Origin of the sequence: Klebsiella sp. 141198 (genome assembly GCF_050600785.1) — a bacterium.
Taxonomy (GTDB): domain Bacteria; phylum Pseudomonadota; class Gammaproteobacteria; order Enterobacterales; family Enterobacteriaceae; genus Klebsiella; species Klebsiella aerogenes.
Window position 1 is genome coordinate 229,078 of record NZ_JAQIRM010000004.1, and the last position, 57,671, is coordinate 286,748.

Annotated in this window: 52 protein-coding genes (2 of these 52 only partly in view); 31 read left to right on the top strand and 21 right to left on the bottom strand. The window is 56.7% G+C overall.

From position 1 onward, the window contains the following. A protein-coding gene (locus PGR10_RS14960) for a glutathione S-transferase family protein (RefSeq protein ID WP_308957813.1) crosses the window boundary here: on the top strand, nt 1–311 show its final stretch. It extends 316 nt beyond the left edge of the window; the window shows 311 of its 627 coding nt (coding positions 317–627); the start codon falls outside the window, past its left edge; the stop codon is at nt 309–311. 5 nt (nt 312–316) lie between these two features. Here the strand turns inward: PGR10_RS14960 and PGR10_RS14965 are convergent, their stop codons facing one another. The 3 genes from PGR10_RS14965 to PGR10_RS14975 all read right to left on the bottom strand — a co-directional run bounded on the left by PGR10_RS14965 (nt 317) and on the right by PGR10_RS14975 (nt 2,935). After that, nucleotides 317–1,420, bottom strand: a complete 1,104-nt coding sequence (locus PGR10_RS14965; RefSeq protein WP_113374848.1) for a PQQ-dependent sugar dehydrogenase — start codon at nt 1,418–1,420, stop codon at nt 317–319. A gap of 104 nt (nt 1,421–1,524) precedes the next feature. Further along, nucleotides 1,525–1,908, bottom strand: a complete 384-nt coding sequence (gene bssR, locus PGR10_RS14970; RefSeq protein WP_045364588.1) for a biofilm formation regulator BssR — start codon at nt 1,906–1,908, stop codon at nt 1,525–1,527. 136 nt (nt 1,909–2,044) lie between these two features. Then, nucleotides 2,045–2,935, bottom strand: coding sequence for a Kdo hydroxylase family protein (locus tag PGR10_RS14975; RefSeq protein ID WP_395226517.1), 891 nt, complete (start codon nt 2,933–2,935; stop codon nt 2,045–2,047). A 236-nt stretch (nt 2,936–3,171) separates the two neighbouring features. On the opposite strand from PGR10_RS14975, the gene rimO reads away from it, so the two are divergent. Beyond that, nucleotides 3,172–4,497 carry a 30S ribosomal protein S12 methylthiotransferase RimO gene (gene rimO, locus PGR10_RS14980; protein WP_047049075.1) on the top strand — a complete coding sequence of 442 codons (1,326 nt, stop codon included), beginning with the start codon at nt 3,172–3,174 and terminating at the stop codon, nt 4,495–4,497. A 121-nt stretch (nt 4,498–4,618) separates the two neighbouring features. On the opposite strand, the gene gsiD is transcribed toward rimO, so the two are convergent. The 5 genes from gsiD to iaaA are packed head-to-tail and all read right to left on the bottom strand — an operon-like array spanning nt 4,619 to nt 10,883. Then, nucleotides 4,619–5,530: a glutathione ABC transporter permease GsiD gene (gene gsiD, locus PGR10_RS14985; RefSeq protein ID WP_087860000.1), complete on the bottom strand. Its 912-nt coding sequence runs from the start codon at nt 5,528–5,530 to the stop codon at nt 4,619–4,621. A 1-nt stretch (nt 5,531) separates the two neighbouring features. Continuing rightward, on the bottom strand, nt 5,532–6,452 hold the full coding sequence (gene gsiC, locus PGR10_RS14990; RefSeq protein ID WP_020079290.1) for a glutathione ABC transporter permease GsiC: 921 nt from the start codon (nt 6,450–6,452) through the stop codon (nt 5,532–5,534). A 46-nt stretch (nt 6,453–6,498) separates the two neighbouring features. Beyond that, entirely contained in the window at nt 6,499–8,040 is a 1,542-nt protein-coding gene (gene gsiB, locus PGR10_RS14995; RefSeq protein ID WP_430923711.1) for a glutathione ABC transporter substrate-binding protein GsiB, read from the bottom strand. 33 nt (nt 8,041–8,073) lie between these two features. Further along, nucleotides 8,074–9,927 carry a glutathione ABC transporter ATP-binding protein GsiA gene (gene gsiA / locus PGR10_RS15000; protein WP_213317759.1) on the bottom strand — a complete coding sequence of 618 codons (1,854 nt, stop codon included), beginning with the start codon at nt 9,925–9,927 and terminating at the stop codon, nt 8,074–8,076. A 14-nt stretch (nt 9,928–9,941) separates the two neighbouring features. After that, entirely contained in the window at nt 9,942–10,883 is a 942-nt protein-coding gene (gene iaaA, locus PGR10_RS15005) for a beta-aspartyl-peptidase (RefSeq protein WP_430923712.1), read from the bottom strand. 179 nt (nt 10,884–11,062) lie between these two features. Between iaaA and moeA the strand changes: the two genes are divergently transcribed. The 6 genes from moeA (at nt 11,063) to PGR10_RS15035 (ending at nt 18,936) form a co-directional block, all read left to right on the top strand. After that, nucleotides 11,063–12,298: a molybdopterin molybdotransferase MoeA gene (gene moeA / locus PGR10_RS15010; RefSeq protein WP_213794643.1), complete on the top strand. Its 1,236-nt coding sequence runs from the start codon at nt 11,063–11,065 to the stop codon at nt 12,296–12,298. Then, a complete protein-coding gene (moeB, locus tag PGR10_RS15015) occupies nt 12,298–13,053 on the top strand; it encodes a molybdopterin-synthase adenylyltransferase MoeB (RefSeq protein WP_049032742.1) in 756 nt (251 codons plus the stop codon). The genes moeA and moeB overlap by 1 nt, the downstream gene beginning before the upstream one ends. 155 nt (nt 13,054–13,208) lie before the next feature. Then, nucleotides 13,209–14,108, top strand: coding sequence for a glycyl-radical enzyme activating protein (locus PGR10_RS15020; RefSeq protein WP_430923713.1), 900 nt, complete (start codon nt 13,209–13,211; stop codon nt 14,106–14,108). Between the two features lie 3 nt (nt 14,109–14,111). After that, a complete protein-coding gene (locus PGR10_RS15025) occupies nt 14,112–16,544 on the top strand; it encodes a formate C-acetyltransferase/glycerol dehydratase family glycyl radical enzyme (protein WP_047049089.1) in 2,433 nt (810 codons plus the stop codon). 170 nt (nt 16,545–16,714) lie between these two features. Then, nucleotides 16,715–17,530 carry a Cof-type HAD-IIB family hydrolase gene (locus PGR10_RS15030; protein ID WP_045395017.1) on the top strand — a complete coding sequence of 272 codons (816 nt, stop codon included), beginning with the start codon at nt 16,715–16,717 and terminating at the stop codon, nt 17,528–17,530. 140 nt (nt 17,531–17,670) lie between these two features. Further along, a complete protein-coding gene (locus PGR10_RS15035) occupies nt 17,671–18,936 on the top strand; it encodes a DUF1479 domain-containing protein (RefSeq protein WP_430923714.1) in 1,266 nt (421 codons plus the stop codon). Here the strand turns inward: PGR10_RS15035 and PGR10_RS15040 are convergent. Beyond that, a complete protein-coding gene (locus PGR10_RS15040; protein WP_430923715.1) occupies nt 18,933–20,006 on the bottom strand; it encodes a LacI family DNA-binding transcriptional regulator in 1,074 nt (357 codons plus the stop codon). The two genes, PGR10_RS15035 and PGR10_RS15040, sit on opposite strands and share 4 nt — an antisense overlap. A 296-nt stretch (nt 20,007–20,302) precedes the next feature. Here PGR10_RS15040 and PGR10_RS15045 point away from each other — a divergent pair, with 296 nt between their 5' ends. Together PGR10_RS15045 and PGR10_RS15050 are read left to right on the top strand one after the other, a co-directional pair. Continuing rightward, nucleotides 20,303–21,604, top strand: coding sequence for an MFS transporter (locus PGR10_RS15045; protein ID WP_113374838.1), 1,302 nt, complete (start codon nt 20,303–20,305; stop codon nt 21,602–21,604). A gap of 15 nt (nt 21,605–21,619) precedes the next feature. After that, entirely contained in the window at nt 21,620–23,983 is a 2,364-nt protein-coding gene (locus PGR10_RS15050) for a TIM-barrel domain-containing protein (RefSeq protein WP_430923716.1), read from the top strand. Between the two features lie 133 nt (nt 23,984–24,116). Here the strand turns inward: PGR10_RS15050 and PGR10_RS15055 are convergent, their stop codons facing one another. Continuing rightward, on the bottom strand, nt 24,117–25,709 hold the full coding sequence (locus tag PGR10_RS15055) for an ABC-F family ATPase (RefSeq protein WP_015367567.1): 1,593 nt from the start codon (nt 25,707–25,709) through the stop codon (nt 24,117–24,119). Nucleotides 25,710–25,888: 179 nt separating this feature from the next. On the opposite strand from PGR10_RS15055, the gene PGR10_RS15060 reads away from it, so the two are divergent. Next, nucleotides 25,889–26,671 carry a tyrosine-protein phosphatase gene (locus PGR10_RS15060; RefSeq protein ID WP_047049100.1) on the top strand — a complete coding sequence of 261 codons (783 nt, stop codon included), beginning with the start codon at nt 25,889–25,891 and terminating at the stop codon, nt 26,669–26,671. A gap of 198 nt (nt 26,672–26,869) precedes the next feature. After that, nucleotides 26,870–27,784 carry a L,D-transpeptidase gene (gene ldtB / locus PGR10_RS15065; protein ID WP_015367569.1) on the top strand — a complete coding sequence of 305 codons (915 nt, stop codon included), beginning with the start codon at nt 26,870–26,872 and terminating at the stop codon, nt 27,782–27,784. 91 nt (nt 27,785–27,875) lie between these two features. Here the strand turns inward: ldtB and PGR10_RS15070 are convergent, their stop codons facing one another. From PGR10_RS15070 to mntR, 5 genes are all read right to left on the bottom strand, one after another. Continuing rightward, nucleotides 27,876–28,592, bottom strand: coding sequence for a GntR family transcriptional regulator (locus PGR10_RS15070; protein ID WP_087860015.1), 717 nt, complete (start codon nt 28,590–28,592; stop codon nt 27,876–27,878). A gap of 60 nt (nt 28,593–28,652) precedes the next feature. Further along, nucleotides 28,653–30,029, bottom strand: a complete 1,377-nt coding sequence (locus PGR10_RS15075) for a glycoside hydrolase family 1 protein (RefSeq protein WP_316424449.1) — start codon at nt 30,027–30,029, stop codon at nt 28,653–28,655. 156 nt (nt 30,030–30,185) lie between these two features. Then, complete coding sequence (locus tag PGR10_RS15080) at nt 30,186–31,226, bottom strand: aldo/keto reductase (RefSeq protein WP_113373914.1); 1,041 nt, start codon at nt 31,224–31,226, stop codon at nt 30,186–30,188. 107 nt (nt 31,227–31,333) lie between these two features. Beyond that, nucleotides 31,334–32,446 carry an anion transporter gene (locus tag PGR10_RS15085; RefSeq protein WP_087860018.1) on the bottom strand — a complete coding sequence of 371 codons (1,113 nt, stop codon included), beginning with the start codon at nt 32,444–32,446 and terminating at the stop codon, nt 31,334–31,336. Continuing rightward, nucleotides 32,443–32,910, bottom strand: coding sequence for a manganese-binding transcriptional regulator MntR (mntR, locus tag PGR10_RS15090; RefSeq protein WP_113373913.1), 468 nt, complete (start codon nt 32,908–32,910; stop codon nt 32,443–32,445). The genes PGR10_RS15085 and mntR overlap by 4 nt, the downstream gene beginning before the upstream one ends. A 186-nt stretch (nt 32,911–33,096) precedes the next feature. Between mntR and mntS the strand changes: the two genes are divergently transcribed. Further along, nucleotides 33,097–33,222, top strand: coding sequence for a manganase accumulation protein MntS (gene mntS / locus PGR10_RS15095; protein ID WP_015367575.1), 126 nt, complete (start codon nt 33,097–33,099; stop codon nt 33,220–33,222). A gap of 268 nt (nt 33,223–33,490) precedes the next feature. Beyond that, on the top strand, nt 33,491–35,068 hold the full coding sequence (locus PGR10_RS15100; protein WP_430923717.1) for a phosphoethanolamine transferase: 1,578 nt from the start codon (nt 33,491–33,493) through the stop codon (nt 35,066–35,068). A 67-nt stretch (nt 35,069–35,135) separates the two neighbouring features. On the opposite strand, the gene ompX is transcribed toward PGR10_RS15100, so the two are convergent. After that, entirely contained in the window at nt 35,136–35,651 is a 516-nt protein-coding gene (gene ompX / locus PGR10_RS15105) for an outer membrane protein OmpX (protein WP_015367577.1), read from the bottom strand. Nucleotides 35,652–36,003: 352 nt separating this feature from the next. On the opposite strand from ompX, the gene rhtA reads away from it, so the two are divergent. The 6 genes from rhtA to ybiO all read left to right on the top strand — a co-directional run bounded on the left by rhtA (nt 36,004) and on the right by ybiO (nt 42,572). Next, entirely contained in the window at nt 36,004–36,891 is an 888-nt protein-coding gene (gene rhtA, locus PGR10_RS15110; RefSeq protein ID WP_087860021.1) for a threonine/homoserine exporter RhtA, read from the top strand. 238 nt (nt 36,892–37,129) lie between these two features. After that, nucleotides 37,130–37,633 (top strand): DNA starvation/stationary phase protection protein Dps, encoded by a 504-nt coding sequence (gene dps, locus PGR10_RS15115; protein WP_015367579.1) that lies wholly within the window; start codon nt 37,130–37,132, stop codon nt 37,631–37,633. Nucleotides 37,634–38,011: 378 nt separating this feature from the next. Further along, nucleotides 38,012–38,758: a glutamine ABC transporter substrate-binding protein GlnH gene (gene glnH / locus PGR10_RS15120; protein WP_015367580.1), complete on the top strand. Its 747-nt coding sequence runs from the start codon at nt 38,012–38,014 to the stop codon at nt 38,756–38,758. A gap of 125 nt (nt 38,759–38,883) precedes the next feature. Then, complete coding sequence (glnP, locus tag PGR10_RS15125) at nt 38,884–39,543, top strand: glutamine ABC transporter permease GlnP (protein ID WP_045364618.1); 660 nt, start codon at nt 38,884–38,886, stop codon at nt 39,541–39,543. Continuing rightward, nucleotides 39,540–40,262, top strand: coding sequence for a glutamine ABC transporter ATP-binding protein GlnQ (gene glnQ / locus PGR10_RS15130; RefSeq protein ID WP_015367582.1), 723 nt, complete (start codon nt 39,540–39,542; stop codon nt 40,260–40,262). The genes glnP and glnQ overlap by 4 nt, the downstream gene beginning before the upstream one ends. A 111-nt stretch (nt 40,263–40,373) precedes the next feature. Then, entirely contained in the window at nt 40,374–42,572 is a 2,199-nt protein-coding gene (ybiO, locus tag PGR10_RS15135; protein WP_430923718.1) for a mechanosensitive channel protein, read from the top strand. On the opposite strand, the gene rlmF is transcribed toward ybiO, so the two are convergent. Further along, nucleotides 42,569–43,483, bottom strand: coding sequence for a 23S rRNA (adenine(1618)-N(6))-methyltransferase RlmF (gene rlmF, locus PGR10_RS15140; protein WP_430923719.1), 915 nt, complete (start codon nt 43,481–43,483; stop codon nt 42,569–42,571). The two genes, ybiO and rlmF, sit on opposite strands and share 4 nt — an antisense overlap. 97 nt (nt 43,484–43,580) lie before the next feature. Between rlmF and PGR10_RS15145 the strand changes: the two genes are divergently transcribed. From PGR10_RS15145 to ybiJ, 4 genes are all read left to right on the top strand, one after another. Beyond that, nucleotides 43,581–44,195 carry a flavin reductase family protein gene (locus tag PGR10_RS15145; RefSeq protein ID WP_430923720.1) on the top strand — a complete coding sequence of 205 codons (615 nt, stop codon included), beginning with the start codon at nt 43,581–43,583 and terminating at the stop codon, nt 44,193–44,195. Between the two features lie 158 nt (nt 44,196–44,353). Further along, complete coding sequence (locus tag PGR10_RS15150) at nt 44,354–44,617, top strand: DUF1471 domain-containing protein (protein WP_430923721.1); 264 nt, start codon at nt 44,354–44,356, stop codon at nt 44,615–44,617. A 119-nt stretch (nt 44,618–44,736) separates the two neighbouring features. Next, a complete protein-coding gene (locus PGR10_RS15155; RefSeq protein WP_430923722.1) occupies nt 44,737–45,003 on the top strand; it encodes a DksA/TraR family C4-type zinc finger protein in 267 nt (88 codons plus the stop codon). A 284-nt stretch (nt 45,004–45,287) separates the two neighbouring features. After that, nucleotides 45,288–45,548 (top strand): DUF1471 family protein YbiJ, encoded by a 261-nt coding sequence (gene ybiJ, locus PGR10_RS15160; protein ID WP_045395040.1) that lies wholly within the window; start codon nt 45,288–45,290, stop codon nt 45,546–45,548. Between the two features lie 102 nt (nt 45,549–45,650). Here ybiJ and ybiB read toward each other — a convergent pair whose 3' ends face one another. From ybiB to rhlE, 3 genes are all read right to left on the bottom strand, one after another. Further along, a complete protein-coding gene (ybiB, locus tag PGR10_RS15165) occupies nt 45,651–46,619 on the bottom strand; it encodes a DNA-binding protein YbiB (protein ID WP_337071944.1) in 969 nt (322 codons plus the stop codon). A gap of 50 nt (nt 46,620–46,669) precedes the next feature. Then, nucleotides 46,670–48,814, bottom strand: a complete 2,145-nt coding sequence (gene dinG, locus PGR10_RS15170; protein ID WP_015367590.1) for an ATP-dependent DNA helicase DinG — start codon at nt 48,812–48,814, stop codon at nt 46,670–46,672. A 195-nt stretch (nt 48,815–49,009) separates the two neighbouring features. Next, on the bottom strand, nt 49,010–50,353 hold the full coding sequence (gene rhlE / locus PGR10_RS15175; RefSeq protein WP_430923723.1) for an ATP-dependent RNA helicase RhlE: 1,344 nt from the start codon (nt 50,351–50,353) through the stop codon (nt 49,010–49,012). A gap of 259 nt (nt 50,354–50,612) precedes the next feature. Here rhlE and cecR point away from each other — a divergent pair, with 259 nt between their 5' ends. The 5 genes from cecR (at nt 50,613) to PGR10_RS15200 (ending at nt 56,329) form a co-directional block, all read left to right on the top strand. After that, nucleotides 50,613–51,290: a transcriptional regulator CecR gene (cecR, locus tag PGR10_RS15180; protein ID WP_213317771.1), complete on the top strand. Its 678-nt coding sequence runs from the start codon at nt 50,613–50,615 to the stop codon at nt 51,288–51,290. Next, nucleotides 51,287–52,279, top strand: coding sequence for a secretion protein HlyD (gene hlyD, locus PGR10_RS15185; protein WP_430923724.1), 993 nt, complete (start codon nt 51,287–51,289; stop codon nt 52,277–52,279). The genes cecR and hlyD overlap by 4 nt, the downstream gene beginning before the upstream one ends. Then, on the top strand, nt 52,272–54,011 hold the full coding sequence (locus tag PGR10_RS15190) for an ATP-binding cassette domain-containing protein (RefSeq protein WP_430923725.1): 1,740 nt from the start codon (nt 52,272–52,274) through the stop codon (nt 54,009–54,011). Before hlyD ends, PGR10_RS15190 begins: the two co-directional genes overlap by 8 nt. Continuing rightward, entirely contained in the window at nt 54,001–55,134 is a 1,134-nt protein-coding gene (locus tag PGR10_RS15195) for an ABC transporter permease (RefSeq protein WP_430923726.1), read from the top strand. Before PGR10_RS15190 ends, PGR10_RS15195 begins: the two co-directional genes overlap by 11 nt. An 88-nt stretch (nt 55,135–55,222) precedes the next feature. Then, complete coding sequence (locus PGR10_RS15200) at nt 55,223–56,329, top strand: ABC transporter permease (RefSeq protein ID WP_045395047.1); 1,107 nt, start codon at nt 55,223–55,225, stop codon at nt 56,327–56,329. Here the strand turns inward: PGR10_RS15200 and PGR10_RS15205 are convergent. After that, on the bottom strand, nt 56,291–56,701 hold the full coding sequence (locus PGR10_RS15205) for a YbhQ family protein (protein ID WP_087860031.1): 411 nt from the start codon (nt 56,699–56,701) through the stop codon (nt 56,291–56,293). The two genes, PGR10_RS15200 and PGR10_RS15205, sit on opposite strands and share 39 nt — an antisense overlap. A gap of 131 nt (nt 56,702–56,832) precedes the next feature. Here PGR10_RS15205 and PGR10_RS15210 point away from each other — a divergent pair, with 131 nt between their 5' ends. Together PGR10_RS15210 and clsB are read left to right on the top strand one after the other, a co-directional pair. Continuing rightward, entirely contained in the window at nt 56,833–57,594 is a 762-nt protein-coding gene (locus tag PGR10_RS15210; RefSeq protein ID WP_087860032.1) for an endonuclease/exonuclease/phosphatase family protein, read from the top strand. After that, nucleotides 57,591–57,671: the start of a cardiolipin synthase ClsB gene (gene clsB, locus PGR10_RS15215; protein WP_430923727.1), read on the top strand. 1,164 nt of this gene lie beyond the right edge of the window; 81 of the gene's 1,245 nt are visible here — the first part of the coding sequence; the start codon lies at nt 57,591–57,593; its stop codon lies off the right edge, out of view. The genes PGR10_RS15210 and clsB overlap by 4 nt, the downstream gene beginning before the upstream one ends.

Genomic DNA, 57,671 nt, shown 5'->3' on the forward strand with positions numbered 1-57,671 from the left:
TATCGCCGGCGCACCGTCCGGTATTAATGGGGCTGGTCAGAACGCCGCCGGACCAGCGCGATCCGGCGGCCATTGAGGCAGGTATTCACGCCTGTGAAGGGCTGTTCGCCATGCTCGACGATGAACTGGCGAAGCATGCCTGGCTTTCCGGCGATGAGTTCGGCCTTGGCGATGTGGCGGTGGCGCCGTTCGTTTATAACCTGCTGTCCATCCTCGACAGCTGGCTGCCGCGGCCCCATCTGCAGCGCTGGTACCAGCAAATCCAGCAGCGTCAGGCCTTCCGCGACGTGGTCATGATCCCGGTCACCTGAGGTGATTACTCCGGGCTGACCTTGAGCAGTTCACCGTCAGGCTCGTCGGTTAACAGATACAGATAACCGTCGGGCCCGACACGCACATCACGAATGCGTTTGCCGCGATCTTTTAACAGCCGCGTCTCCTCGCTGAGGGTATTGCCGTCCACCGAGAGCACAATCAAAGACTCATCCTTCAGCGCGCCGATAAACAACTTGTGCCGCCACTGCGGGAAAGTTGACGCGTTGTAAAACGCCATCCCACTCAGCGCCGGGGAGACCGGCCAGACGTGCAGCGGCGGTTCGGTACCCGGCGCGCTCTTTCCTTTAGCTTCCGGGATAGGTTGACCGCTATAGTTGATGCCGTGCGTCGCCAGCGGCCAGCCGTAGTTTTTTCCGGCCAGAGGAATATTGATCTCATCGCCGCCGCGCGGGCCATGTTCGTTCAGCCACAGCGTATCGCTCCACGGATTCATCGCCATCCCCTGCGGGTTGCGAATACCATAAGCCCAAATCTCCGGTCTGATGCCAGTACGGCCGACGAAAGGATTATCTTTGGGGATTTCCCCCTGGTCAGTCAGGCGTACCACTTTCCCCTGCAGTTTATCGAGATCCTGCGCCGTCGGGCGCTGATTGTTTTCACCTAAACCGATAAACAGATGCCCTTTGCCATCAAAGACCATCCGCCCGCCAAAATGATTGCCAGTGGAGAGCTTCGGCTGCTGGCGGAAAACGGTTTTAAAATCTTCCAGGTTTTGCAGGTCGGCGCTGAGGCGGCCGTACCCCACCGCGGTACCCGCTTTGCCGTCATCGCCCGCTTCGGCATAGCTCAGCCATACCCGGCGCGACTGAGCAAAATCCGGAGCCAGAGCCACATCCAGCAGGCCGCCCTGGCCGTTGGCCCACACCTTCGGCACGCCGCGAATAGGCGCCGATAACCCTTTATCGAGCTGCCAGCGTTTAAGTTCGCCGCCGCGCAGGGTAATCAGCACGCCTTCATTGTCCGGCAGGAACGCCAGTGACCAGGGGTGGTCGAGGTTATCCTGCAGCACCTCAACGCGCGGCGCGGCCATCGCCGCCATGGGCAGCAGCACAGTCATGAGAGTTATTTTTAGATATCGGCGCATGGCGCACTCCTTTCGTCAGCATTGCTGATAAGGGTAGCCAGCGTGGCCAGTCAGGCGGGGATTTTTACATAAACTTTAACAGGGGGAGTCGCCTCCCCCTGGATTCAGGCGTGGGCAATTGGCGCGGATTTATTCAGAATGTGAATATTCATCGTCAATCCCGACAGACAGCGTTCTAGCTTCTCTACGTTAACGGCAATATAAGCCGGGCAATCATGATGCCCGCTCATCAGGCAAACCGCCGCCGAAGCGACGGACTCGCCGGCAAGACGGAAGGCTTCCATCTCTTCCGGCGCGATGGCGTGCTGCAAACGCGGCGCGTGTACGCGCAGTTCATGGCATAGCTCAAACAAGTTATCACGCAGATGGTCATTTTCGCTGACTGACATATAGCCTTTCGCTTTACGAAGCTGGAGATAAGCCGCCAGATCGATATTGGCATTAATCAGCTTATTCAAAAGGTTAGTGTAACGTCTGTCAACGCTCATCACGGTCCTCCTCTGTCGTCCATTACCATAATCATGGTATGGTCATTTTTTGCGCGGAATCATGAGCAAGGTCAATAATCCCACAGCAATTAACATTATTTACAATGTTACAACTTCAGAGGTCACGCCGCGTTGTTCAACTTACCAGCGGCTGGTTCATCAACTTTTCCAGCACCTTCAGCGGTGAATAATGCGGATTATGCATCGCGCTCACCGGCAGTTGGAAAGTCTGTTCCAGCATAAACTGGCCGCCCATCGCCGCGTGCGGCGTTTGATCGGAAAAGCAGATCCAGGTACTCCCCGCGGCAAACTCTACCGCCTGCTGTACGCCGTGCTGTTGATATTCCGGCGTACTTTTCATTTTGTCGTGCAACGCCAGCATCAGATGATCGTAATGGCTGCGTTTGCTTTTGGTGATCCCTACCGCCGACTGCAGCCAGCTGGCGAACGGCGACCACGGTTTCAGCGTCGGCAGAAAACGCGCAGCGAGCGTTTCAAAATGTTCGCCGGTGCGCCACAAACGCGGTTCACCGTGCGGATTGATGTTGCAAAATACGCGCAGAATGCGATCGCCATAAACCGGGCGCGACGGGAAAGCGTCGACGTGCAGGCGGGTATCATCTTTACGCCACGAGGTCGTGTCGCGCCAGGCGGTTATCGGATGCAGCCGCAGACTGGTTTGCGGGCGATAAAGCGCTTCGCGGTATCCGGGCAGCAGTGCATCAATCAGGCGCAACGTGGATTGATAGTAACGTTCGGTCAGCTGCAGTACCGCCGAGGCTTTCGCCGCGTCCGCTACGCCTTTAATTTCACGCTTTTGTGGCTGATAGCTAATGTTCTTACGCTTCGGCGATACTAAATCGGTATTGAGTAATTCGCGCTCTTCGGCAGTCAGCGAAAAATCCAGATTCGGTAAATAGAGGACGTTGCCCTCTTCCAGCGAGTGCTGAATTGACGATGGCTGCGGCGGAATATCCAGATGGGTAAAGGGTAATGTAGTAAGGGCCAGCGGACTGCTCGTGGTCATTGTTATGCTCCTTGCCGCATGGGTTTATCAGTTTTGGCTCCGGCCATAGGCAAGGTTAACAGAATGTTATTAAACGTAAGGTCAATGTAAAGGAGATAATGGTTTTAAATACCATAGCTGAGTTTTTTTGCCGTAAAGCTTTTTCATCATTCATCGTCCCCTGGCTATACTCTTTTTCGCAAAGATCTGTAGAATTCCTGCCCTGACCATTCCAATAAATGAACATTTTTTAAGCTATGAGCAATGTCACGCACCAGCCGAAAATCGGCTTCGTCTCCCTGGGCTGCCCGAAAAACCTGGTAGACTCAGAACGTATCCTCACCGAACTGCGTACCGAAGGGTATGACGTGGTTCCCAGCTACGACAACGCCGATATGGTTATCGTCAACACCTGCGGCTTTATCGACAGCGCCGTGCAGGAATCGCTTGAAGCGATCGGCGAAGCCTTAAAAGAAAACGGCAAAGTGATCGTTACCGGCTGCCTCGGCGCGAAAGAAGATCAAATCCGCGAGGTGCATCCGAAGGTGCTGGAAATTACCGGTCCGCATAGCTACGAGCAGGTGCTGGAGCACGTTCACCACTATACGCCGAAGCCGAAGCATAACCCGTTCCTCAGCCTGGTGCCGGAACAGGGCGTCAAGCTGACGCCGCGTCACTACGCGTACTTAAAAATCTCGGAAGGCTGCAACCATCGCTGCACCTTCTGCATTATCCCGTCAATGCGCGGCGATCTGGTGAGCCGCCCAATTGGCGAAGTGCTGGCGGAAGCCAAACGCCTGGCCGATGCCGGGGTGAAAGAACTGCTGGTGATTTCGCAGGACACCTCCGCCTATGGCGTTGACGTCAAGCACCGCACCGGTTTCCACAACGGCATGCCGGTGAAAACCAGTATGGTCAGCCTGTGTGAAGAGCTGGCGAAACTCGGTATTTGGGTACGTCTGCACTACGTCTACCCGTATCCTCACGTTGACGATGTGATCCCGCTGATGGCGGAAGGCAAGATCCTGCCGTATCTCGACATTCCGCTGCAGCACGCCAGCCCGCGCATCCTGAAACTGATGAAGCGCCCAGGTTCAGCAGACCGTCAGTTGGCGCGTATTAAACAGTGGCGCGAGATCTGCCCGGATCTGACTCTGCGTTCCACCTTTATTGTCGGTTTCCCGGGCGAAACGGAAGAAGACTTCCAGATGCTGCTCGACTTCCTGAAAGAAGCGCGTCTGGACCGCGTTGGCTGCTTCAAGTACAGCCCGGTTGAAGGCGCCACCGCCAACGAACTGGCGGATCAGGTACCGGAAGAGGTGAAAGAAGAGCGCTGGAACCGCTTTATGCAGCTGCAACAGCAGATTTCCGCCGAGCGTCTGCAGGAAAAAGTGGGCCGCGAAATTATGGTGCTGGTCGATGAAGTCGATGAAGAAGGCGCGATTGGCCGCAGTATGGCCGATGCCCCGGAAATCGACGGCGCGGTCTATCTAAACGGTGAAACCAACGTTAAACCGGGCGACGTGCTGCGGGTGAAAGTCGAGCACGCCGACGAATACGACCTGTGGGGTACCCGGGTCTAATCCCGCTTCCCGGATAGCGGCTTGCGCCTTATCCGGGCTACCACCGCTCAACCCCGTAGCCCAGCCAGGCGTAGCGCAGGCTGGGCTAACCTACCAACTTTGCTACCGCCGTACTTGTCTCCTATCCCTTTATCTTCGGATCCAGCGCATCGCGCAGGCCGTCGCCCAATAGATTAAACGCCAGCACCGTCAGGAAAATGGCGATCGCCGGGAATAACGCCACATGCGGCGCCATCACCATATCCGCGCGCGCTTCGTTCAACATCGCCCCCCATTCCGGCGTCGGCGGCTGCGCGCCAAGGCCGAGGAACGACAGGCTGGCGGCGGAGATAATCGACACGCCGATGCGCATGGTAAAATAGACCACTATCGACGACACCGTACCGGGCAAAATATGGTTGAACAGAATAGTCGAATCGCTGGCGCCAATACTGCGCGCCGACTCAATAAACGTCTGCTGCTTCAGAACCAGCGTATTGCCACGCACCAGGCGGGCGAACGCCGGAATTGAAAAAATCGCCACCGCGATAATCACGTTGGCCATCCCGCTGCCCATCACCGCCACCACCGCAATCGCCAACAGAATGCCGGGGAAGGCAAACAGCACGTCGCAGATGCGCATGGTGATACGGTCCCACCAGCCTTCGTAGTACCCGGCCAGCAGGCCGAGCACGGTGCCAATCAGCGCGCCAATCAGTACCGCCAGTACCCCAGCGGCCAGCGAAATCTGCGCACCTACCAGCACCCTACTGAAGATATCGCGCCCCAGCGAATCAACGCCGAACCAGTGCACCATTGACGGCCCTTCGTTCAGGCGATCGTAATCGAAATAGTTTTCCGCGTCATACGGCGCTATCCACGGCGCGATAATCGCGACAACAATCAGCAACAGCACAAATATGCCCGCCGCCATCGCCACCGGCTGGCGACGAAAACGCCGCCAGAACTCATGCCACGGCGTGCGGATCTGTCCGGGCTTAACGCCCGGCATGGCGTTGATAACCGCTTCCCTTCTCCAGTTGAGCAATCTCACCTTACTTGTACCTGATAGCCGGGTTAATGGCGGCATACAGCACGTCCACCACTAAGTTGATAAGAATGAACTCCAGCGAAAATAGCAGCACTTCCGCCTGAATCACCGGGTAATCGCGCATCTCCACGGAGTCCACCAGCAGTCGCCCAAGCCCCGGCCAGTTGAAGACCTTCTCCACCACAATGGAGCCGCCGAGCAAAAAACCGAACTGTAGCCCCATCATGGTCACTACCGGGATCATCGCGTTGCGCAGGCCGTGCTTCAACACCACCAGCGTTTCGCTCACCCCTTTGGCCCGCGCGGTACGCATGTAATCCTCATGGAGCACGTCAACGAACGACGCGCGGGTGAAGCGCGCCATCACCGATGCCACCGCGGCGCCAAGGGTCAACGACGGCAGAATATAGTGCCGCCAGCTGTCGGCGCCGACCGTCGGCAGCCAGCCGAGCTCCACGGAAAAGACCTGCATCAGCAGCATACCGAGAGCGAACGCCGGGAAGGAGATACCGGTTACCGCCAGCGCCATCCCCAGCCGATCCGGCCAGCGATTGCGCCACACCGCCGCGGCAATCCCCGCAGCCATGCCGAACAGCACCGCCCAGCTCATGCTGGCAAGCGTTAACCATAGCGTCGGCATGAAGCGGCTGGCGATTTCGCTGGTCACCGGGCGGCGCGAAGCCATCGAGATACCGAAATCACCCTGCAATACATTGGTGATGTAGTGCCAGAACTGGACATGCAGCGGCTGGTCGAGCCCCAGCTGCTGGCGTACCATTGCCACCACCTGCGCATCGGCTTCCGGCCCGGCAATCAGCCGCGCCGGATCGCCCGGCAGCATATGCACAAACAGGAACACCAGCACGGCGACGATAAACAGCGTCGGAATGAGCCCCAGCAGGCGCTTCAGAACGTAATTCAGCATCGCCCCCTCCCATTTCGGCAGAGGGAACGCGTGAGCATAAGCATTATCACTGCGTTAAGTCCGCCTGCTCGAAGCTAAAACCGGTATCCGGCTGAATATAAAACCCGGTCAGGTTTTTGCTATGCGCCGATACCAGCTTTTCCACCACCAGCGGCACCCACGGCGACTCTTTCCAGATAATGTCCTGCGCATCTTTATAGAATTTGGTCTTCTGTTGCGCATCGGTCGTTTTCAGCGCCTCGCTCAGGTCTTTATCGACCTGCGGGTTGCTGTAAAAGGCGGTGTTAAACAGGGTCGGCGGCCAGTTTTGTGAGGCGAATAGCGGCGACAGCGCCCAGTCGGCTTCGCCAGTCGACGCTGACCAGCCGGTGTAGAACATCCGTACCCCGCTCTCTTTCTGCCCCTTGCCTTCAACCTGCGCCGCACGCTGTCCGGCATCCATCGCCGTCACCTGCGCTTTAATACCCACCTGCGCCAGCTGCTGCTGGGTAAACTGCAGCACCTTCTGCGCGGTGCTGTGATTATGCGATGACCACAGCGTGGTGCTGAAGCCGTTAGGGAAACCGGCTTCTTTCAGCAACTGACGGGCCTTCGCCGGGTCGTAAGGCCATGCGCTGTAGGTCTGGGCGTAGGCAATAGAAGGCGGCACGACGCCGGTCGCCGGGGTGGCGTATCCGGCAAACGCGACCTTAACCAGCGCCTGACGGTTAATCGCGTAGTTGATGGCTTCCCGCACCTTCGGATTATCGAACGGCTTCTGCGTTACGTTCATGCTGATATAGCGCTGCATAATCGACGGGCTGGCCACCAGCTCCAGCTTGCTGTTTTTCGCCAGCAGCGGCGCCTGCTCGTAAGGGATCGGGAAAGCGAACTGCGCCTCGCCGGTTTGCAGCATCGCCGCACGGGTGTTGTTATCGACCACCGGGCGCCAGGTAATGGAATCCAGCTTCGGCAGCCCCGGCTGCCAGTAACCATCAAACTTGCTGACTTTGACGAAATCGGTCTGATTCCAGGTGTCGAGCTTATACGGCCCGGTACCTACCGGGTGGAAGCCGATCTCCTTGCCATATTTTTTCAGCGCCGCCGGCGAAATCATCGCCGTCGCCGGATGGGCAAGAATATTGATAAACGCCGAGAACGGTTGTTTGAGCGTGATTTTGACCGTCGTCGGATCCACCGCCTCGGTGCTGGCGATATCCTTATACAGGTTATAGCGTTTGAGATGGTTATCCGGATTGCTGGCGCGGTCGAGATTCGCTTTCACCGCTTCGGCGTTAAAATCGGTGCCATCCTGGAATTTCACCCCGCTGTGTAGCTTGATGGTATACACCAGCCCATCCGCCGAGACGGTATAGCTCTCCGCCAGTACGTTTTGCAGCTTCATCTCTTTATCAAGGCCGAACAGGCCTTGATAAAACGACTTCGCCACCGCCTGCGATAAGGTATCGTTCGCGTCATAGGGATCGAGGGTCGTGAAGTTGGAACCGACCGCGACCACCACATCTTTCGCGGCGAAGGCCGGCGTCTCCGCCAGCGCCGAGGCGATGCCAAGCGCCAGTAGCCATTTGCGTGTAACAGGTTGAGTCATGTTGTTATGCTCCTGCAAGAGTGCGTTAGGTTGTTATCGGCTCAGTACATCGGCGGGCTCGCGGGCGACATAATGTCCCGGCGCTACCAGCTGTAACGGCGCGCTGTCGATTTCTTCTCCCGGTTTATAGATATTCCCCGGCAGCTCGTCAGAGAGTAATACGCGCTGCGGTTGACGATGCGCCGGGTCGGCGACCGGCACCGCCGCCATCAGTTTACGGGTGTAAGGATGCTGCGGGTTTTCAAACACGGCGCGACGCGGGCCAATCTCCACGATCCGCCCGCGATACATTACCGCCACGCGGTGGCTGATGCGCTCCACCACCGCCATGTCATGGGAAATAAACAGAAATGCGATGCCCATTTCACGCTGTAAATCGAGCAGCAGATTAATAATCTGCGCGCGAATCGACACGTCCAGCGCCGACACCGACTCATCGGCGATTACCACTTTCGGATTGAGCGCCAGTGCGCGGGCGATACAGATACGCTGCCGCTGGCCGCCGGAAAACTCATGCGGATAACGCCACGCGTGTTCCGCCTCCAGCCCCACGCGCTGCAACAGCCAGGCGACGCGTTCGCGAGCCGCATCCCCTTCCAGCAAACCATGCACGCGCAGCGGCTCCATAATGGAATAACCGACCGTCTGCCGCGGATCGAGCGAGGCGTAAGGATCCTGAAAAATAAACTGAATGTCGCGGCGCAGCGTCTGCAGCTTGCCGCCGGACAGCGCATCAATACGCTGGCCGTTAAAGGTGATACTGCCGCCCTGCGCTTCCACCAGCCGCAGCAGCGCCCGCCCGGTGGTCGATTTACCGCAGCCTGATTCACCGACCAGCGACAGCGTTTCGCCCGGCCACAGATCGAAACTCACTTTTTCCACCGCGTGCACTTCGCGGGTGACGCGGTTGAGAATACCGCCGCGGATCGGGAAACGCGCGACCAAATCGCGCACCTGTAAAATCGGTTTGCCGGCGACCACGGTATTCTGTTCCGGCTGCTGGGTCACACCGTCGTTGAGCAGCGGGAAGCGCCGCGGTAAATCGCTGCCGCGCATTGAGCCGAGCTTCGGTACCGCCGCCAGTAGCGCCTGGGTATAAGGGTGCTGCGGGGCGCGAAAAATATCGTCGACGCGCCCGCTTTCAACCGCTTCGCCGCGATACATCACCAGCACACGATCGGCGATCTCCGCCACCACGCCCATATCGTGAGTGATAAACATCACCCCCATCGCCATCTCTTTTTGCAATGCGGCGATAAGCTGCAGGATCTGCGCCTGAATCGTGACGTCCAGCGCGGTGGTAGGTTCATCGGCAATCAGTACCGCCGGTCGACACGATAACGCCATGGCGATCATCACCCGCTGGCGCATGCCGCCGGAAAGCTGATGCGGGTAACGTGAAAGCATCGCTTCCGCTTCCGGAATACGCACCCGTTCGAGCATCTTTTTAGCTTCCCGCAGCGCCTGGTCATGCCGCAGTCCCTGATGTAGCCGAATAGACTCGGCAATTTGTTCGCCGATGGTGAATACCGGGTTCAGCGAGGTCATCGGCTCCTGAAAAATCATCGCCACGTCCGCGCCGCGAACCTGACGCATTTGACCTGCCGTTTGCGCGTTGATATCAATCACCTGACGGTTGCGTCGACGTAGCAGCAACGCTTCACTACTGACCTCGCTAACCGCCTCGTCGAGCAGGCGCATCAGCGCCAGGGCGGTCACCGATTTTCCGGAACCGGACTCGCCGACAATCGCCAGCGTCTCGCCGCGGCGGAGGCTAAATGACAGGTTACGCACCGCAGAAACGCGCTGCCGCTGCTGGCTAAAGGCGACGTTAAGATCGCGTACCACCAGCACATCGTCTTCATCAATTTCATGACTTTGCGGCAAACTCGCTTCTCCTTTTATTCGCGATAAATTCCAATCGTCGGCGTATCGCCCGCATAACACCACGCCCGGTACATCCCCTCACTGTTGAACGGCAGTACCACATTCCCCTCGCGGTCGATGGCGATAAGGCCCCCGCTGCCGCCCAGCGCCGGCAGTTTTTCCTGCACCACTCGCTCGCAGGCCTCAAACAGGCTGAGATTGCCGTACTCCATCAACGCCGAAATGTCGTAAGCAGCGAGCGTGCGCATGAACACTTCGCCAGTGCCGGTGCAGGAGACCGCGACGCTGGCATTATTGGCATAGCAGCCGGCGCCCGGCAGCGGGCTATCGCCGACGCGACCGGGCAGTTTATTAGTCATTCCGCCGGTGGAGGTCGCTGCCGCCAGATTACCGGCCAGATCCAGCGCCACCGCGCCAACGGTGCCCATTTTGTGGCGTTCGTCGAGCGGCGCGGCATGGTGGTCGAGAATAATCTCGCCGCCCTCTTTCGCCTGCTGTAACTGCAGAAGCCGCTCGGTGGTAGAAAATAACTCGTTTTCAACAAGCGTCATCCCACGCGAGGCGGCAAACTTTTCCGCCCCTTCGCCGATGAGCAGCACGTGCGGGCTCTCTTCCAGCACCAGACGCGCCGCCAGCACCGGGTTACGCAGATGCTTTACGCCAGCCACCGCGCCGGCCTGCAGGCTATAGCCATCCATCACGCAGGCATCCAGTTCGTGCGTTTGATCGTGGGTAAATACCGAGCCTATCCCGGCGTTAAACAGCGGGCACTCTTCCAGCAGACGTACCGCTTCGGTCACCGCATCCAGCGCGCTGGCGCCTGCTGCCAACATTTTTTGCCCACTGTCGACGATGGCCGACAGCGCGGCTACATACTCGCGTTCGCGCTCCGGCGACATCTGCGCTCGGCTAATCGCGCCGGCGCCGCCGTGGATTGCTATTACCGCCTTACCCATTCGATCTTTCCTTTGCCATAAACTGTATAGATATCATTATACTGACTAACCTTTTATACATTTTTTGAATATAGAAAGAGCATCCGGTGATGTAAAGCCTCGTACCGCAGTGGCATACAGTCGCCGGCGCTTTTCTGCCATAATAGGCGTTTTCGACGTTTTGCCAGCAGGAGTAACCCATGGATTTTACCGCCGGACTGATGCCGCTCGACACAGCCCTGACTCAGATGCTCGACCGTATTTCGCCGCTGCAGGCTACGGAAACCCTGCCGCTGCTGCAGGCCTTTTCGCGCGTGACCGCCCATGATGTCGTTTCGCCGCTGGACGTCCCCGGTTTTGATAACTCAGCGATGGACGGCTATGCCGTGCGCCTGGCCGACCTCACCGACGGCGCGTCGCTGCCAGTTGCCGGTAAGGCCTTTGCCGGCCAACCGTTCCACGACGCCTGGCCGGCGGGCACCTGTATCCGCATCATGACCGGCGCGCCGGTGCCTGAAGGCTGCGACGCGGTGGTGATGCAGGAAGAAACGGAACAAAGCGATGCGGGCGTGCGCTTCATCGCGCCGGTGAAAGCCGGGCAAAATATACGCCGTCGCGGCGAAGATATCGCCAACGGCGCGGTAGTATTCCCGGCAGGGACTCGTCTTACCGTTGCGGAACTGCCGGTGCTGGCATCGCTGGGTATTGCCGACGTCGAGGTAGTCCGTAAAGTGCGCGTCGCGGTCTTCTCGACCGGGGATGAACTCCAGTTGCCGGGCCAACCGCTCGGCGACGGCCAGATTTATGATACTAACCGCCTGGCGGTACATCTGATGCTCGAACAGCTGGGCTGCGAGGTGATCAACCTCGGCATTATTCCTGACGATCCGGCGAAGCTGCGCGACGCCTTTATCGCCGCCGACCAGCAGGCCGATGTGGTAATAAGCTCAGGCGGCGTCTCCGTGGGCGAAGCCGATTACACCAAAACTATCCTCGAAGAATTGGGCGAGATCGGCTTCTGGAAGCTGGCGATTAAGCCGGGTAAACCGTTCGCCTTCGGCAAGCTCAGCAACAGCTGGTTCTGCGGCCTGCCGGGCAATCCGGTTTCCGCCACCTTAACCTTCTATCAACTGGTACAGCCGCTGCTGGCCAAGCTCTCCGGCAACCGCGGTCAAACCCAGCCGATGCGTCTGCGCGTGCGCGCCGCCAGCCGGCTGAAAAAATCGCCGGGCCGCCTCGACTTCCAGCGCGGCGTGCTGCAGCGCAATCCGGAAGGCGAACTGGTGGTGAGCACCACCGGCCATCAGGGCTCGCACATTTTCAGCTCATTCAGCCTCGGTAACTGCTTTATCGTACTGGAGCGCGAACGCGGCAACGTCGAAGCGGGCGAATGGGTCGAAGTCGAGCCCTTTAATCATCTGTTTGGGGGGCTGTAATGGCCGTTGAGCTGAGCGACGAGGAGATGCTGCGCTATAACCGGCAGATCGTACTGCGAGGGTTTGATTTCGACGGTCAGGAGCGGTTAAAAGCCGCTCGCGTGCTGGTCGTCGGCCTCGGCGGGCTCGGCTGCGCCGCCGCTCAATATCTGGCGGCAGCCGGGGTGGGTCAGCTCACCCTGCTGGATTTCGATACCGTTTCGTTATCCAATCTACAACGTCAGACGCTGCACAGCGACGCGACCATCGGCCAGCCGAAGGTGGATTCTGCCCGCGACGCATTGGCGCGTATTAACCCGCACGTCCGGCTGGTCACCATCGATGCAATGCTCGATGACGCGGCGCTGGCAACGCAGATTGCCGACCACCATCTGGTGCTGGACTGTACCGACAACGTTGCTGTTCGCAATCAGCTTAACGCCGGCTGCTTCCAGCACAAAACCCCGCTGGTCTCCGGCGCGGCGATTCGTATGGAAGGGCAAATCAGCGTCTTTACCTATCAGGACGGCGAGCCCTGCTATCGCTGCCTGAGCCGCCTGTTCGGCGAAAACGCCCTCACCTGCGTCGAAGCCGGGGTGATGGCGCCGCTGGTCGGCACTATCGGTTCACTGCAGGCCATGGAGGCGATTAAACTGCTGACCGGTTACGGCGCCCCCGCCAGGGGCAAAATCGTGATGTATGACGCGATGACCTGCCAGTTTCGCGAAATGAAGCTGATGCGCCACCCGCAGTGCGAGGTGTGCGGTTCACGCTAATTCCAGCCGCCGGCGAGGCAGGTCGCCGGTTATTTTGTGAACCACGCCGTTCTTTTTCTCCCCATCTCTACTACCCACTCTGATTGTTGATTTGCATCAATATAACTTTCATTCGAAAGTTATTTAATCTTCATATGCAAATAAGAGGGTAAATCATGATCTTCAACATCCAGCGCTACTCCACCCATGACGGCCCGGGGATCCGTACCGTCGTATTCCTTAAAGGCTGTTCGCTGGGCTGCCGTTGGTGTCAGAACCCGGAAAGCCGCGCCCGCAGCGAAGACCTGCTGTATGACGCGCGGCTGTGTCTTGACGGCTGCGAGCTTTGCCAGCAGGCGGCACCGGAGGTGATTACCCGTACTCTGGATGGCCTGATCATCCATCGGCAAAAAGTCAACGACAGCCACATTGCCGCGCTACGCCACTGCTGCCCCACAACCGCGCTGACGGTCTGCGGCGAGGAAAAAAGCGTGACGGAAATTATGGCGACGGTGCTGCGCGATAAACCGTTTTACGATCGCAGCGGCGGAGGCATTACTCTTTCCGGCGGCGAGCCCTTTATGAACCCGACGCTGGCGCAGGCGCTGTTCGAAGCCAGCCATCAGGCGGGCATTCACACCGCCGTGGAAACCTGCCTGCACGTACCGTGGAAGTACATTGAACCCTCTTTACCGTTTGTCGATCTGTTTCTGGCCGACCTGAAGCACGTTGACGAGGCCGTTTTCCAGCAGTGGACCGACGGCAGCGCCCGCCGGGTGCTGGATAACCTGCAGCGCCTGGCGCAGGCCGGGAAAAAAATCATTATCCGCGTCCCATTAATTCAGGGATTTAACGCCAGCGAAGCCGATATTACCGCGATTACCGATTTTGCCGCTGACCGTCTTCAGGTCAGCGAAATCCATTTCCTGCCGTACCACACGCTGGGAATGAATAAATACCAACTACTCAGTCAGCCCTATACCGCACCGGACAAACCGCTGGCCGCTCCCGAGCTGCTGGCCTTTGCGCAGCAGTACGCGCAAAGCAAAGGTTTAACGGCGACCCTACGAGGATAACTTATGACCACCTTAAAACTGGATACTCTGAGCGCCCGCATTCAGGCGCATAAAATGGCGCTGGTGCATATCGTTAAGCCGCCGGTTTGTACCGAGCGCGCCCAACACTATACCGCCGCCTATCAGCAACATCTCGATAAACCGATCCCGGTACGTCGCGCGCTGGCGCTGGCCCATCACCTGGCGGAACGCACCATCTGGATCAAGCACGATGAGCTGATCGTCGGCAACCAGGCCAGCGAAGTTCGCGCCGCGCCGATTTTCCCGGAATATACCGTCAGCTGGATTGAGAAAGAGATCGACGATCTCGCCGACCGTCCGGGCGCCGGCTTCTCGGTCAGCGAAGAGAATAAGCGTGTCTTACATGAAGTGTGCCCATGGTGGCGCGGGCAGACCGTTCAGGACCGCTGCTACGGCATGTTTACCGATGAACAAAAAGCGCTGCTCGCTACCGGCATTATCAAAGCCGAAGGCAACATGACTTCCGGCGACGCCCACCTGGCGGTCAACTATCCGCTGCTGCTGGAAAAAGGGCTCGACGGCATGCGCGCGAAAGTCGCTGAGCGCCGCTCACGCATTAATCTGACGGTGCTGGAAGATCTGCACGGCGAACAGTTTTTGAAGGCGATCGATATCGTGCTCGCGGCAGTGAGCGAACACTGCAAACGCTTCGCTACGCTGGCGCGCGACATGGCGGCGCAGGAGCCGCGCGAACTGCGCCGCGACGAGCTGCTGGCGATTGCCGAAAACTGTGAAATTATCGCCCACGAGCCGCCGAAAACCTTCTGGCAGGCGCTGCAGCTCTGCTACTTCATTCAGTTGATCCTGCAGATTGAATCCAACGGCCACTCGGTCTCTTTTGGCCGCATGGACCAGTACCTCTATCCATACTACCGCCGCGACGTTGAACTGCAGCAATCGTTGGATCGCGAACAGGCCATTGAGCTGCTGCATTGCTGCTGGCTGAAGCTGCTGGAGGTCAACAAAATTCGCTCCGGCTCGCATTCCAAAGCTTCCGCCGGTAGCCCGCTGTACCAGAACGTCACCATCGGCGGGCAAAATCTGGTCGACGGCCAACCGCAGGACGCCGTCAACCCGCTGTCGTACGCCATCCTCGAATCCTGCGGCCGCCTGCGCTCTACCCAGCCGAACCTCAGCGTGCGTTACCATGCCGGGATGAGCAACGACTTCCTCGACGCCTGCGTTCAGGTGATCCGCTGCGGTTTCGGCATGCCGGCGTTTAATAACGATGAAATCGTCATTCCGGAATTTATCAAGCTCGGCATTGAGCCGCAGGACGCCTACGATTACGCCGCTATCGGCTGTATCGAAACCGCAGTCGGCGGTAAATGGGGCTATCGCTGCACCGGCATGAGCTTTATTAACTTCGCGCGGGTGATGCTGGCGACGCTGGAAGGCGGCCGCGATGCCACCAGCGGCCAGGTGTTCCTTGCCCAGCAACATGCGCTATCGAAAGGTAACTTCGCTAACTTCGACCAGGTACTGGAAGACTGGGACACCCAGATCCGCTATTACACCCGTAAATCCATCGAGATTGAGTACGTTGTCGATACCATGCTGGAAGAGAACGTCCACGATATTCTTTGCTCAGCATTAGTCGATGACTGCATCGAACGGGCGAAAAGCATCAAGCAAGGCGGCGCGAAATATGACTGGGTTTCCGGCCTGCAGGTCGGGATTGCCAACCTAGGCAACAGCCTGGCGGCGGTGAAAAAACTGGTCTTCGATCAGGGCGTTATCGGCCAGCAGGAGCTGGCGAAAGCGCTGGCGGAAGATTTTGCCGGCCTGACCCACGAGCAGTTACGTCAGCGCTTGATCAACGGCGCGCCGAAGTACGGTAACGACGACGACAGCGTCGACATTCTGCTAGCGCGGGCCTATCAGACCTATATCGACGAGCTGAAGCAGTACCATAACCCGCGTTACGGCCGCGGCCCGATTGGCGGTAACTATTATGCTGGTACATCGTCTATCTCCGCTAACGTCCCGTTCGGCGCGCAAACCATGGCGACGCCGGATGGCCGCAAAGCGCACGCGCCGCTGGCGGAAGGGGCTAGCCCGGCCTCCGGTACCGATCACCTGGGGCCCACGGCGGTTATCAGTTCGGTAGGCAAACTGCCGACCGGCGCGATCCTCGGCGGCGTGCTGCTCAACCAGAAGCTAAATCCTTCCACGCTGGAGAACGAGTCCGATAAGCAGAAGCTAATGGTGCTGCTGCGTACTTTCTTTGAAGTGCACAAAGGCTGGCATATCCAGTACAACATCGTGTCACGCGAAACGCTGCTGGAAGCCAAGAAACACCCTGACCAGTACCGAGATTTAGTGGTCCGCGTCGCCGGATACTCGGCGTTCTTCACCGCCCTGTCGCCGGATACCCAGGACGACATCATCGCCCGTACCGAGCATACGTTGTAAGGAAAATACCCGGCCGGCGCTGCGCTGAGCCGGGTTACTGCTTCCATGCCCGGTAGCTACGCTGACGGGCATGCTGATGAATAGGTAACTTTCATTCGAAATAAATTTGTGCTCCCCATCACATTGTAATTAGAATGTTACTGGTCGAAGTTAAGCCAGGAGCACCTCTTATGACCGTTAAAGTTATCGTCACCGATATGGACGGAACTTTTCTCAATGACGCCAAGCAGTATGACCGCCCGCGTTTCCTCGCGCAGTTTGCGCAGCTTAAACAGCAAGGTATTGAATTTGTTGTCGCCAGCGGCAACCAGTACTATCAGCTGATCTCATTTTTCCCGGAAATCCGCGAGCAGATTTCATTCGTCGCAGAAAACGGCGCTCTGGTTTACGAGCATGGCAAACAGTTGTTCCACGGTGAATTGACCCGTCACGAGTCGCAGGTAGTCATTGGCGAACTGCTGAAAGATCCGCAGCTCAACTTCGTCGCCTGCGGCCTGCAAAGCGCATACGTTAGCGATAAAGCGCCCGATGCCTTTGTTGAGCTGATGTCGAAGCACTACCATCGTCTGCAGCGGGTAAGCGATTACCATCGCATCGACGATACGCTATTCAAATTCTCCCTCAACCTGCCGGATAGCGATATCCCACAGCTTATCGATAAACTGCACGTCTCGCTCGACGGGATCATGAAGCCGGTCACCAGCGGCTTTGGCTTTGTCGATTTGATTATCCCCGGCCTGCATAAAGCCAACGGCATCAGCCGCCTGCTCAAACGCTGGAACCTTTCGCCGCAGCAATGCGTAGCAATTGGCGACAGCGGCAATGACGCCGAAATGTTAAAACTGGTGAAATATGCTTTTGCTATGGCCAACGCTGCCGACAGCATCAAAGCCATCGCCGGTTTCACCACCGATGACAATAACCACGACGGCGCGCTGAAGGTGATTCAGGCCGTTCTCGATAAGACCTCTCCTTTCAACGACTGATCCTGTACCGGGGCATCAAGCCCCGGCTTTTCCATTTTGTGCGCCGCTGCATGATTTTAAACTTGCATTAACTCTAATTTAACTTAAATTAACGTTTGTAAGATTTATTACTTTCGAATGAAAGATACAGCGAGGTGATTATGGCTGCTCTCCCTACCCATGAAACATTACCTGCCGACCACAAAGCGGCGATTCGCCAGATGAAACAGGCGCTACGGGCGCAAATCGGCGATGTCCAGGCGGTATTCGATAGACTCTCGGCGCGCCTCAGCGAGCGCCTGGACGAGATTAATGCCCTGAAAGCCGCAGGTCAGGAAGTCTGGCCGGTAATCCCGTTTAGCGATATCGCCCAGGGTAAAGTGAGCGAGGCGCAGCGTGAGGCGATTAAGCGCCGCGGTTGCGCGGTTATCAAAGGCCACTACCCGCGCGAACAGGCGCTGGCCTGGGATAACGCGATGCTGGAATACCTGGACCTGAACCATTTCGACGACGTTTACAAAGGGCCCGGCGACAGCTTCTTCGGCTCGCTGGAGGCTTCGCGCCCGGAGATCTATCCGATCTACTGGTCGCCCTCGCAAATGCAGGCGCGCCAAAGCGATGAAATGACGGCGGTACAATCCTTCCTTAACCGCCTGTGGCGCTTCGAGCAGGACGGCAAACGCTGGTTCGATCCGGATGTCAGCGTGATTTACCCTGACCGCATCCGCCGCCGCCCGCCGGGAACCACGTCAAAGGGGCTGGGGGCGCATACCGATTCCGGGGCGCTGGAGCGCTGGTTGCTTCCCGCCTATCAGCAGGTTTTCGCCAACGTCTTTAATGGCAATATCGACGCCTACGATCCGTGGGACGCGGCACACCGTACCGAAGTGGAAGAGTACACCGTCGATAACACCACTAAATGTTCGGTGTTCCGCACCTTTCAGGGCTGGACGGCGCTGTCGGACATGATCCCCGGTCAAGGGCTACTGCACGTGGTGCCGATCCCGGAGGCGATGGCTTACGTTCTGCTGCGCCCGCTGCTGGATGATGTGCCGGAAGATGAACTGTGCGGCGTCGCGCCGGGCAAGGTGCTGCCGATCTCTGAGCAATGGCATCCATTGCTCATCAAAGCGTTAAGCTCGATTCCAGCGCTGAACGCCGGTGATTCCGTCTGGTGGCACTGCGATGTCATTCACTCGGTCGCGCCGGTGAAAAATCAACAGGGCTGGGGCAACGTCATGTACATCCCGGCCGCGCCGATGTGCGAGAAGAATCTCGCTTACGCGCAGAAGGTAAAAATCGCGCTGGAAAAAGGCGCTTCTCCCGGGGATTTCCCGCGCGAGGATTATGAATGCGACTGGCAGGCGCGCTTCACCGTTGCCGATCTTAACGATCACGGCAAACGCGCATTGGGCATGAAGATCTAATCATCATACAGACCTTGCTGTTCTACGGCGGCATGGCTCTTGCCTGGCCGGATCCGCCGCACCGAATCGCGTACCACCAGGGCGCCGTGCAGTAGTAGCGAACCGTGCGGCGCTTCCGGGCGCAGCAGACGCTGCTGGAGAAGATGTACCGCCTCGCTGCCGAGCTCATCCCGCGGCACATGAATCGCCGTCAGCGGCACGTCCTGAATCGCCGCCAGATTAAAACCGTCGATACTCATCACCGAGACATCCTGCGGCACCCGCAGGCCTCGTTTTTGCAGCGCGCTGACGGTACCGGCGGCCATAAAATCGCCGCCCACCAGGAATGCCGTCGGTATCGGGCGCCCCTGTAAAGCGTCGAGCCAGGCCCCGACCTGCTCTTCCGTTTCTCGGGCGCTAAAATTGGCGACGCTAATCAGGTCGCGGCTACCGGTAAACCGCAGGTTGCGCGCGCGCCATGCCTCTTTAATACCCACCAGCCGTAGCTCCATGGTATAGCGGCGCAGGCACATCACGTTCATTACCGCCTGATGGCCCATATCAAACAGATAACGAGCGGCGCACTGGCCAATCAGCCGATGGTCAGGCGCAATGGAGGGGAGACGCATCCCTTCATCCCGGCAGTTAATTAATACACAAGGTTTGCCAAGATCCGCCGCCAGCGCGTGGATATGCCGATCGTCGATCCCCAGCAATACCGCCGCCTGGGTATCGGTCTCGTTCATGCGGGCCAGAAACAGATTGGCGTCGCTGTCGTTTTCTTCCAGCGCGCAATAGCGCAGACGCACTTCATGCGGCGCCAGCGCGTTATTGATACTCTGGATGACGCGGTAGTAGAAGATATCTGAGCGTTCGTCGAAGGCCCGCTGCGGCGCAAAAATCAGCAGGTTGTTGAGCAGTAGCCGCCCGGCGGCCAATCCCTGCATCACCCCAAGTTCACGGGCGCAGGCCAATACCGCCTGACGGGCCTTTTCGCTGGTATTCGCTTTTCCGGCTAAGACGCGCGAAACCGTACTGGCTGACAGCCCGGTGCGGGCGGCAATTTCGGCGACTCGCAGCTTTTTATCCATTCTGTGATCCAGCTCCAATTCAAAAATGAAAGAATTTTCATAGTCGCCAAACCCTGACCAACAAGCAAATACTCCGGCAAATTATGAGAACTACGTCATCTCATGAAAAATTTTGCATAAATAGCGCTACTGCCCGCCGTCTTTCTCCCTTATTTTGAATTGGTCCAATATCTTCCATACTAGTTATACCAATAGATATTGAAATAAAAACAAATAATTCAAATGGTTAGAACTATTACGTGACGACTCAGCGGCTGAAGCGTCACTTCCCCCTACAACGTCTTGTGGAGAGTTCTATGAGTCAAGGCCTCAACAATGATATGGCAGTCAGCAAAACGCGCCGGGTAGTGAAAAACCTGCGCTGGTGGGTGCTGGTACTGTTTTTACTTGGCGTCACCGTCAACTACATCACACGTAACTCGCTGGGGATTATCGCCCCGGAACTGAAAGCCACACTCGGTATTACCACCGAGCAATATTCGTGGATCGTCGGCGCATTTCAGCTGGCTTATACCATCTTCCAACCGCTGTGCGGCTGGCTTATCGACGTCATCGGGCTCAAGCTGGGCTTTATGGTTTGCGCCACGCTGTGGGCGGTAGCCTGTATCGCGCACGCCGGCGCCGGCAGCTGGCTGCATCTGGCTATTTTGCGCTTCTTTATGGGTGGCGCGGAGGCGGCCGCCACCCCGGCTAACGCTAAAACCATCGGCGAGTGGTTTCCGAAATCCGAACGGCCGATTGCCGCCGGCTGGGCTGGCGTCGGCTTTTCTATCGGCGCGATGCTGGCGCCGCCTATCATCTACTTCGCCCACGCCTCCTTCGGCTGGCAGGGCGCGTTTATGTTTACCGGCGTGCTGGCGCTGCTATGGGTCGTGCTGTGGTGGGTGTTCTACCAGAGCCCGGAAAAACACCCGAATCTCAGCCAAGGCGAGCTGGAGTACATCAAACAGGATAACGAAGCGCCGCCGGTGAAGCTGCCCTTTTTTACCGCGCTAAAAACCGTCTCGAAGAATAAACGTTTCTACGGTATCGCCATCCCCGCTTTTATGGCCGAGCCCGCCTGGGCGGTGCTGAGCTTCTGGGTGCCGCTGTACCTGGCGAAAGAGCACGGTATGGATCTTAAACAGATAGCGATGTTCGCCTGGCTGCCGTTCCTCGCCGCCGACCTTGGCAGCGTGGTCAGCGGCTACCTCACCCGCCTGTACGTCCGTTGGTTCGGCTGTACGCGAGTCAACTCGGTCATCGCCAGTTCCGTTACCGGCGCGTTTCTGATGATCTCGCTGGCGCTGGTCGCCATTACCCGCGATCCCTATATCACCATCATCCTGATCTCCATTGGCGGTTTCGGCCACCAGATCATCTCCTGCATGCTCAGCGCGCTGGTGGTGGAGTCTTTCGACAAGGGACAAATGGCGACGGTCAACGGTATGCGCGGTTCCGCGGCGTGGATCGCCAGCTTCCTGTTCTCATTATTAATCGGGGTGACCGCCGACAAAATCGGCTTCAACCCGCTGTTTATCGCCATGGGGTTCTTTGACCTGATTGGCGCCGTTTTCCTGGTGGCATTTATTGCTGAACGTCGCGCCAAGCGCGCCTGAGAGTGGATGTAAAATATGAAGACGTTGAAACACTGGAGTTTGCACCAACAGCTGGAGCATCACGTTGAACTGACCGTTGATGGTCAGCACACTTTGTATCTGTATGTGCTGGAAGAGAATTTATTCCGCGTCCTGCTGAAGCGCCAGGGCCAACTGGCGCTGGATCGCACATGGAGTATCGCCCCGCAGCAGGATGTGCCGTGGGAAGGCCGCGCGCGGGATGACCTCAGCGGTTTTAGCCTCCCGGCCTGGCAGATGACCAAAGAAGATGACGCACTGACCATCGCCACCCGCCAGCTGCGCGTCACCGTCCACCAGCCGCTTTGGCTGGAGTGGAGCTATCGCGACGACGCCGGTGAGTGGCAGACGCTCGCCAATGACCGCCCAACCAGCGCCTATCTGGCAAATGCCCACGGGGATGGCGTCGCCCATTATCTCAGCCGCCGTAAAGATGAGCGTTTCTACGGGCTGGGGGAAAAAGCCGGCGACCTGCAGCGTAACGGTAAACGCTACGAAATGCGTAACCTCGATGCCATGGGCTACAACGCCGTCAGCACGGATCCGCTGTATAAACATATTCCGTTTACCATCACGCAGCGCAGCGATATCAGCTACGGCCTGTTCTATGACAACCTGAGCAGCTGCTGGCTGGATCTGGGTAATGAAATCGACAACTACCACACCGCCTATCGCCGCTGGCAGGCGGAAGCCGGCGACATCGATTATTACCTGTTTACCGGTAAGCAGGTGCTGGATGTGACCAAGGCGTTCGTCCGTCTGACCGGTAAAACCCTCTTTGGGCCAAAATGGAGCCTCGGCTACAGCGGTTCGACGATGCACTATACCGACGCGCCGGATGCGCAAAATCAGCTGATGAATTTTATCCGCCTGTGCGAGCAGCATGCGATCCCCTGCGATTCGTTCCAGCTCTCTTCCGGCTATACCTCAATCAACGGCAAGCGCTACGTCTTTAACTGGAACTACGACAAGGTGCCGCAGCCAAAAGTGATGAGCCGGTCGTTCCACGATGCCGGGCTGAAACTGGCTGCCAATATCAAACCGTGCCTGCTGCAGGATCACCCGCGCTATGGCGAAGTGGCGGAACGCGGCCTGTTTATTCGCGATTCGCAAACCGATACGCCGGAGCGCTCCAGCTTCTGGGACGATGAAGGTTCGCATCTCGACTTCACCAACCCGCACACCGTGGCCTGGTGGCAAGAAGGCGTAACCACCCAGCTACTGGAGATGGGTATCGATTCGACCTGGAATGATAATAACGAGTATGAGGTATGGGACGGCGAAGCGCGTTGCTACGGCTTTGGCCGCGAAATCGCCATTAAGCATATTCGCCCGGTGATGCCACTATTAATGATGCGCGCCTCGCTGGAAGCGCAGCAGCGTTTTGCGCCGCAAAAGCGCCCGTATCTGATCTCCCGCTCCGGCTGTGCCGGGATGCAACGCTACGTACAGACCTGGAGCGGCGACAACCGCACTAACTGGGATACGCTGCGCTATAACACCCGTATGGGATTAGGGATGAGTCTTTCCGGGCTGTTTAACGTCGGCCATGACGTCGGCGGATTCTCCGGCGATAAACCCGAGCCAGAACTGTTCGTTCGCTGGGTGCAAAACGGCGTGATGCATCCGCGCTTTACCATTCACTCGTGGAATGACGACCAGACGGTCAATGAACCCTGGATGTACCCGGAAATCACCCCGGCGATCCGCTCTGCCATCGAGCTGCGCTACCGTCTGCTGCCCTATTTGTACACCCTGTTATGGCAGGCGCATGCCGATGACGAACCCATGTTGCGCCCGACCTTCCTCGATCACCAGCACGATACCCAGACCTTCGCCGAGTGTGATGACTTCATGCTGGGGCGAGATCTGCTGGTGGCAAGCGTAGTCGAGCCCGGCGTCCGTCAGCGCCAGCTGTGGCTGCCCGATAATCAGGACGGCTGGTACGATTTTTACAGCCACCAGTGGTTCGCCGGTGGTCAGTGGGTGACGCTGGACGCGCCGCTGGAAAAACTGCCGCTGCTGGTCCGCGCCGGCGCCGGTCTGCCGCTCAGTGAACGTATCAACCACGTCGATGCGCAAAAAGACGATCGTCGCGAACTGCAGTTGTTCCCGCTGAAAGGTGCCGGCTCAACCCGCGGCCTGCTGTTTGAAGACGACGGCGAAAGCTGGGGCTATAAAGAAGGGGATGCGCTATGGCTGGAGTGGGAAATGACCTGCAGCGCCACTAGTGTAAACCTGAATATTAACGCTCGCGGCAACTATCGCCCGGCGTGGAAAGCGCTGAAGCTGTTATTACCAGCGGGAGAAAAACGCCAACTGCTGGTGAATGGCGTCGAAGGAACGGAGTGGATGCTCTGACCAAGGCCCGCTGAAACCGCCGGTATTGGTGGTCTCAAAATCCCCGGTGGCGCTACCGCTTACCGGGGCTACAGCACTATGCTGTTTGGTAGCCCGGGTAAGGCGTAGCCGCCACCCGGGTAACGGAGAGGGATTACTCGATACCTTTACTGCGCAGGTAATCTTCGTAGTTGCCGCTGAAATCGATGACGCGTTCTGGGGTGATCTCCAGTACGCGAGTCGCCAGCGAGCTAACGAACTCACGGTCGTGAGAAACGAAAATCAGGGTGCCCTGATACATCTCCAGCGCCATGTTCAGCGATTCGATCGATTCCATATCCAGGTGGTTAGTCGGTTCATCCATCACCAGGATGTTCGGTTTCTGCATCATCAGCTTACCGAACAGCATGCGTCCTTTCTCGCCGCCGGAGAGGACTTTCGCCGGCTTTTTAATATCGTCCTGGCTAAACAACAGACGACCAAGGATACTGCGTACCGCCTGCTCGTCATCGCCTTCCTGTTTCCACTGGCTCATCCAGTCAAAGACCGTCAGGTCGTTCTCGAAATCTTCGGCATGATCCTGAGCGTAGTAGCCGATACGGGCGTTTTCGGACCACTTGACGGTCCCGTTATCCGCTTCCAGTTCGCCGACCAGCGTTTTCAGCATCGTTGATTTACCGACGCCGTTGGTCCCCAGTACCGCCAGCTTTTCGCCAACTTCCAGCAGCAGATTAACCCCTTTGAACAGCGGGCCGTTATCAAAGCCTTTCGCCAACGCTTCCACTTCCAGCGCGTTACGGAACAGTTTCTTATCCTGTTCGAAGCGAATGAACGGGTTCTGACGGCTGGAGGCTTTCACTTCATCCAGCTTAATTTTATCAATCTGACGGGCACGGGAAGTCGCCTGACGCGATTTTGAAGCGTTGGCGCTAAAACGGCTAACAAAGGCCTGCAGGTCGGCAATTTGCGCTTTCTTCTTGGCGTTATCGGCCAGCAGACGCTCACGCGCCTGGGTCGCCGCGGTCATATACTCGTCATAGTTACCCGGATATACGCGCAGTTCGCCGTAATCGAGATCCGCCATATGAGTGCAGACCATGTTCAGGAAGTGACGGTCGTGCGAAATGATAATCATGGTGCTGTCACGTTCGTTCAGCACCTGCTCCAGCCAGCGAATGGTATCGATGTCGAGGTTGTTCGTCGGTTCATCGAGCAGCAGGATATCCGGATTGGAGAACAGCGCCTGCGCCAGCAGGACACGCAGTTTCCACCCCGGCGCGACTTCGCTCATTGGGCCGTAATGTTGCTCCACCGGAATACCGACGCCGAGCAGCAGTTCACCGGCGCGCGCTTCGGCGGAATAGCCGTCCATCTCGCCGTATTTTACTTCCAGGTCGGCCACTTTATAGCCGTCTTCCTCGCTCATTTCCGGCAGCGCGTAGATGCGATCGCGCTCTTGCTTCACTTCCCACAGCTCGCCGTGGCCCATGATAACCGTATCCAGCACGGTGAACTCTTCGAAGGCGAACTGATCCTGGCGCAGCTTACCGATACGCTCGTTCGGGTCAAGCGAAACGTTGCCCAGCGTCGGCTCAAGATCGCCGCCGAGGATCTTCATAAACGTAGATTTGCCGCTGCCGTTGGCGCCAATCAGGCCGTAGCGGTTGCCGCCGCCAAATTTGACGGAGATGTTTTCAAACAGCGGCTTACTGCCAAACTGCATGGTGACGTTGCTGGATACTAGCACGAGGATATCCTGAAAATAGAGAATTAGGGATGTGATGAACCAGACATTATGCCAGCAAATGGTTCACTTTTCACGGCTTGCGGTAAAAAGCCCGCCAATAACTATGCTATGGTCAGGGTTTTACCGCAAAATGACCGATTGCTAAGACATAATAATTATCCGCAATTCAGAGGGAATTTATGACCACCCGCACCAGCCATCCTGCATTTATCTCGCTTCAAGGCGGCATCAACTTTCGCGACCTCGGCGGTCAACGCGCGGCCGATGGCCGGCGCGTACGTTCTGGCAAACTGCTGCGCTCAGGCTCGCTGCACAACATGACGCCGGAGGATCTCAATCATCTCAGCGCCATTCCGCTGAGCCGGGTGCTGGATTATCGCGATCCGACGGAGGTCAATCGCAGCCCTGACCGGCTAAATAGCGAAGCCTTCTACCTCAACGCTCCGGCTAATCCGCTTTCCAGCAGCGTCAATGCGAAAGTCACCGAGTTTAACGCCGCGACCCTCAACACCATGGACGGCGAGCAGTTTATGCTACAGCTCTACCGCCAGTTGCCGTTTGATAACGCCGCCTATCGCCAGTTGACTCAGTGGTTGATGGAACCTTTCGACGGCGCTCTGCTGCAGCACTGCGCGGTTGGTAAAGACCGTACCGGCGTCGGCTGCGCCCTGACGCTGTTCGCGCTTGGCTGCGATAGCAATACGGTCATGGAAGAGTATCTGCTGACCCAGGGGATGCTGGCGCAGGTCGAAGGATTCCTGCTCGATACCTTCGGCGAAGGCCTTAACGATAATGGGCGTAAAAATCTCGCCGCCATCATGACCGTCCAGGAGTCGTATCTGGCGACCGCGTTGTCCAGCATTGAACAGCGTTACGGTCATGTCGACCGCTGGCTGGAACAGGAATATCGCCTGACGCCGCAGGCGCGCGAAGCGTTACAGTCGCGGCTGCTGGAAGATTAATCCACGTTTCGATAACCAGACGATTCGCCGTGAAAGCGGCGCGTTGCGCACTACACTAGTAGCAACAGGAAAAAATTGTGATTTCGTACACATCTGATTTACCTGTTTATCGGAAAGCACATATAATGCGCTCCCATCTACTATCTGAATATCTAACAAGGCCCGTGTGGCGTTGACACCGCGCACGACATGAAGAATATGAAATTATCGACACTCTTAGCGGCAGCCTTCGCCATCGTGGGCTTTTGCAACACAGCTTCAGCTGTTACCTATCCTCTGCCGACCGACGGCAGCCGTCTGATTGGCCAGAACCAGGTCATTACTATTCCAGACGATAATAAACAGCCGTTGGAATATTTCGCTGCCAAATACCAGATGGGTCTGTCCAACATGCTGGAAGCGAACCCGGGCGTGGATACCTACCTGCCGAAAGGCGGTACCGTGCTGAATATTCCGCAACAGCTGATTCTGCCGGACACCGTGCATGAAGGCATCGTTATCAACAGCGCCGAGATGCGTCTGTACTACTACCCGAAAGGCACTAATACCGTGATCGTACTGCCGATCGGTATCGGCCAGTTGGGTAAAGATACGCCGATCAACTGGACGACCAAAGTTGAGCGTAAGAAAGCGGGCCCGACCTGGACCCCGACGGCGAAAATGCACGCCGAATACGCCGCGGAAGGTAACCCGCTGCCGGCAGTCGTGCCAGCAGGCCCGGATAACCCGATGGGCCTGTACGCCCTGTATATCGGTCGTCTGTATGCCATCCACGGTACCAACGCCAACTTTGGTATCGGCCTGCGCGTGAGCCATGGCTGCGTGCGTCTGCGTAACGAAGACATCAAATTCCTGTTTGAGAACGTGCCGGTCGGCACCCGCGTGCAGTTTATCGATGAGCCGGTAAAAGCCACCACCGAACCGGATGGCAGCCGCTACGTCGAAGTACATAACCCGCTGTCGACCACCGAAGCGCAGTTCAAAGGCGGCGAAATCGTGCCTATCAGCCTGACTCAGGCCGTGCAGTCGGTGACCAGCCAGCCTGACGTTGATCAGAGCGTAATGGATCAGGCGATCCAGAACCGTTCAGGGATGCCGGTGCGCCTGAACTAAGTTCAGCCAGCACATGAAAACGGCGGGCCTGGTGCCCGCCGTTTTTTATCTGCATCTGCTAAGCGCAGCGCCAGCAGGGTAAATCTTCCGGCTAGCCGTTATTGACCAGAATGACCCCGCCATGATCGTAGCGGTAGCGGCAGTGCGCGTACTCCAGCGGCGTACCGTCTTCCAGATAAATCACCTGCTCAACCTCCAGCACTGGGTCGGTCGGCTCGCAGTTAAGATGTAATTTATCCAGCTCATCCGGCTTCATCGCCCGCACCACCCGATATGACCCCATCAGCTTCAGCCCCAGCGTCTCCTGCACATAACGAAACACCGAACTCTGCAGATGGCTTTTATTGAGTCCCGGCACCAGCGCTACCGGCATCACCGTTAAATCCAGCGAAACCGGCTCGCCGTTAAGCAACCGCAGGCGGACGAAGTCATACACCGGCGCATCGGCGTCGATCAGCAGCGAACTCTGCTCCTTCTCGCTGGGAAAACGCAGCTCAAAGCGCACGACTACGCTTTGCACTTCGCCAAGATGCTCCCAGGTTTTGGTGGCGCCGAAATAGTCGCTGCCGGGCAGTTCCCACTGCGATAGCTGGAGGAAATTTTTCCGCACAAAGGTGCCCTGCCCTTTGCGGGTGTAGATAAGCCCCTCGACAATCAGCTGACGCATCGCCTGCTGGATCGTCATCCGACTGGTATTGAACTCTGCCGCCAGGGCAAACTGGTCGGGTAACGGCGCGCTGGCAGGATACTGCTGGCTAATGATCCGCTTTTTTATTTCCCGCGCGATATTAAGATACTTCGCCGTCATTCTCCGATCCTTTAACATTTTGTGAATGGCTGGCGGGCGGCATACACCGCCCGCTCGCCGTTACATCTCTTCGCCATTACTGTGAATCACCCGCTTCAGCCACGCGTAGCTTTTCTTCGGCACCCGCTTCAGATCCTTAAGATCGTGGTTTTCACGATTGACGTACACCACGCCGTAGCGTTTACGCATGTCGCCCTGCGAGCTAAGGATATCGATTAATCCCCAGCCGAGATAGCCTATCACCTGCGCCCCGTCTTCAAACATTGCCGCTTTCATGGCGTCAATGTGATCGCGGTGATAGGCAATACGATAATCATCAGCGACCGGATTTTCGCCATCCCAGGATTCAATTACCCCGATACCGTTTTCAATCGGGAAGACCGGCAGCCGCCAGTCGTTGTAATAGCGGGTAATGATCATGCGGAATCCCAGCGGATCGATCTGCCAGTTCCATTCCGTCGCCTTCAGGTATGGATTGTCCTGATTACCGAAGAGCATGTAGTTATTCACCGCCGTGCCCGGCGGAATCGCATCGCTATTGAGCGCGCGGCTGGCGTAGTAGCTGAATGCCAGATAGTCGACCTTCACCCTCGCCATCAGCGCGATATCTTCAGGGCGATAGATATCATCAAAACCTTCACGGGCGACAAAATGCATCACCTCCGGACTATAGCCCTCGCCCGCGTACGCGCGCAGCAGGTTCTGGTTTAAAAACTCGTCCAGTTGCTGGGCGCACAGAATATCGCGCGGCTTACAGGTTGCCGGATAGACCAGCGCATGGGCCAGCATTCCGCCCATTAGACACTGTGGTTTGGCCTGATGTAGATAGTCGGTGAGATGAACGTGCGCCATCATCACGTGGTGCTGAATTTGGTAAAGCTCGCGCAGCGTTTTATCGCCACGCAGATAACCGGTGATCAGAAAAGCCTCCGGCGAATGGTAAAGATTCTGTTCGTTGAAGGTCAGCCAGTACTTCACCTTATCGCCGTAGCAGTCGATCATCTTCTGGCCATAGCGGATAAAGGCGTCCATTACCCGGCGGTCGGTAAAACCGTTGTAGCGCTCCGCCAGCGACAAGGGCATATCGAAGTGATAGAGGCAGATCATTGGTTCAATACCGCGGGCAATGAGCTCATCAATAAACTGATGGTAGAACGCAATCCCCTCTTCATTGAACTCGCCATCTCCCTGCGGGCAGACGCGGCTCCAGGCTATCTGGAAGCGATAGCAGTTCATGCCCAGATCCTGCATTAAATCAAAATCTTCGCGGAAGCGATGGTAGGAGTCGGTCGCTACCTTCCAGTCCGAGGCGAACTCCGACGGTTCACGGATATCGTATACCGACATCCCCTTCCCCCCCTCATTCCACGCCCCTTCGGTCTGCATGCTGGAGACCGAATTACCCCATAAAAAATTGGCCGGTAGTTTGTCTTTCATGGTTCGCCTCTGTATATGACTAGTCATTTAAATGTTATGACTAGTCATATACAAAAAAACCGCCGCCGAAGCAAAAGCAGGATCGTTTTCTGTGAGCCATACAAACAAAAAAGATCGCCGCAAGCGGCGATCTTTATAAGCACGGAAAAAACGGCGTTACTGCGCGTCAAGCTGCTTACGGCGATATTCCCCCTGGCGCTCCAGCATCCAACCCGGATACTCGCGCGGCAGCGCGCTGACCGCGTCAAGCTGGCGTAACTCATCTTCACTCAGGCGAATAGCGGTGGCGGCAATGTTATCCTGCAACTGCTCGGCCCGTTTGGCGCCAATAATAACGCTGGTGACCGCCGGCTGATGCAGTAACCACGCCAGCGCAATCTGCGCCACCGAGACCCCTTTCGCTTCGGCTATCGCCTGCATGACGTCAATGCAGTCAAAGGCGCGATCTTTATTCACCGGCGGGAAGTCAAACTCCAGGCGACGACCGCCCGCTTCCGCCTGCCCATCGCGGCGATATTTACCGCTCAGCAGACCGCCCGCCAGCGGGCTCCAGACCATCAGGCCGAGACCTTCGCTTTGCATCATCGGTACCAGTTCGCGCTCCAGGTCACGCCCGGCAATCGTGTAGTAAGCCTGCAAAGAAGCAAAGCGCGAGAGCCCAAGGCGTTCCGCGATGCCCAGCGCTTTGGCGATTTGCCAGGCCGCCCAGTTAGAAACGCCGATGTAGCGCACGTGCCCCTGCTGCACCAGGGTGTCCAGCGCCGACAGCGTCTCTTCGATAGGCGTCGCCGGATCGAAACCGTGTAATTGGTAGAGATCGATATGATCGAGCTGCAGGCGGCGCAGGCTCTCTTTCACGCTGCCCATAATGTGGTAGCGGGAGCTGCCGCGCGAGTTCACCCCAGCGGTGCCGGTTTCGCCGAACACTTTGGTCGCCACCACCACGTTTTCACGCGGTATCTTCAGGTTCTTTAACGCCTGGCCGGTTATCTCCTCCGAGCGTCCTTCTGAATAAACGTTGGCGGTATCGATGAAGTTGATGCCCGCATCCAGCGCGCTGCCCACCAGCTGTTCGGCTTCCGCCTGGCGCAGCTGGCCGATTTTTCCCCACATCCCCTCTTCGCCGCCGAAGGTCATGGTGCCAAGGCACAGCTCAGAGACAAACAGGCCGGTATTTCCCAGTTTTTGATAACGCATAGCAGTGTCCTCATTCGGATGATTAACGTCAGCCAGATAGTTATAGCCCGAGCGTCGTCATCGCGAATGGGGTGTTCCTGCCCGTTTCTTGCCCAATCCTCTGAAAATCAGCGCCACAGCGCGAGCAAGGCATAACCGGTGAGTGCCGCCCAGATCAGCAGCGGAATGGAATAAAGATGAAAGCGCCACCAGATCCGGCGGTCGCCGGCCATCCGCAACGCAATCAGATTCGCCAGCGACCCGGGCAGTAGCCCAAAGCCGCCGACGTTCACCGCCCACGCTAACAGCATCGTTGGCGGTACGTAATTAAGCAGCAAAATAGTCGATGGCACGTTGCTGATAAACTGCGACAGTCCGATTGCCGTCAGCCACAGCCCGCCGGAAGAGAGCTGGCCGACGCCGTTCAGCCACTGCTGCAGTACCGGCAGCTGCGTCAGCAGGTGAACGTCGATAAACATCGCCATAAACACCAGCAGCAGCGACCAGTCGACGTTGATAATCACCGCTCGCGCCAGCAACAGGAACCCGACGGCAATGAGCGCCAGTCCCCAGAGTTCCTGCTTCATCTCCAGCGCCGCCAGAAAGATAAGGTAGAAAGCGAGGCAGCTCCACACCAGCTTAGGCCGCCACTCCGGCGCTTTGTCGCTACTTTGATAATTGAGCCGAGCGGCGGGGAAACAGAACCAACACAGCACCAACAGCGTGATCATCATCGCCGCCGCCAGCGGCAGCATCTGGCCGATAAAGGCAAGAAACGATAGCCCGGAGCGCCCCCACAGTAAGATATTCTGCGGATTGCCGATGGGCGTTAATAAAGAGCCGGCATTAACCGCCAGCGCTTCAAAAATAATCAGCCGGTTCACCGGGATGGCGCACCATTTTTTCAGCGTCAACGTGAGGGGGACGACGATGAACAGTGCGACGTCGTTGGTCAAAAAAGTGGAAAGCAGCGCGGCAGCCAACACCATAAAGATGGCCAGCTGGCGTTCGGTGACGAAACGGCGCGCCATTTTGCGCCCCAGTACATCAAAATAACCGCTCAGTTCAATCCCTTTTGTCAGCAGCATCAGCCCGCTGAGCGTGATGATAGTGTGCCAGTCGATAGCCTGCCCCCAGCGCCGAGGCGCGAAAGGAACGAACAGACTAAGAATAATGGCGATAAGCAATAAAAGATGCAGGAAACGGTCACGGGCGAGCGACTGCACAAAGGGGAGATTCATTCCGCGTGTAATCTCTGGGTAAACAGCTTAAATTGCGCCAGCGTCTCTTCGCTGACGTGGTGCTCCATTCCTTCCGCATCGCGGCGGGCAATCTCCGCACTCACGCCAATCGCCAGCAGAAAGTTTTCCACAATCTGATGACGCTCGCGGCTTTCATGGGCCAGCTTTTCCCCTTCCGGGGTTAAGAAGATCCCGCGCCAGGGGATTTGTTCGATCAAGCCGACGCTCGCCAGACGTTTAAGCATTTTCGCCACCGTCGGTTGCGAAACGCCAAGACGCGCAGCCATATCCACCTGGCGCGCTTCGCCCACTTCGTTGATCAGATCGGAGATCAGCTCCACATAGTCATCAATCAGCTCGCGACGATGCGCTTCGCGCACCTGACGGAACCCCTCTACGTGTTCTTCGACATTAACCAGCTGCGTCACTTTTTTAGTTATGGGCTTACCTGCGCGACGGTTCATTGTGCTTCCTCGTTGGTGTGACGCGTCAAGCATCATATAAAAGGATCCACATTGTAATGGATTGCGCCCGTAGCACAAAAAATTAACGTTTTAGCCATAGCTATAAAATATAGCCTGTGCTATATCTGTATGTAATGCAAACAGCCATCACGGATTTGACGGCGCGAAAACGCAGGAGGAATAACCATGAACGAATTCAAGAGGTGCTTAAACGTGTTTAGCCATTCACCCTTTAAAGTACGCTTAATGCTGATCGGCATGCTGTGCGACATGATCAACGGCAAACCGCAGCAGGACAAACCTAACCACTAACGCGGCGTCGCGGTACGCCGCTTCATTTTTTTGTCATTTTCCCCCGTTAACCTACCCGGTTTCCTCGCCTTTCAGCGCTTTTTTCAAGTTTTGTAAGCTTTCTCGCAAAACAATCTGTTATGAACAGTTGACCTTACCATTCGCAGGCCCTATCGTTTGTCAGCCCTGCCACTACTGCGGCTCGCAGAGACCCTCTTCACGCACTGTCCAGCAGGTTTTACCCCCTTGATGCCAGGGGACGAACATGGCGTCTTGTTGATTACGAATTATGAATGTCACTCTGAAAGAAACGCTGGCCGCCCGCAGGCTGGCCCTGAACCCGTGGACAGGATTCTACTTTTTACAGTCGCTGTTGATTAATCTGGCGCTTGGGTATGAATTTAGCTTGCTCTATACCGTTGCGTTTACCTGCGTACTCCATCTGCTGTGGCGCACCTTCCCGCGGGTACAAAAAGGCGTTGTTGGCCTCTATTCCCTGCTGGCCGCAATGTACTATCCCTTCGGCCAGGCTTACGGCGCGCCGAACTTCAATACGCTACTGGCGCTGCACGCGACCAACGTTGAAGAATCGACGGAAATACTCACTATTTTTCCGTGGTACAACTATTTGCTGGCGGTATTTATCTTCGCCCTCGGCGTCATTGCCATACGGCGGAAACCGCAGCCGCCCACGCGCCTTGGCAAAGTGGAATATCTGGGGCTGCTGTTTAGCATCGGTATCTTCTTTCTACAGCCAGTGCAGAATCTGGCCTGGGGCGGCGTCTTTAAAGTCATTGATAGCGGTTATCCCGCCGTGCGCTTCGTAAAAGACGTGATCGTTAATAACAATGAAGTGCTGGATGAACAGGCGCGGATGGCGCAGTTAGCGAACATGAAAGATAGCTGGCACGTGCTGGCGGTGAAGCCTAAGTACCATCTCTATGTTGTGGTGATTGGCGAAAGCGCGCGCCGCGATGCGCTTGGCGCTTTCGGCGGCCACTGGGACAACACGCCGTTCGCCAGTTCGGTCAACGGCTATCTGTTTAAAAACTACGTCGCCGCCAGCGGCTCCACGCAGAAATCGCTGGGCCTGACCCTCAATCGGGTGGTAGACGGTAAACCCCAGTATCAGGATAACTTCGTCACCCTCGCCAACCGCGCAGGCTTCCAGACCTGGTGGTTCTCCAATCAGGGACAAATTGGTGAATACGATACCGCCATCGCCAGCATCGCCAAACGCGCCGATGAGGTGCAGTTCCTGAAAAACGGAGATTTTGAAGCCAATAAAAATACTCAGGATGAACAACTGCTGAAACTGACCGAGCAGGTCTTATCAGTCGAGCGCAGCCAGCCGCAGCTGATCGTATTACATATTATGGGCTCGCACCCGCAGGCCTGCGATCGTACCAAAGGCAAGTACATCACCTTTGTGCAGTCAAAGGAGACCTCGTGCTATCTCTACAGCGTGACGCAAACCGACGCGCTGTTGGCAAAGCTCTACGGCCAGCTACAGAATTCCGGCAGCTCTTTCTCGCTCACCTATTTTTCCGACCACGGTCTGGCGTTTAAAGAACGCGGTAAAGCAGTGCAGTATCTCGCCCATGATGACAAATATCAGCAGAACTTCCAGGTACCGTTTATGGTGCTCTCCAGCGACGATAAAGCGCATAAGATGATTAAAGCCCGCCGCTCGGCGAATGATTTCCTCAGCTTCTTCTCGCAGTGGACCGGCATCAGCGCACAGGAAATTACCCCACGCTATCGCTTTATCTCGGAACAGAAAGCCGGACCGGTGTATATCACCAATTTCCAGTTACAGAAAGTGGACTACAACCATCTGGGCAGCGACGAGTTTACCGTCAACTAAGCGGGGCCCGAATCGCAGGCAAAAAAAATCCGCCCCTTGAGGCGGATTTTTTATATCACCGAAGTGATTAGAAGCGGTAACCTACACCAGCAATCCAGGTGCCGACGTCAACGTTACGAATGCGAGACTGCTCGTAGGAGAAGTCCAGGGCAACGTTTTCGATCGGGTTGAACTGCATACCAGCGCCGTAAGAGAAACCGTAGTCGCTCATGTCGGATTTCTGGTTCGGGAAGTTGTTGTTCTGGAATTTACCGTAGCCAACACCGATTACGCCGTAGATGCTCGCCCAGTCGTTCAGACGGTAAGCCGGACCAGCGGTGATGCCGTAGTACTGGCCTTTGTTGTAAGTACCGTTGCTGGTGTTGTCTTTTTCGGTGTAGGTGAAGGAACCGATAACGCCCAGCGGGTTGTTATCTTGCTCGTAACGGTACTTAAGGTTGAAACCGCCTGCTTTGTTGGCTTTACCCTGCATGTCGCTCTGAGCGTAACCACCGGTAACGGTAGAAGTTGCAGCGAAAGCAGTAGTACCTACGGATGCAGCCAGAACAACGGCCAGTGCTGAAAGACGTGCAATTTTATTCATAACCACCTCAAATGTGTTTCTAATAAGTCCTAAGTCTTAAATATATCAAAAACTTTTGGGAAACTCTTTTGACTTTACATTGTCTAACATACTTTTTCATGTAAGCAAAAGTTTCCACGATTTCGTAACAATCTGGAAATCAAACACTTTTCGCGCAAAAAGTGCTTAACGTTTACCAGCCGTAAGCGCTGCGCATCCAGATTATTCTTAGTCGCGAAGGCATTCCCCTACGCATTTTACGCCATTGTACTGTTTTTCCACCCTCTTTTTTCAACAATCGCTAAACCGTTAAGCGGTTATTCCAGTACACTGGAACCTTTACCTCTTTTGACAAACCCTGACAGGAGAAAGGATGCCCGGCTCGTCCCGTAAAGTTCCAGCGTGGTTGCCGATACTGGTTATTTTGATCGCCATGGTCTCCATTCAGAGCGGCGCATCGCTGGCGAAATCGCTCTTCCCGTTGATTGGCGCACCGGGCGTCACCGCTCTGCGCCTGACGCTCGGCACTTTAATTTTAGTCGTTATTTTTAAGCCGTGGCGACTGCGCTTTGCCCCGCAGCAGCGGCTGCCGCTGTTCTTTTACGGCGTAGCGTTAGGGGCGATGAACTATCTCTTCTATTTATCGCTGCAGCGAATACCGCTCGGCGTCGCGGTCGCGCTGGAGTTTACCGGGCCGCTGGCGGTGGCGCTCTTCGGTTCACGCCGTCCGCTTGATTTCGTCTGGGTGGCGCTGGCGGTGCTCGGGCTGTGGTTCCTGCTGCCGCTTGGGCAAAACGTAGGGCAAGTAGATTTAGTCGGCGCGCTATTCGCGCTCGGCGCCGGCGCATTCTGGGCGGTCTATATTCTTACCGGCCAGCGCGCGGGTGAAGAACATGGCCCGGCGACGGTGGCCATGGGCTCGCTCATCGCGGCGGTGATTTTTGTGCCCATCGGCATCGTCCAGGCCAGCGATACGCTACTGCAATGGTCGCTGCTGCCGCTGGGGCTTGGCATCGCCATTCTCTCTACCGCGCTGCCCTACTCGCTGGAAATGATTGCCCTGACGCGGATGCCCACCCGCACCTTCGGCACGCTGATGAGCATGGAGCCGGCGCTGGCAGCGCTCTCAGGAATGGTGTTCCTCGGCGAGACGCTGACGCTGACGCAAACTCTGGCGCTAGGGGCGATTATCATCGCCTCAATGGGGTCGACGCTGACCATGCAGCGGCAAAGCAAAATTGAGAAAGTCGATATAAATTAAGATTTTGTTACCACACTGGCTCGCGGTCTTAGCGAGCCAGCCACTTACTTCTAATTATATGATTTAACAAAACTTTTTAAATAGCCAACAACTTAGCGCTATCGGACTGATATGGACAGCCGATGCCTCATATCCGATATCCCTTGCTATAATTATTCCCGAAGTCATTTGGGACAAACGCTCTACATAATTCAAATTTGAAGTATGACGAGTATCAATATCAAGAGGATATGAAACTATGAGTACCGCAAAACTGGTTAAAACTAAAGCGTCTAACCTGCTCTATACCCGTAACGATGTCGCAGACAACGAGAAGAAAGCTACCGTTGAGCTGCTGAATCGCCAGGTGATCCAGTTCATTGACCTGTCGCTGATTACCAAGCAGGCCCACTGGAATATGCGCGGTGCCAACTTTATTGCCGTTCATGAAATGCTGGATGGTTTCCGCACTGCACTCACCGATCACCTTGATACGATGGCTGAACGTGCCGTTCAACTGGGCGGCGTCGCTCTGGGCACCACTCAGGTCATCAACAGCAAAAGCCCGCTGAAAAGCTACCCGCTGGATATTCACACCGTTCAGGAACATCTGAAAGAGCTGGCCGACCGTTATGCCATCGTGGCCAATGATGTGCGTAAAGCTATCAGCGAAGCGAAAGATGAAGACACCGCCGATATCTTTACCGCGGCTTCCCGCGACCTGGATAAATTCCTGTGGTTCATCGAAGCGAATATCGAATAAACGTCCGTCGCCGTCAGCGCCCGCTGGCGGCTATTTCCATCCCCCCTACAACCGCTTAACTCGCCCTCTTTTGGTGCACCACCTTGTACACAATACGTACTAAAGTAAAACAATTGTAATAATCACCTCACACAATCGTTACAGCAAGATTGTTTTCCCATCAGGGTTTGCGTTAAAAATGCTCTGGTTATTCGCTACGTTTATATTGCACCAAAATGACGCCCCATCACGGTGCATTTACCCTATTGGATAACCGAAATTGTGCAAGCGATATGAGAGCTCCTGTTGAAAAACAATGGCTTGTAAAACTGGCACGATTTTTTCATTAGGCTACACGTTCTCGCAGGGGCTCGTCCCGTGGATAAAAAAGGAAATACTATGAAGTCTGTATTAAAAGTGTCACTGGCTGCACTGACCCTGGCTTTTGCGGTTTCGTCTCACGCCGCAGATAAAAAACTGGTAGTCGCCACCGATACGGCGTTTGTTCCGTTTGAATTTAAGCAAGGTGATAAATACGTCGGCTTCGATATTGACCTGTGGGCCGCGGTCGCCAAAGAGCTGAAACTGGACTACACCCTGAAACCTATGGACTTCAGCGGCATCATTCCCGCGCTGCAGACCAAAAACATCGATCTGGCGCTGGCGGGGATCACCATCACCGACGAGCGTAAAAAAGCGATCGACTTCTCCGATGGCTACTACAAAAGCGGCCTGCTGGTGATGGTGAACGCGAAAAACAATGACATCAAAGACGTGAAAGATCTGAACGGCAAAGTGGTCGCCGTGAAGAGCGGCACCGGCTCCGTTGATTATGCGAAAGCCAACATCAAAACCAAAGATCTGCGCCAGTTCCCGAACATTGACAACGCTTATATGGAACTGGGCACCGGCCGCGCTGACGCGGTACTGCACGACACGCCAAACATCCTGTACTTCATTAAAACTGCCGGTCAGGGCAAGTTCAAAGCGGTAGGCGAATCGCTGGAAGCGCAAAGCTATGGTATCGCTTTCCCGAAAGGCAGCGACGAACTGCGCGAAAAAGTGAACGGCGCGCTGAAAACGCTGCGTGAAAACGGCACCTACAACGAAATTTATAAAAAATGGTTCGGTACTGAACCAAAATAATAATCAGGACGACTTCCCGCGGCCAATCCGCCGCGGGCTCCACGGCGCCAGGGTCTCTTTCCCCGGCGCCGTATTCGCAGAGGCTTTCTCTGCTTTCGACACGGTAACAGTAACAGGAACACATTATGCAGTTTGACTGGAGTGCCATCTGGCCCGCCATTCCTATTTTGCTGGAAGGCGCCAAAATGACGCTGTGGATTTCGGTCCTCGGCCTGGTTGGCGGCCTTATCATCGGTCTGGTGGCCGGTTTCGCCCGCTGTTTCGGCGGCTGGATAGCCAACCACGTCGCGCTGGTATTTATTGAAATCATCCGCGGCACGCCAATTGTGGTGCAGGTGATGTTCATCTACTTCGCGCTGCCGATGGCGTTTAGCGACTTACGCATCGACCCATTCACCGCCGCGGTGGTGACCATCATGATCAACTCCGGCGCCTATATCGCGGAAATCACCCGCGGCGCGGTGCTGTCCATCCACAAAGGCTTCCGCGAAGCGGGTCTGGCGCTGGGGCTCTCCCGCCGCGAGACCATCCGCCACGTGATCCTGCCGCTGGCGCTGCGCCGTATGCTGCCGCCGCTCGGTAACCAATGGATTATCAGTATCAAAGATACGTCGCTGTTTATCGTCATCGGCGTCGCCGAGCTGACCCGCCAGGGCCAGGAAATTATTGCCGGTAACTTCCGCGCGCTGGAAATCTGGAGCGCCGTTGCGGTCATTTATCTGATCATCACCCTGGTGTTGAGCTTCATTCTGCGTCGTCTTGAAAGAAGGATGAAAATCCTGTGATTGAATTTAAAAACGTTTCCAAACACTTTGGCCCGACTAAAGTGCTGCACGATATCGATCTGAAGATCAACAAAGGCGAAGTGGTCGTGATCATCGGGCCATCCGGCTCCGGTAAATCTACGCTGCTACGCTGCATCAACAAACTGGAAGAGATCACCAGCGGCGATCTTATCGTCGATGGCCTGAAGGTGAACGACCCGAAAGTTGACGAGCGCTTAATTCGCCAGGAAGCCGGAATGGTATTCCAGCAGTTCTATCTGTTCCCGCACCTGACGGCGCTGGAGAACGTGATGTTCGGCCCGCAGCGCGTGCGCGGCGCGTCGAAGGCGGCGGCAGAAACGCTGGCGAAAGAGCTGCTGGCGAAAGTGGGTCTCGCGGAACGCGCACACCACTATCCATCCGAACTCTCCGGCGGCCAGCAGCAGCGCGTCGCCATTGCCCGCGCGCTGGCGGTGAAACCGAAAATGATGCTGTTTGATGAGCCGACTTCGGCACTTGACCCGGAACTGCGCCATGAAGTGCTGAAAGTCATGCAGGACCTGGCCGAGGAAGGTATGACGATGGTCATCGTAACCCACGAAATCGGCTTTGCTGAAAAAGTGGCGTCACGGCTGATCTTCATCGATAAAGGCCGCATCGCCGAAGATGGCGACCCGCAGGTTCTGGTGAAGAACCCGCCAAGCCCGCGTCTGCGCGAGTTTTTACAGCACGTAGCCTGATGCGCCCGGCTCTCCCCGGCAAAGGGAGAGCCGCTTTCCAGATTCATCCCACCGCTCCTCCTCGTGTGACCCCTTCTATACTTAGCAGTTTGAGATGCAATGGAGGCGCCCATGCCGTGGATCCTACTGTTGCTCGCTGCGCTGTGGATTTCTCCACTGTCGGCGGCGTCATTGCCCGGCATACCGGCGGCGACAACCGACAAAAGCACAGCCAGCGAGCCTGACCTTGAACAGAAAAAAGCCGCCTGGGCGGCATTGGCTGACGTTCTGGATAATCCGGACTCGCGGCAGGAGTTAATCGATGAGCTGCGCAAAGCCGCCGCCACCCAGCCGCCTGCCACCGCCCCCACGCTGACCCCGCCAGAAGTCAAAGATGAGCAAACCGTTCTGGAAAGCGTGACGGAAGTTAGCCGTCAGTATAGCGAGCGCCTGTCGTCGCGGTTTTCGCAGCTATGGCGCAATATCACCGGCTCGCCGCATAAGCCTTTCCATGCCGATGCTTTTCGCAATGCCGCTGGCGACTTCCTGCTGCTGGCCGGGCTGGTATTTGCCTTCTGGTGGTTAGTACGCCTGGCGGCGCTGCCGCTGTACCGCAAAATGGGCCATTGGGGAAGGCACAAAAACCGTGAGCGCAATAACTGGCTTCAGTTACCGGCAACCATTGCTGGCGCTTTTATCATTGACCTGCTGCTGCTGGCGCTAACGCTGTTTATCGGCCAGCTGTTAAGCGATCGTTTAAACGGCGGCAACCGCACCGTTGCTTTCCAACAAAGCCTGTTTCTTAACGCCTTCGCGCTGATCGAGTTTTTTAAAGCCATTCTGCGAGTGATTTTTTGCCCGCGGATTGCCGATTTACGCCCCTTCAATATCAGCGACGAACACGCAATCTACTGGAACTTACGCCTCAGCGCCCTGAGTAGCCTGATTGGTTACGGGCTGATCGTGGCGGTGCCGATTATCTCCAACCAGGTTAACGTGCAAATTGGCGCCCTGGCCAACGTCATCATAATGTTGTGCATTACGGTGTGGGCGTTGTATCTGATTTTCCACAACAAACGCGCCATCACCCAGGGGCTTATCCATCTTGCCGACCACTCGCTGCCTTTCTTCAGCCTGTTTATTCGCGCTTTCGCGCTGATCTGGCACTGGCTGGCCTGTGCCTACTTTATCGTGCTGTTCTTCTTTTCGCTCTTTGACCCCGGCAACAGCCTCAAATTTATGATGGGCGCGACGCTGCGTAGCCTGGCTATCGTCGGCGCCGCGGCGCTGGTATCCGGTATTTTGTCACGCTGGATAGCCAAAACCATCACCCTGTCGCCAGAAACGCAACGCCACTATCCGGAGCTGCAAAAACGGCTCAACGGCTGGATCTCCGCCTCGCTGAAAGCCGCGCGGATCCTGACGGTATGCGTGGCGGTGATGCTGTTGCTGAGCGCCTGGGGACTGTTTGATTTTCAGCAATGGCTACACAATGATGCCGGGCAAAAAACGGTGGATGTCCTGATTCGTATCGCGCTAATCCTGTTCTTCTCCGCCGTCGGCTGGACCCTACTGGCAAGCCTGATTGAGAACCGCCTGTCATCGGACATTCATGGACGCCCGCTGCCCAGCGCTCGCGCCAGAACGCTGCTGACGCTGTTTCGCAACGCGCTGGCGGTGGTCATTACCACCATTACGATAATGATCTTATTGTCGGAAGTGGGGGTGAACATCGCGCCGCTGCTGGCGGGCGCCGGGGCATTAGGGTTGGCTATCTCTTTCGGCGCCCAAACGCTGGTTAAAGATATTATTACCGGCATCTTTATCCAGTTTGAAAACGGGATGAACACCGGCGATCTGGTGACCATCGGGCCATTAACCGGCACGGTGGAACGGATGTCGATCCGCTCGGTGGGCGTGCGCCAGGATACCGGGGCGTACCATATTATTCCCTGGTCTTCGATAACCACCTTCGCCAACTTTGTGCGCGGGATCGGTTCGGTGGTCGCCAACTATGATGTCGACAGGCAGGAGGACCTGGATAAAGCCAATCAGGCGCTGAAGGCGGCGGTAGACGATCTGATGGCACAGGAGGAGATCCGCGGGCTGATTATTGGCGAACCCTCGTTCGCCGGGCTGGTGGGGCTGAGCAATACCGCGTTTACCTTACGCGTCAGCTTTACGACGCTACCGCTGAAGCAGTGGACGGTACGCTTTGCCCTCGATACCCAGGTGAAGCAGCATTTCGACCGCGCCGGCGTGCGCGCGCCGGTACAAACCTGGCAAGTATTGCCGCCGCCGGGCAACGCAAACCCGGCGGCGGAGACTTAAAATGGACGACGGCGCTTTGCGTCGTCCATAAAGCTCCAGGCGATAAAGCGGCTCTGTTTCTGCCCCTGCGCCATCTCTTTTTTCACCACCTTCACCGCGCCGACTTCGGTCAGCAGGCGATACAGCGGCGGCAAATTATCGCCGCGGGAAACCAGCGAGGTAAACCATTTAACCTGACGGCCGAACTGCTGGCTTTCGCGGATCATTTGCGAAATAAAGGCCACTTCGCCGCCTTCACACCACAGTTCCTGCTGCTGGCCGCCGAAGTTCAGTACGCTGTCTTCACCGAGCCCCAGATTACGGCGTTTACGCTCGCCGCCGGCACGCGCGCTGGCGGCGGAATCGTGGAACGGCGGGTTGCAGAGAGTCGCATCATAGGTTTCATTCTTATGAATGATCCCGGTAAAGATTGCCTGGCCCTCTTTCTGGCGACGCAGACGAATTTGCCGCGTCAGCCCTGGGTTGCCGTTGATAATCGCCTGGGCGCTGGCAAAGGCTTGCGGGTTGACTTCGCTACCGGTGAAGCGCCAGCCGTATTCATGCGCGCCAATCAGCGGATAGATGCAGTTCGCGCCGGTACCGATATCGAGAATGCTGGCATTTTTCGGGATCTCGCCGCTATCCTGCGCCAGCAGGTCGGCCAGATGGTGGATGTAGTCCGCGCGTCCCGGCACCGGCGGGCACAAGAAGCCGTCAGGAATATCCCAGTGTTTTACCGCGTAAAAGTGCGCCAGCAGCGCCTTATTCAGCGCCTTCACCGCCAGTGGGTTAGCAAAATCAATGGTTTGCTCACCGACCGGATTCAGGGTGATGTAGCTTTGCAGCTCGGAATGAGTCTGGCACAGCGCTGGCAAATCATAGCGTTGGTGATGACGGTTACGCGGGTGCAACCCCGGTTTTTCGGCTTTCATGGCAATCTCCTTTCAACAGCCGCGTAAGATACCCGTTGACGGCGGCGCGGTAAATAAGGGAGTCTGGATATCTTCTTATTTCGTTTTCTGGTGCTCTATGTACTTCTATCAACCTGCCGAAGGCCACGGCCTGCCGCACGACCCGCTGAATGCTATCGTCGGGCCGCGCCCCATCGGCTGGATCGCATCGATCGATAACGCAGGGCAACGCAATCTCGCCCCCTACAGCTTCTTCAACTGCTTTAACTATCGGCCACCGATCATCGGTTTCGCCAGCGGCGGCTGGAAAGACAGCGTGCAGAACATTGTTGAAACAAAAGAGTTTGTCTGGAATCTGGCTACCCGGCCACTCGCCGAAGCGATGAATGAAACCTCCGCCTCTATTCCGCGTCATGAAGATGAATTCCTGCGCGCCGGATTGACCGCCGCGCCGAGCCGGATCGTCCGCGCTCCGCGCGTGGCGGAAAGCCCGGTCCACTTCGAATGCCGCCTGACGCAGTGTATTCAGTTGACGCGCGCCAGCGGCGAAGCCATTGATAGCTGGCTGGTGCTCGGCGAAGTGGTCGCCGTACATATTGATGAGTCGCTGCTGGAAGACGGGATCTATCAAACCGCGAAAGCGCAGCCGATTTTACGCGCCGGCGGGCCGACGGCCTACTACAGCATTGATGAAAGCCAGCGCTTCGATATGATCCGCCCGGACGCTCGTTAACTTTCACGTAATAAGGCTAACGCATGTCGCAGCGGGCGAATGCCCGGGCGGCATTAAGCGCGTAAAGTGGTTGTTTGCCCACGCTTATTTATCCGGTGGTTCTGCGCATCACGACCTAAACTTATGGTATGTCCCATGCTGTTAATGAGGATATAGCCATGAGAACCTTTCTGTTCGTACCCGCTTTTCTCGCGCTCGCCCTTCTCTCCTCATTCACTTTGGCCAACACCGCTGAAACCGCTCCGGTGGCCGTTGGTCCGCTGCGCCCGTCCGGCTCTGTTTCCGCCTCCGGCGCCAGCACCCTCGACGACTTACAAGCGCAACTGGCGCAAAAAGCCCACCAGCAGGGGGCGATTGCCTGGCGAATTAACGCCGCCGGCGGCGGCAATAAATTAGCCGGCACGGCGATTATTTATAAATAATTCTTCCGCTCTCGCCGGGAATACGCAGGCGGAAATCCCGGCTGCCGGGACTTGGCTGCTCATTTTTCGCCCCCATATTTTCTATACTGTTTATAGGTTGCAAACACGAGGAGCGCATCATGGCATCAGGTTGGGCAAACGATGGGGCCGTCCAGGATCAAATTGACAGCACGGTAAACGATGCTGTCGCCCGCGCCCGTAGCGAGCTTCCTGGCGGCGAGAGCAACAAATTTTGTGAAGAATGCGGCGAGCCTATTCCGGAGGCGCGGCGCAAAGCGCTGCCCGGGGTTAAATACTGCGTGAATTGCCAGCAGGATAAAGATTTACATAACAATACATATTCAGGATATAATCGCCGCGGCTCCAAAGATAGCCAGCTGCGCTGACCTTCCTTTACCGTTCATTACCGCTGATTGCGCTATCTTTTCACGCACGTTTTTTGGCGAAAAAAGTAGCAAAATGTGCCTTTAGTTGCCATGGCAACTAGTTTGTCCCTCGACCGTAGCAATAGCGGAAAATAATTTATTAATAATCAATAAATTATTAATCATTCAAAAAATTCGATTAAGACTGTGAATTTCCTTCGATTTTATCTCGCGGCAAAAAACGTGATACTCATCACATCGACAGAACATCGTCCCCCTACAGAACACACTGCGAGAGATTAATTATGAAAAACATCAAATACGCTGCCGCTGCTATCGCCCTTTCCGCTCTGTCTTTCGGCGCATTCGCCGCTCAGCCGGTGACCTCCGCACAGGCAGAAAGCATGAATAAAATCGGCGTCGTTTCCGCTGAAGGCGCAACGACTCTGGATGGCCTGGAAGCCAAACTGGCTGCTAAAGCAGATGCCGCTGGCGCAACCGGCTACAGCATCACCTCCGCTAACACCAACAACAAAGTTAGCGGTACCGCGGTTATCTACAAATAATCGCAGCAACACTCTGAAATGCCACTGAATTAACCCTGAAAAGACCTTTTAAATACCCTTGTTTGCCCGTCCGAGCCACCGGACGGGCTTTTTTTTGTCCGTTTACCAGCGTTCGGCAACCTGCGCCAGGCCATTGGCGAGCGAACTCGCCTGACCGGTGGCGACCAGGCAGCAGGCAAGCTGAATTTTCAGCGACTGCGGAACCGGCTCGCTACCGCTCACGCAGCGCTCAATCCAGCGCGCGGTAACTTCGGGATCTTTAGATTCCGGCAGCGCCACCTTGTCCTGCTGGCTTTCATCGGCTCGCTCATGCAGCGCTCGCGTCCCCGCCGCATCAATGAGATTGATTTGTGGACAACGCTGCGGATTGGCGTAAACCTCACCTTCGGTACCGTGCATCAATAGCGCGCGACCGCCGATTTCAGTAAAGAACTTCGCGACCTTATCGACGTATTCCGGATGCGAGACGCTCGACAGACGCAGCGCGGCATCTTCAGCGAACGGCGTCGCCAGCTTGGCCAGGGTATGGGCGCTGTTGCGCACCCCCATCCGCCAACGCAATGCCAGCTGCTTTTCCAGCGGCGGGCACAGCGCGCCGACCGGGATATAGACCGGCTCATGGCTGTCGAGACGCGCCTGGGCCTGACCCGCGTGGGTGGTGGCCGGGATCCCCATCAGCGCAAATATGGTCTCGGTCAGGACACGGGTTGGATCGTGGCTGACGCCGTGAACCACCACCGGGAAACCAAGTTTATGCAGCAGTACCGCCAGCAGCGGCGTCAGGTTGGCCTGTTTGCGCGCGCCGTTATAGCTGGGGATAACAATTGGCATCGGTTTCGCTACCGGCGGCGTCAGGCGGATGGTCTGTAGCTGCATCGCCTCATAGAAGCCCTGCATTTCGGCTTCGCCTTCGCCCTTGATGCGCAGCGCAATGAGAATAGCGCCCAGTTCCAGATCGTCCACTTCGCCGTTTAACATCCGCGTATACAACGCACGGGCCGTGACTAAATCCAGGTCGCGAGCGTGATTTTTGCCGCGCCCGACTTCTTTGATGATTTTGGTGTAATCCATCGAGTTGCTCCCTCCAGCGGTAGGCTCCGCCGACCGCACCGCTTATGCGCTTAGCGGCGTCGGCGACGCGTCTGTTTTGCTTTGCTTTTTACTATAACCTCGGGAACGCCCGGCTGCTCTATGGGAAATACCGGTAACGCATTTAACAATCGCGCGCCGTAATTTTTAGTCAACAGACGCTTATCGTAAATAATGACTTCGCCCCAGCACTGATGGCTACGTATCAGGCGCCCGACCTGTTGAATCAGGTTGAATGAAGCGCTCGGCAGGCTTTGCACCTCGAAGGGATAGCGGTTGAGGCTTTTCAACCACTCGCCTTCGGTGATCACCACCGGGCTGTCGATCGGCGGGAAGGCGATTTTATGGATATGCACCTGGCTTAACAGCTCGCCTTTTAAATCCAGCCCTTCGGCAAAAGATTGCAGGCCAACCAGCACGCTGCGCTCGCCGCCTTCAACGCGTTTACGATGCAGCTCGACCAGCCGATAGCGCGGCTGGTCACCCTGCACCAGCAGCATCAGGCGCAGATCGGTAACATGTTCCAGAAAGCGATTCATGGCACGCCCGCTGGCGAACAGCACCAGCATACCAAGATGCTTTTTGCTCTCGACCTGTTCACGGAAAAAAGCCGCCATTTCGGCGATGTGCTGCTCTTCGTTATCAATAAGCGGCTCATAGCGCATCTGCGGAATAATAATTTTTCCCTGCTCGACGTGATTGAACGGCGAGTCCAGCGCCACGAAACGATCGCCCGCTTTTTCCTTCAGACCGCTCATCTCCTGCAGTCGCGAAAAGCTATTCAACGAACGCAGGGTCGCCGAGGTGACGACAATATGCGGCACGCTGCGCCATAGCAGGCGTTCAAGCTGATCGCTGACGCGGATCCCGACGCAGTGGAACCAGACATGGATCTGGCCATCGCGAATCTCACGGGTGGCCCACTTGGTCACCGGCGCGCCGGAAGACTGCGCCATTGAGGCCAGCCGCCACAGCTTGCTCTGGCTTTCGAACATGCCAAGGGCCCGGTTCATCTGCAGCAGGATACGATGCAGACGCACCACGTCGTGGCTGCCGGTCTTTTCGCTGAGATCGTTGAGAAACAGCTCCGCCAACCCGCGCAGCATTTCGGTGAGCTTGGCCAGCCGCTGGCAAATCTCCATCACTTCCTGCGGCAGTTCGCCCATTGGGAAGCGATGCTCCGCCTCCTGAGCGGCAGGCATATAGAGATTGAGAATATTATTGAGCGAGGCGATAAGCTCATACAGCTCTTCGCAGTGTTCGTTCAACCGTTCCGGATTGGCCAACGGCGGTGTGGTCTTCGGACGGAACTGCTCCATGCAGGTCGCCACCAGCTTGCTGAACAGATCCAACTGCAGCCGGTACCAGGGCGCGGTTATTTCCGCGCTCATCTCTAAGGCGTCGCGGGCGACGTCCGGCAGATGGTGGCCTTCGTCGAGCACCAGCAGCAGATTTTTCGGCTCCGGCAGCACCGCTTCGCTCTCCATGGCCGCCATCACCAACGCATGGTTGGCCACCACCACTTCCGCTTCCTGAATTTCGCGGCGGGCCACGAAAAATGGGCATTCACGGTAGTAGTGGCAGTTGCGGTTAAGACAACTGGCTTTATCGGTGCTCAGCCGTCCCCACAGGGCGTCATCAATGGGCTTGTCGGTATGGTCGCGCAGGCCGTCCCATTTATAGCCGTCGAGATCGGTTTTCAGCGTCGCGCACAGTTTTTGTTCGGCCTGGTTTTTTGGCGTCAGATCGTCATCGAGGAACGCCAGCAGGTCCTGCTGCGTCGCCTCGGTGCTGGCCAGCGCCGCCAGATTACGCGGACAAACGTAGCGGCCGCGACCAAAGGCGGCGGTAAAGCGCAGGTCGGGAATAATCTTGCGCAGCAACGGCAGGTCTTTACTGTAGATTTGATCCTGCAGCGCGACGTTGGCGGTACTGACCACCAGCGTTTTTTGTTCCTCACGGGCGATGGCGATGCCGGGGATCAGATATGACAGCGTTTTGCCGACGCCGGTCGGCGCTTCGATAGCCAGATGCCGTCCCTCTTCCCCGGCGAGCGTTTTCGCCACATCGGCGATCATCTGCCGCTGCGGGGCTCGGGGGATAAAGTCCGGGATCTGTTCCTGAAGCGCCTTATACCAGGCGGCGATTTGCGCTTTAAGCGCAGCGGTCAAAGCCATGAGAAAACCTGAATACTGTATAAACAGCCACTATTGTGCCATTTTTGCCGGCCAGGAGGTATTGCTTTCTGTAGAGGGTGGAATCGCGCTCGATAAAAAACGCAATGAACGGCAAAGAAACGGCCCGCCGCCGCGCATGCGGACAAACGAGCCGTGATGATGCCTGAGCGCTTTATCGTCCCAGGCAACAGCGTCTTATTCGCCGGCAGGTTTACGTGGGCGACGACGACGCGGTGGTTTACCGTCCTGGGTACGCGCTCTCGGCGCTTCGCCATCCTGACGACGCGGCGCCTGCTGGCTACGGCCCTGGCTCTGACCGCCGCGTCCTTGCCCCTGACCGCGACCACCGCCGCCGCCACGCTGCTGACGACCGTTTTGAATCGGCTCCGCTTTAATCGACGGATCCGGCTCGTAACCGGCAATAGCAATACGCGGGATCTCTTTTTTCAGCAGGCGTTCGATATCACGCAGCAGCTTATGCTCGTCCACGCAGACCAGCGACAGCGCTTCGCCGGTCGCCGCCGCGCGGCCGGTACGGCCAATACGATGCACGTAATCTTCCGGCACGTTCGGCAACTCATAGTTAACCACGTGCGGCAGCTCTTCGATGTCGAGCCCGCGCGCGGCGATGTCGGTGGCGACCAGCACACGAATGCCGCCGGATTTAAAGTCAGCCAGCGCACGGGTACGCGCTCCCTGGCTCTTATTGCCGTGGATGGCGGCGCTACGGATACCGTCTTTATTCAGCTGCTCCGCCAGATGGTTGGCGCCGTGCTTGGTGCGGGTAAAGACCAGCACCTGCTGCCAGTTGCCTTCGCCAATCAGCTGCGAGAGCAGTTCACGCTTACGTTTCTTATCCACAAAGTGAACGTGCTGGGTGATCTGCTCAGAGGCGGTGTTGCGGCGCGCCACTTCGACTTCCAGCGGGTTATGCAGCAGTTTTTCCGCCAGCGCTTTGATTTCGTCGGAGAAGGTAGCGGAGAACAGCAGGTTTTGACGACGCGGCGGCAGTTTAGCCAGCACGCGGCGAATGTCGTGGATAAAGCCCATATCCAGCATGCGGTCGGCTTCATCCAGTACCAGCACTTCAACTTTATCCAGGCTGACCGCGTTCTGATGTTCAAGGTCCAGCAGACGGCCCGGGGTGGCGACGAGGATATCGACACCGCCGCGCAGTTTCATCATCTGCGGGTTGATGCTCACGCCGCCGAAGACCACCAGCGAGCGGATATTCAGATATTTGCTGTAGTCGCGGACGTTCTCGCCCACCTGCGCCGCCAGTTCGCGGGTCGGCGTCAGGATCAGGGCGCGCACCGGACGGCGCCCCTTCGCGTGCGGTTGCTCCTGGGTCAGGCGCTGCAGCAGCGGCAGCGTAAAACCGGCGGTTTTGCCGGTCCCGGTCTGGGCGCTGGCCATCAGATCGCGGCCCTGCAGTACTGCCGGGATCGCCTGCTGCTGGATAGGGGTCGGCTCAACGTAACCCTGCTCGGCGACGGCGCGCAGGATATCGGGATTCAGGCCAAGGGAATCAAAAGACATAACAACTCCGAACCGCCCCGGCCCGTTTAAGGGCGTAGTTTTCAGGGAGATTATTGCGATAGAGATGGCAAAAACCACAATGCCATGAAGGGGCGCAGTCTAGCAGATTTTGTGACGAACCGCATAAAATATCCCCGCAGGAATTACCAGCAAAATAATGCTCGCTTGCGCCGGGTCACTTTTAGTATTCACCATTGTGGACAGTTCAGCGAATCGCCCCTATTCTTAATCAATCGATTGATTAATTTTTTTAGGCGCGATGAATAATACTTCCGTGACCAGTAAAGGCGAACAAGCCAAAAACCAGCTTATCGCCGCCGCTATCGCGCAATTCGGCGAGTATGGCCTCCATGCGACGACCCGCGATATCGCCGCGCAGGCCGGGCAAAATATCGCCGCCATCACCTATTATTTCGGTTCGAAAGACGACCTGTATCTCGCCTGCGCGCAGTGGATCGCCGACTGTATCGGCGAGAATTTCCGCCCGCATGCCGAAGCGGCCGAAGCCCTGCTCGCCCAGACGAAGCCAGACAAACCGGCGCTGCGGGAATTGATTCTGCGCAGCTGTCGCGATATGAGTCTGCTGCTAACCCAGGACGATACGGTCAACCTCAGCAAATTTATCTCTCGCGAGCAGCTCTCGCCAACCGCGGCTTACCAGCTTATTCACCAGCAGGTTATCGCCCCGCTACATAGCTATTTGACCCGGCTTATCGCCGCCTGGACCGGGCGCGATGCCAACGATACGCAGATGATTCTGCACACCCACGCCCTGCTTGGCGAGGTACTGGCCTTCCGGCTCGGGCGGGAAACCATTTTACTGCGTACCGGCTGGGCGCAGTTCGATCAACAAAAGGCTGAACAAATTTTTCAGGTGATTACCTGTCATATCGATTTCATTCTGCAAGGGTTAGCGCAAAGGAGCCTGGGATCATGAAAAAACCCGTCGTCGTTCTACTGGTCGTCATCGTGCTCGCCGCGATCGGCGGCGGCTGGTGGTGGTATCAAAGCAGCCAAGCGAAAGATCTCACTCTCTATGGCAATGTCGATATTCGTACTGTGAATATGAGCTTCCGCGTCGGCGGACGGCTGGCAGCCCTGAACGTCGATGAAGGCGATGAAATTCGCCGCGGGCAAACTCTCGGCGAACTGGACCGCGCGCCGTATGAAAACGCGCTGCAGCAAGCGCAGGCCAACGTCTCTACCGCCCAGGCACAGTACGATTTGATGATGGCGGGTTATCGTGCCGAAGAGATTGCGCAGGCGGCGGCCGCGGTTAATCAAGCGCAGGCCGCCTGGGTCTACGCGCAGAATTTTTATCAACGGCAGCTCGGTCTGCGCGCCAGCAGCGCGATTTCCGCCAACGACCTCGAAAACGCCCGTTCTTCACGCGATCAGGCGCAGGCGACCTTAAAGTCAGCGCAGGATAAGCTGCGTCAATATCGCGCCGGTAACCGCCCGCAGGAAATTGCCCAGGCCAAAGCCAGCCTTGAACAGGCGCAGGCGGCCCTGGCGCAGGCCAAACTGGACCTGCATGATACCGTGCTGACCGCGCCTTCCGACGGCACCTTGATGACCCGCGCCGTCGAACCCGGCACCATGTTAAACGCCGGCGGCACGGTGCTGACGCTATCGTTAACCCATCCGGTTTGGGTACGCGCCTACGTTGACGAGAAAAATCTTGGCCAGGCGCAGCCGGGGCGCGAAGTACTGCTGTATACCGATAGCCAGCCGAACAAGCCCTATCATGGTAAAATCGGCTTTGTCTCCCCCAGCGCCGAATTCACGCCGAAGACCGTGGAAACACCGGATTTGCGCACCGATCTCGTCTACCGTCTACGCATCGTGGTGAACGACGCCGATGGCGCCCTGCGCCAGGGCATGCCAGTGACTGTCTCATTCAGCAACGGAAACGGGCATGAGTAAGGACGTCATTACCGTTAACGGCCTGACCCGCCGTTTTCCCGGCATGGATAGGCCGGCGGTCGCGCCGCTGAACTGTACGATTCACTCAGGCTACGTCACAGGGCTCGTCGGCCCCGATGGCGCTGGGAAAACCACCCTAATGCGAATGCTGGCCGGTTTACTTAAGCCCGATGAGGGCAGCGCCAGCGTAATCGGCTTCGATCCGCTCAAGGACGACAGCGCGCTGCACGCGGCGCTCGGCTATATGCCGCAGAAATTTGGCCTGTATGAAGATCTGACGGTGATGGAAAACCTGAATCTGTACGCCGATCTGCGCAGCGTCACCGGCGAGGCGCGGAAGAAAATATTCGAGCGCCTGCTGGAATTCACTTCTCTTGGCCCTTTCACCGGGCGATTAGCCGGCAAACTCTCCGGCGGCATGAAACAAAAGCTGGGGCTCGCCTGTACGCTGGTAGGCGATCCGAAAGTGCTGCTGTTAGATGAGCCCGGCGTCGGAGTCGATCCTATCTCGCGCCGCGAGCTGTGGCAGATGGTCCACGAACTGGCCGGCGACGGCATGCTTATTTTGTGGAGCACCTCTTATCTCGATGAAGCCGAGCAGTGCCGCGATGTGCTGCTGATGAACGAAGGTAAATTGCTTTACCAGGGCGAACCGAAGGCGCTGACGCAAACCATGGCCGGGCGCAGCTTTCTGGTCTCCAGCCCACAGGAAAACAACCGCCGCCTGCTGCAGCGAGCGCTGAAACTCCCGCAAATTAGCGATGGCGTGATTCAGGGCAAATCGGTGCGTTTGATTCTGAAAAAGGAAGCCCGCATTGATGAGGTTCAGCAACATAACGACATGCCGCCGCTACAGGTGGCCGAAACCGCGCCGCGTTTTGAAGACGCCTTTATCGACCTGTTAGGCGGCGCCGGAACCGCCGAGTCGCCGTTAGGAGAGATTATTCATCACGTTGACGGCAGCAAAGACGAAACGGTCATTGAAGCACGGTCGTTAACGAAAAAGTTTGGTGATTTCACCGCCACCGATCACGTGGATTTCCAGGTTAAGCGCGGTGAGATTTTCGGCCTGCTCGGCCCCAACGGCGCCGGCAAATCCACGACCTTCAAAATGATGTGCGGCCTGCTGGTGCCGACCGACGGAAAAGCGCTGGTGCTGGGCATGGATCTCAAGGTTAGCTCCGGTAAAGCGCGCCAGCATCTGGGCTATATGGCGCAAAAATTCTCGCTGTACGGCAACCTCAGCGTCGAGCAGAACCTGCGTTTTTTCTCCGGCGTTTACGGCCTACGCGGCCGGGCGCAAAATGAAAAAATCGCGCGGATGAGCGATGCCTTTGGCCTGAAAAGTATCGCCGGCCACGCCGCCGACGAGCTACCGCTCGGCTACAAGCAGCGGCTGGCGTTGGCCTGCTCGCTGATGCATGAACCCGACATTCTGTTTCTCGATGAACCCACCTCCGGCGTCGACCCGCTTACTCGCCGCGAATTCTGGCTGCATATCAACAGCATGGTCGATAAAGGGGTCACGGTGATGGTGACTACCCACTTTATGGATGAGGCGGAATACTGCGACCGCATCGGGCTGGTCTACCACGGTAAGCTTATCGCCAGCGGCACGCCGGACGCGCTGAAGGCGCAGGCAGCGAATGACAGTCAGGCGGATCCCACCATGGAACAGGCGTTTATTACCCTGATTAACCAATGGGACAAGGAAAACGGTCATGAGCAATAGCATTCTCTCCTGGCGACGGGTTCGCGCGCTGTGCGTCAAAGAGACCCGGCAGATTATCCGCGATCCCAGCAGTTGGCTGATTGCGGTGGTGATCCCCCTGCTCCTGCTGTTTATCTTCGGCTACGGCATTAACCTCGACTCCAGTAAACTGCGGGTCGGCCTATTGCTGGAACAGCAGAGCGAAGAGGCGCTGGACTTTGTCCATACCATGACCGGCTCGCCCTACATCGACGCCACCGTCAGCGATAATCGCCAGCAGTTGATTGAGCTGATGCAGGCCGGGCGCATTCGCGCGATGGTCGTCATTCCCGTCGATTTTGACCGTCAGATGGCCCGCGCCGGCGCCAATGCGCCGATTCAGTTGATTACCGACGGCAGCGAGCCTAACACCGCTAACTTCGCGCAGGGCTACGTCGAAGGTATCTGGCAGATCTGGCAACAGCAGCGGGCGGAAGACCGCGGTGAAACCTTTGAACCGCTTATTGATGTGCAGATGCGCTACTGGTTTAACCCGGCGGCCATCAGTCAGCACTTTATTATCCCCGGCGCAATTACCATCATCATGACCGTGGTCGGCGCGATATTGACCTCGCTGGTGGTAGCGCGCGAATGGGAACGCGGCACCATGGAAGCGCTGCTATCCACCGAAATCACCCGCGCCGAACTGCTGCTGTGCAAGATAATTCCCTACTATTTCCTCGGCATGCTGGCGATGTTGCTGTGTATGCTGGTATCGGTATTTATTCTCGGTGTGCCCTATCGCGGCTCGCTGCTAATTTTGTTTGTCATCACCAGTCTGTTTTTGCTCAGTACGCTGGGAATGGGGCTACTGATCTCGACCATTACCCGCAACCAATTTAACGCCGCGCAGGTCGCGTTGAACGCCGCTTTTTTACCGTCGATTATGTTGTCGGGGTTTATTTTCCAGATAGACAGTATGCCGGCGGTGATCCGCGCGGTGACCTACGTGATCCCGGCGCGTTATTTCGTTAACACCCTGCAAAGCCTGTTTCTGGCGGGCAATATTCCCGTGGTGCTGCTGGTGAACGTGCTGTTTTTGATTGCTTCGGCGGTGATGTTTATCGGCCTGACGTGGCTTAAAACCAAACGGCGTCTGGATTAACCCTGCGCTCGAATTTTGCCCGGTGGCGCTACGCTTAACGGGCCTACGATAGGTTTCGGTCGCCCGGGTCCGACATGAGGAAGGTTCTATGTTTCATCGTTTATGGACATTAATCCGCAAAGAGCTGCAGTCGCTACTGCGCGAACCGCAAACGCGGATGATTTTAATCATGCCGGTGCTGATTCAGGTACTGCTGTTTCCCTTTGCTGCCACGCTTGAGGTGACCAACGCTACCATCGCTATCTATAACGAAGATAGCGGCCGCCATGCGGTGGAGCTCACCCAGCGCTTTGCCCGCGCCAAAGCCTTTACCCACGTTCTGCTGCTGAAAAGCCCGCAGGCGATCCAGCCGACCATCGATGAACAAAAAGCCCTGCTCGTGGTGCGCTTCCCGGCAGATTTCTCGCGTAATCTCGACAACTACCAAACCGCCCCGCTACAGCTACTGCTCGACGGGCGTAACTCCAACAGCGCGCAAATCGCCGCTAACTATCTACAGCAGATTGTTAAAAACTATCAGCAGGATCTGCTGCAGGACAAAGCGAAACCGAACAACAGCGAACTGGTGGTGCGCAACTGGTACAACCCGAATCTCGACTATAAATGGTTCGTGGTGCCGTCGCTTATCGCCATGATCACCACCATCGGGGTGATGATCGTCACCTCGCTGTCGGTGGCACGCGAGCGCGAACAGGGTACCCTCGATCAGCTGCTGGTTTCACCGCTCGCCACCTGGCAAATCTTCGTTGGCAAAGCGGTACCGGCGCTGATTGTCGCCACGATGCAGGCGACTATCGTGCTGGCGATCGGCATCTGGGCCTATCAGATCCCATTTGCCGGCTCGCTGCTGCTGTTCTATTTCACCATGCTGATTTACGGTCTATCGCTGGTGGGCTTTGGCTTATTGATTTCTTCGCTGTGTTCAACCCAGCAGCAGGCATTTATCGGCGTGTTCGTCTTTATGATGCCGGCGATTCTGCTTTCCGGCTACGTTTCACCGGTAGAAAACATGCCGCAGTGGCTGCAGGACATCACCTGGATCAACCCTATCCGGCACTTTACCGATATCACCAAACAAATTTATCTGAAGGATGCGAGTCTGAAGATTGTGTGGGGAAGTTTGTGGCCGCTATTAGTCATAGCGGCCACTACCGGCTCAGCGGCGTATGCGATGTTCCGAAGAAAGATTGCGTAGTTTTTTATCTTTCGCCAGCAGCGATACCACCGCCGGGCCTGCCAGTATGACCAGCCCGGCGAGGGCCAGCAGCAGGTTGTTGTGCAACACGCGCGACAACAACCAGAGCACTATCATGGCGGCGCCGAAGTACCAGGTTGTGGTGAGCTCCTCAAGGAAGTCCCCCACGTCGCGCCAGCGCGCCTCATGGTGACGCTGCAAATACAGCATCGCCAGCAGCGTGACGCCGTACAGTACGCACAGCCCTAATCCGACGCGCACCAGCGCGCCGCTCATCCAACCCATCACCAGTACTGCCACGACCAGTAGATGCAACATAATCTGCCAGCAACTAAGACCCGTTGCGACGCGTACACGTTGTTGCCACTTCATGGCTTCTCTCCTGAAGGATTTTTCTCTGCTACTCAGAGTACCGCACTTTACGGAAAATTCCGTATCACCGCATCTTTTTGTGACGTCTACTACACTATTTTATTCAGGAAAGTGACATTAACTGGAGAATTATGGCTGAGCCAACGTCGCGAATTTCGGTGAACGTGCTGACAATTAACACTCATAAAGGCTTTACGGCGTTTAATCGGCGTTTTATTTTGCCCGAACTGCGCGAGGCCGTTCGCAGCGTCAGCGCCGACATAGTTTGCCTACAGGAAGTGATGGGCGCGCACGAAGTGCACCCTTTGCATATCGAAAACTGGCCTGATACCACCCATTACGAGTTTCTTGCCGACACCATGTGGAGCGATTACGCATACGGGCGCAACGCGGTCTACCCCGAGGGTCATCACGGCAATGCCGTGCTGTCGCGCTTTCCCATTGAATACTATGAAAATCGCGATATTTCGGTCGGCAATGGCGAAAAACGAGGCCTGCTTTACTGTCGCATCGTACCTCCGCACAGCGGCGTGACGATCCACGTCATCTGCGTGCATCTCGGTCTTCGCACGCACCAGCGGCAGGCGCAGCTAACGATGCTGGCGGAATGGGTCAATACGCTACCGGCAGACGATCCGGTGGTGGTAGCTGGCGACTTCAACGACTGGCGCCAGCAGGCTAATCAGCCATTAAAAGCGCAGGCAGGGCTTGAGGAGATTTTTACCCGCGCCCGCGGGCGGCCGCTACGCACCTTTCCGGTCGCTTTCCCGCTGCTGCGACTCGATCGTATTTACGTTAAGAATGCTCATGCCAGCCATCCGAAAGCGCTGGCGCTTAAACACTGGCGGCATCTGTCCGATCATGCGCCCCTGAGCGTGGAGATACATCTGTGAAATGTCGCTGGCAGGAAGGCAATCGTATTACCCTACTGGAGAATGGCGACCAGTATTATCCGGCGTTATTCGCCGCC

Excerpts from the sequence above, each read along its gene's own strand:
- glnP (WP_045364618.1), top strand. The coding sequence starts at position 38,884 with ATGCAGTTTGACTGGAGTGCCATCTGGCCCGCCATTCCTATTTTGCTG.
- PGR10_RS15100 (WP_430923717.1), top strand. The coding sequence starts at position 33,491 with ATGAATGTCACTCTGAAAGAAACGCTGGCCGCCCGCAGGCTGGCCCTG.
- PGR10_RS15060 (WP_047049100.1), top strand. The coding sequence starts at position 25,889 with ATGACCACCCGCACCAGCCATCCTGCATTTATCTCGCTTCAAGGCGGC.
- dps (WP_015367579.1), top strand. The coding sequence starts at position 37,130 with ATGAGTACCGCAAAACTGGTTAAAACTAAAGCGTCTAACCTGCTCTAT.
- PGR10_RS15045 (WP_113374838.1), top strand. The coding sequence starts at position 20,303 with ATGAGTCAAGGCCTCAACAATGATATGGCAGTCAGCAAAACGCGCCGG.
- dinG (WP_015367590.1), bottom strand. The coding sequence starts at position 48,814 with ATGGCTTTGACCGCTGCGCTTAAAGCGCAAATCGCCGCCTGGTATAAG.
- ybiJ (WP_045395040.1), top strand. The coding sequence starts at position 45,288 with ATGAAAAACATCAAATACGCTGCCGCTGCTATCGCCCTTTCCGCTCTG.
- gsiC (WP_020079290.1), bottom strand. The coding sequence starts at position 6,452 with ATGCTGAATTACGTTCTGAAGCGCCTGCTGGGGCTCATTCCGACGCTG.
- PGR10_RS15210 (WP_087860032.1), top strand. The coding sequence starts at position 56,833 with ATGGCTGAGCCAACGTCGCGAATTTCGGTGAACGTGCTGACAATTAAC.
- PGR10_RS15050 (WP_430923716.1), top strand. The coding sequence starts at position 21,620 with ATGAAGACGTTGAAACACTGGAGTTTGCACCAACAGCTGGAGCATCAC.
- moeB (WP_049032742.1), top strand. The coding sequence starts at position 12,298 with ATGGCCGTTGAGCTGAGCGACGAGGAGATGCTGCGCTATAACCGGCAG.
- PGR10_RS15200 (WP_045395047.1), top strand. The coding sequence starts at position 55,223 with ATGTTTCATCGTTTATGGACATTAATCCGCAAAGAGCTGCAGTCGCTA.
- PGR10_RS15080 (WP_113373914.1), bottom strand. The coding sequence starts at position 31,226 with ATGCGTTATCAAAAACTGGGAAATACCGGCCTGTTTGTCTCTGAGCTG.
- ybiB (WP_337071944.1), bottom strand. The coding sequence starts at position 46,619 with ATGGATTACACCAAAATCATCAAAGAAGTCGGGCGCGGCAAAAATCAC.
- PGR10_RS15020 (WP_430923713.1), top strand. The coding sequence starts at position 13,209 with ATGATCTTCAACATCCAGCGCTACTCCACCCATGACGGCCCGGGGATC.
- PGR10_RS15150 (WP_430923721.1), top strand. The coding sequence starts at position 44,354 with ATGAGAACCTTTCTGTTCGTACCCGCTTTTCTCGCGCTCGCCCTTCTC.
- PGR10_RS15035 (WP_430923714.1), top strand. The coding sequence starts at position 17,671 with ATGGCTGCTCTCCCTACCCATGAAACATTACCTGCCGACCACAAAGCG.
- moeA (WP_213794643.1), top strand. The coding sequence starts at position 11,063 with ATGGATTTTACCGCCGGACTGATGCCGCTCGACACAGCCCTGACTCAG.
- PGR10_RS15075 (WP_316424449.1), bottom strand. The coding sequence starts at position 30,029 with ATGAAAGACAAACTACCGGCCAATTTTTTATGGGGTAATTCGGTCTCC.
- PGR10_RS15025 (WP_047049089.1), top strand. The coding sequence starts at position 14,112 with ATGACCACCTTAAAACTGGATACTCTGAGCGCCCGCATTCAGGCGCAT.
- PGR10_RS15030 (WP_045395017.1), top strand. The coding sequence starts at position 16,715 with ATGACCGTTAAAGTTATCGTCACCGATATGGACGGAACTTTTCTCAAT.
- iaaA (WP_430923712.1), bottom strand. The coding sequence starts at position 10,883 with ATGGGTAAGGCGGTAATAGCAATCCACGGCGGCGCCGGCGCGATTAGC.
- cecR (WP_213317771.1), top strand. The coding sequence starts at position 50,613 with ATGAATAATACTTCCGTGACCAGTAAAGGCGAACAAGCCAAAAACCAG.
- mntS (WP_015367575.1), top strand. The coding sequence starts at position 33,097 with ATGAACGAATTCAAGAGGTGCTTAAACGTGTTTAGCCATTCACCCTTT.
- mntR (WP_113373913.1), bottom strand. The coding sequence starts at position 32,910 with ATGAACCGTCGCGCAGGTAAGCCCATAACTAAAAAAGTGACGCAGCTG.
- PGR10_RS14975 (WP_395226517.1), bottom strand. The coding sequence starts at position 2,935 with ATGACCACGAGCAGTCCGCTGGCCCTTACTACATTACCCTTTACCCAT.
- PGR10_RS15040 (WP_430923715.1), bottom strand. The coding sequence starts at position 20,006 with ATGGATAAAAAGCTGCGAGTCGCCGAAATTGCCGCCCGCACCGGGCTG.
- PGR10_RS15205 (WP_087860031.1), bottom strand. The coding sequence starts at position 56,701 with ATGAAGTGGCAACAACGTGTACGCGTCGCAACGGGTCTTAGTTGCTGG.
- PGR10_RS15145 (WP_430923720.1), top strand. The coding sequence starts at position 43,581 with ATGTACTTCTATCAACCTGCCGAAGGCCACGGCCTGCCGCACGACCCG.
- rlmF (WP_430923719.1), bottom strand. The coding sequence starts at position 43,483 with ATGAAAGCCGAAAAACCGGGGTTGCACCCGCGTAACCGTCATCACCAA.
- ompX (WP_015367577.1), bottom strand. The coding sequence starts at position 35,651 with ATGAATAAAATTGCACGTCTTTCAGCACTGGCCGTTGTTCTGGCTGCA.
- bssR (WP_045364588.1), bottom strand. The coding sequence starts at position 1,908 with ATGAGCGTTGACAGACGTTACACTAACCTTTTGAATAAGCTGATTAAT.
- rhlE (WP_430923723.1), bottom strand. The coding sequence starts at position 50,353 with ATGTCTTTTGATTCCCTTGGCCTGAATCCCGATATCCTGCGCGCCGTC.
- PGR10_RS15155 (WP_430923722.1), top strand. The coding sequence starts at position 44,737 with ATGGCATCAGGTTGGGCAAACGATGGGGCCGTCCAGGATCAAATTGAC.
- PGR10_RS15070 (WP_087860015.1), bottom strand. The coding sequence starts at position 28,592 with ATGACGGCGAAGTATCTTAATATCGCGCGGGAAATAAAAAAGCGGATC.
- rhtA (WP_087860021.1), top strand. The coding sequence starts at position 36,004 with ATGCCCGGCTCGTCCCGTAAAGTTCCAGCGTGGTTGCCGATACTGGTT.
- ybiO (WP_430923718.1), top strand. The coding sequence starts at position 40,374 with ATGCCGTGGATCCTACTGTTGCTCGCTGCGCTGTGGATTTCTCCACTG.
- gsiB (WP_430923711.1), bottom strand. The coding sequence starts at position 8,040 with ATGACTCAACCTGTTACACGCAAATGGCTACTGGCGCTTGGCATCGCC.
- PGR10_RS15195 (WP_430923726.1), top strand. The coding sequence starts at position 54,001 with ATGAGCAATAGCATTCTCTCCTGGCGACGGGTTCGCGCGCTGTGCGTC.
- hlyD (WP_430923724.1), top strand. The coding sequence starts at position 51,287 with ATGAAAAAACCCGTCGTCGTTCTACTGGTCGTCATCGTGCTCGCCGCG.
- ldtB (WP_015367569.1), top strand. The coding sequence starts at position 26,870 with ATGAAATTATCGACACTCTTAGCGGCAGCCTTCGCCATCGTGGGCTTT.
- PGR10_RS15085 (WP_087860018.1), bottom strand. The coding sequence starts at position 32,446 with ATGAATCTCCCCTTTGTGCAGTCGCTCGCCCGTGACCGTTTCCTGCAT.
- PGR10_RS15190 (WP_430923725.1), top strand. The coding sequence starts at position 52,272 with ATGAGTAAGGACGTCATTACCGTTAACGGCCTGACCCGCCGTTTTCCC.
- rimO (WP_047049075.1), top strand. The coding sequence starts at position 3,172 with ATGAGCAATGTCACGCACCAGCCGAAAATCGGCTTCGTCTCCCTGGGC.
- PGR10_RS14965 (WP_113374848.1), bottom strand. The coding sequence starts at position 1,420 with ATGCGCCGATATCTAAAAATAACTCTCATGACTGTGCTGCTGCCCATG.
- glnH (WP_015367580.1), top strand. The coding sequence starts at position 38,012 with ATGAAGTCTGTATTAAAAGTGTCACTGGCTGCACTGACCCTGGCTTTT.